This window comes from Nonomuraea recticatena (genome assembly GCF_039533245.1).
GTDB classification, from domain to species: Bacteria; Actinomycetota; Actinomycetes; order Streptosporangiales; family Streptosporangiaceae; genus Nonomuraea; species Nonomuraea roseola.
The window spans coordinates 165923-223359 of sequence record NZ_BAAATE010000015.1 but is presented as its reverse complement, the minus strand read 5'-3'; the positions used below and the strand labels follow the sequence as shown (position 1 = coordinate 223359).

Sequence of the window (57437 nt, the reverse complement as noted above, 5' to 3'; positions counted from 1 at the left end):
CTCAAGGGGCTCGGGGCCGTCCGCGAGGTGTTCCCCAAGCCCAACCAACTGCGCTACCGCGCCTCCTTCACCAGCGTGGTCGGGCTGATGTTCATCAGGCGGATGATGGACGACGGCGGGCAGTCGGAGATGCACAGGCTGCTCGCGCTCGAAGACCTCAACGTCGCCGACCCGCGCACCACGATGGAGCAGGCCAGGCAGAGCGCGGTCAACCTGGCCAGGGCGTTCAGGCTGTGGGCGCTCGAGCTGATCACGCTCACCACCGGCACCATCGAGGAGCTGCGCGAGCAGGCGCCCAAGCTGTGGGGCACCGAGGAGATCGCCCGTCGCGCGCAGAACCTTCACGGCACGATCCTGACCCGCTGGCCCGAGCTCGACAGGGTCTGCACCGACCTGCGCGCGGCCATCTACGCCTACAGCGACGCCTCGCGCCGCGCCGCGGGGCGGCTGGCCGACTCCGCGGGCACGACGCGCAACCTGACGCTCCTGCCCTCCGAGACCTGGCGCACCTTCGCGCAGACGGCCTCGAAGGAGCGGCTGGCCGCCGTCCTCGACGGGTTCGTCTTCGACGCTCCGGCGCCGTGGCACGACCCGGCCGCGATCGTGCGCGCCGTCGACGAGAGCCCGAGGCCCGCGCCGGCCCAGCCCACCCCGCCGCGCTCCGACCTGCCCGATCCAGGCCCCGCCGACTCCCTTGACCGTTCGCCGGGCGCGGCCGTCGAGCGGCTGGCCGAGCTGGCCGAGTCCGCGCTGGGCGGGGCCGACAGGGTGGCGCTGTCCGACCTGCTCGCCTCCGACTGGCCCGCCGCCCGCCGCCTGCTGGCCGACCTGACGAGCGTCGACCTGCGTCCCGAGCTGCCCTACCGGCTGACCTGGTCCGACGAACTCTCCGTCGACCCCTCGCACGAGCCCGCCTGGCTGTCGCACGGTTTCCTGGAGCGCACCTCATGACCGCCGCCCACGCCCACGCCGCGGCCAGGGCCGCGGGTCCGCTGCCGCTCGCCGAGGGGGCCGCGACCCCCGCGGGCATGGTACGGCTGGCGGGGCTGGCCGTCCCCGTGTGGCCCGACGGGGTGACGCCGTCCCTGCTCGAGGAGTACCAGGTCAGCCCGCCGCCGGTGGAACGGCCCGGCGAGACCAGACGCGTGCTGGCCGCCTGCCTGAAGTGCTGCTGGAGCGACCTGTCGGCCGACCCATGGCCGGGGGCGACCGCGCCGGTGGAGCGCGTGCTCGACACCTACAGGGCGCTGATCGGGCGCACCGACGACGTGATGCGCAACTGGGCGGTGGGGGCGCTGCGCCGCCTGCACGACTCGGCGTGGGTGGTGATGGCCGACGGGTTCGTCAGGCTGGGGCCCAGGTGCGCCACCTGGCCCGTGGAGTCCTACGGGCAGCTGAAGGAGCTGATGCGCCGCCTGCCCGAGCCCGAGCGAGGAGAGCTGACCGTCCTGCGCGACGCCGACCTGGTCGAGGCGGCCGGCCCCGACGACCAGAGCCTGGCGCAGCCGCACGCCGGGCGGATCGACGGCGCGCGGGCCGAGTTCGACGACCTGCTCGACGCCTTCGACGAACGGCGCAGAGCCGAGGTGGTGGCGGCCTTCATGGCGCTGGAGTTCGCCGCCGAGCCCGTCCAGGAGTCGCGCTTCGCCGCGCTCAGGGATCCCGCGCCGCGCCGCGTGCTGGCCGAGATGCTGGCCAGGCGCGGGCGCACGCTGATCCAGCAGCGCGAGCGGTGGACCTCGGGCTACGACGACGCCGTGGCCGCGAAGACGGGCACGGCGCTCGGCGAGAGCGAGCGGGCGGTGCTGACGCTGGTGCTGATCCACTCGGTGGCGATCCCGCGCGCGGAGGGGCTGCTGCCCGAGGACAGCTGGCTCTCGCCGCACGCCACCCCTGTCGACGAGCTGCGCCGCCACACCCAGCTGCCGATCGGCGAGCTGGAGGCGGCGCTGAGGGTGCTGCGCCACGCGGGGCTGCTCGCGCAGGTGAAGGCGGGCGAGGAGGCGGGCGGCTACGTGCCGGGACCGCAGTTCCACCGCCTGACGCAGGCGGCGCGGCGGCGCCTGCAGGAAGAGCTGATCCTCGCCGCGGGGCCGCACACGCCTCTCGCGGCGGCCGTACGAGCACAGCGGAAGACGGGGGACGAGTAAGTGGCTCTGACGGAGAACGTCGTCGGCGATCGGGTGCTGATCGCCGTGCAGGCGGTCAACATCTCACGGCTGTCCACCCATCCGGTGCCGACCGTGCCCGGCACGCTGATCGTCGTGGCGGGGGCGGGGCCGAAAGACTCCAACGGCGCGGGCAAGTCGTCGTTCATCGCCTCGATCACCGCGTTGCTCGGCGACGAGCAGTGGCGCTTCGCCTCGGGCGCCAAGGCGGTCTCCGAGCTGCTGTTCAACGCCGAGCTGGCCAGCGGCGCCGGCGGCCGCCAGTGGGCCAGCGCCGACCACGGCTACATCGTGGGCGTCTTCGGGCCCTCCGGCCGCGACGGCTACGACACCCCCGAACCGAGCGAGCCTCACGGCGCCGAACCGCCGGCCGACGGCGAGGCGCTCTTCCCCGAGCCCGACGCCTCCGACGGGCCGGTCACCGTATGGCTGCGCGTCAACCAGGAGGCGCCGCACCTGGAGATCCGCTGGCGCGAGGGCGTCCATCTGGCCGCCGCGAGCTCCGAGGCCGAGCGGGTCGCCAGGGCCGACGAGGTGTGGGCCTCGCTGCCGAGGTCGGCGGGCCGCCGCGACGTGGTCGCCCGCGACCTCACCAAGGTCCTGTACGGCGACCGGGTCCGCTGCGTGTCGTTCCTGTCCACCTCGGTACGCAGCAAGGTGGCCACCAACCTGCTGTCGCAGCCGCTCAACGAGATCTCCCCCGAGCGGGTCTTCGAGGCGATCGCCGCGCTGACGGGCCTCGACGCCGAGCTGGAGCAGGAGCGTGAGGCCAGGCGCGACGAGCACGCCAGGCGCGTCAGGGCCGCCCACGCGGGCGAGCGGTTGAAGGAGTTCGAGGCCGAGTCGAGCGCCCTGCTGGCCACCTTCGACCGCCGCGACCAGGCCAGGGTCAGGCTGGCCGAGGCGCTGAGGTGCTGGAGGGGCCGCCAGGCGCGCAGGCTGGCCGACGCGGCCGAGCGCGACGAGGCGTTCGCCGCCCAGCTCGAGACGCTGGAGTCGGCCCAGGAGAGCGCGGCCGAGGCGATCGCGATGGTCAAGGCCGAGATCGCCACGCTCAAGGACGACACCCTCGACCGCATGGTGGTCGAGGCTCGCAAGGAGCTGGCTGTCCTGCAGTCGAGGGCGGCCAAGCTCGACGCCGACCGCGCGGTCGCCGAGAACTCCGCCGACGAGCTGCGCGGCCTGATCCCGTCGCTGGAGGAGACGCGGCGCCTTGCCGACGGGCGCGACGTGCCCACCGCCGAGCGTGAGCTGGCCGCGGCGCGGGTGGAGCTGAACGAGGCGCTCAAGGCGCTGGGCGTGGCCGACCGCGAGGTGGCCTCGGCGCAGGCGGCGCTCGACGACGCCGAGGGCCTGGCCGCCGCCGCCCAGCTCACCGCCCTCGCCGCCGCGGGGGTGAGCGCGACGGGCCTGCTCGACTCCCTCGACGTGGCCGAGCAGGCGCGCGACCACACGCGCGCCTCGGCCCTCGACGAACTGCGCGGATGGCCGACCGAGCACGCCGTGATCGTCGACGCCGCCCACCTCGCCGCGGCGGCCGAGGCCCTGAAGAGCCTGCCGGGCTCGGTCCTGGTCAGCTCGGCGGGCGTCAGCGTGGTCGGCGCGTTCGACGGCGTCGCCACCGGCAGGGAGGCCCGCATCAAGGCCGCCGAGCAGCGCCTCAACAGGGCACGAGACGTCCAGGAGGAGGCCGCCCAGGTCGTGGGCGCCTGCGAGGAGCGGGTGGCGACCGCCCAGCGGAGGCTGGAGGGCGCCAAGGCGGGCGTTCAGCTCGACGGGATCGAGCGCCGCCTGGCCGAGCGGCGGGCCAGGCTCGCCGAGCTGACCGGTGCGCTGGAGGAGCTGACCCCCGCGGTCGCCGCGGCCGAGCAGCAGGCGGGCTCGCTCGACTTCAGGGCCCGCACCCGCGACCTCGAGATCGAACGGATGGAGGGCCGCAGGGGCAGGCACGAGTCCGAGCGCGCCCAGGCGCGCGACCAGGCGGCCAGGGTCAAGGCCGAGCGCGAAGGGCTGCGGCTGGAGGAGCTGGGCCGAGACTGGGGCGGCAGTGTCGAGGGCGCGAGGGAGTGGATCGCGGCGCTGCCCGAGGAGGAGCGGCCGCGCTCGGCCGAGGAGTGGTGGCGGGTCGCCGAACGCCATCTCGACAGCGCCTTCCGCGACACCTTCCCCGGTGACGACGAGGAGGAGGTGCCCGAGGAACTGCGCTTCCTGATGAGCGAGCGCACCGGGCGCTCCAGCAGGGAGCAGGCGACGTTCGCGGCGGTGTGCGGGTCGCTGGCCTCCTACCTGCGCGGGCAGGAGGAGTACGAGAAGCACCAGCGCCGCCAGATCGAGTCGCAGATCGTGACGCGGCAGCGCGACCTGTCGGCCGCGGAGAAGGGCGCCGAGGAGGCCGCCCAGTCGACCGCGGTGCACAGGGCGGCGCTGACGGCGGCGATCAAGTCGCGTCTGACGCGGGTGGCGGAGGAGTTCGAGAAGCTCGACACCTCCTACGGCGGCTACGGCGCGACGCTGGAGTTCCCCGTGCCCCCCGCGCCCGCCGACCCCGAGCAGCGCTGGCAGTGGCGGGTCACGCCGAAGTGGCGGCGCGGCGAGGGACAGGGCTTCGTGCCGTACAACCGCAGGGCCAACACCGCGCTCATGGACGAGAAGGCGGTCAAGCTGGTCTGCGCGGCGGCGATCGCGTCGTCGGGCGGCGGCCACCTGTGCCTGGTCCTCGACGAGCTCGGGCGCAACCTGGGCAAGGAGCACCGCAGGGAGGCGGTGGCGCTGTTCCGCAGGATCGGCGAGACGTACGGCATCACGGTGATCGGTGCGCTGCAGGACGACATGGAGCCCTACGCGATCGACGCCTGCGGGCAGTACATCAAGCTGCGGCGCAGCTCCGACGCCATGGCCTACAACGAGCCTCCGGTGATCGTGGGTCACGACCAGCACGCCGAAAGGGTCCGCGCCCTGGCCGCGTACGTGGGCAGGGGCGAGTCACCCCTTCCTGATCAAAGCTCTGATCAGGGGGTATGACGCCGTGCGATGACATTCACCGCTTCGGATGCCGAGGGGCATCGAGCCATGGCGCTGGCGTTGCGGGTCGGAGAGCTCCTGCTCGGCAGCGGCGAGGCGACCGAGAACGTCGGCGGCGCCATGCGCAGGATCCTCGAGGCGTACGGCATGCGCCACGTCGAGGCGGACGTGAACCTGTCGGCCATCACGCTGTCGCACGTGCCCGACGACGGCAGGCCCGCCACGACGGCCGAGCGGCGGGTGCGCAGGCGGCACCCCGACTACGACCGGCTGATCGCGGTCCACCACCTGGTCGGCGAGGTCGCCACGCGTGAGCTGCCGCTCGGCGAGACCGAGGAGCGGCTGCGCACGATCACCAGGCGGGTGCGGGTCTACCCGGACTGGGCGGTGGTGACCGCGCTCGCGCTGATCTCGGCGTCGGCGGCGGTGCTGATCGGCGGCGGGCTCACCGTGGCGGCGGCGGCGTTCGTCGCGACCGTGCTGGGCGACAGAGCCGGAGCGTGGCTGGGGCGCAGGGGGGTGGCGGAGTTCTTCCAGCTCGCCGTGGCCGCCATGTTCGGCTCGCTGGTGGCGGTCCTGCTCATCGCGATGCGCGTGCCCGTCGAGGCGTCCGCGGTGGTGGTCGGCGCGGTGGTCGCGCTGCTGCCGGGCCGTCCGCTGGTGGCGTGCGTCCAGGACGGCATCGCGGGCGAGTACGTCACGGCGACCGCGAGGCTGACCGAGGTGGTGTTCATCGTGGCCGCGGTGATCGCGGGGATCGGCGCCACGCTGGCCGTCGCGGTCCGGCTGGGCGTGCCCATCACGGTGGAGAGCGTGCCGTCCGCGCCGCTGACCCTCGCGCCGCCGCAGCTGGCGGGGGCGCTGGGGCTGAGCCTGACGTTCGCCGTGGCGCTGCTCGTGCCGCCGCGCTATCTGCTGCCCGGCGCGCTGGGCGGCGGGCTGATCTGGCTGACGTTCGTGTGGCTGGCCAGGCACGGCGTGCCGCTGATCGGCGCGACGGCGATCGCCGCCGCGGTGGTCGGCCTGCTCGGCACCGCGTACGCGCGCAGGGTGCGGGTCCCCTCGGCCGTCTTCGTGATCCCGGCGATCGGCCCGCTGCTGCCGGGCAGCGCGCTGTATCGCGGCATGCTGGAGCTGAGCCTGGACAACGTCTCCGCGGGAGCGCTGCACCTGATCGAGGCGCTGTCGATCGCCGTCGGCATCGGCGCAGGGGTGATCATGGGAGCGGAGATCCTGCGCGCCTTCCGCGGGCGAGGCCTGGCCCGCAGGATCAGGCCCGCCGCCCGCCGCACCCGCGGCTACTAGCGACGCCGAGGCGGCACATCTTCACGCTGCGCGCACGCCTCGCCGGCCAGGTCCGCGAGCCCGTCGACGCTCAGCCCCAGGCCGGTGCCGCCCCAGGCCGACAGGCCCGAGCCGCGCACGCTCGCCAGCAGGTCGTCGGCGTGGCGCCGCAGCGCGACGGCCGACTCCTCCATGCCCCGCGCCGCCGCCTCGAGCGAGGCCTGCCCGACCAGAAACTCCGCTGTCACCCCGACCCCCAAGTCGATCTTGCGGCACGACCCTAGCGGGCGCTCACGCGCTGCCGGGCGACCGGCGGGTGAACATCCGGTGGCGGCCGTCAGCGTGGGGGCGGGCCGATGTAGGAGGCGCGCGGACGCAGCAGCGTCCCCTTGGCGTACTCCTCCATCGCGTGGGCCAGCCAGCCAGCGGTCCTGGCCACGGCGAAGATCGCCTCTCCCGCGCCTGGGACCATTCCGGACAGGGAGGTGAGGGTGGCCAGCGCGAAGTCGATGTTCGGGTCGGGCAGCCTGCGGCGGCGCAGCTCCTTCCTGACGGCCTGCGCCACGTCCAGCGCGGGATGACCGGGGGCGGCGTGGGTGAGGATCTCGAACAGGACGGTGGCCCTGGAGTCGCCGTTCTTGTAGACGCTGTGGCCGAAGCCGGGGATGCGTTCGCCGCGCCGTACCCGCTCGGTGATCACGCGGGAGGCGTGGGAGGGCTCGGCGACCTCGGCCAGCAGCCGTTCGGCGCCGTAGGAGGCGCCCCCGTGCAGGGGGCCGCCGAGGACGCCGAGGGCGGTGAGGACGACGGCGTAGGGATCGGCCTTCGCGGAGGCGGCGACCCGCGCTGCCAGGGTGGAGGCGGCCAGCTCATGATCGGCGAGCAGGACCAGCGCCGCCTGGAGGGCGGACAGGAGAGCGGGGTCAGGCACGCGAGGCGTCAACCGCCCCCACAACCGCGCCGCGATCGACCCACCTGAGGGCAGCCCACCGCCTGACCCACCGGGTGCCCCTCCACCGCCCGATGACCCTCCACCAGGGAGAGGTTCGTCGGATGCCGCGGCGTTCCCCCCTGCCGAGATCTCCTGGGCGCCTCGGCCGAGCCGCTTGGCCGGGGCGTACACAGTGGGCTGGGCGGGGAGGGCGTCCACCAGGCCCGCGATCAGGCGGCGGCCCGTCGCCGCGACGGAGGCGGGGGCGAGCTGGTAGCGCAGCGAGTCGGTGGCGCCGAGCACCGTGGTGATCACCTGGAACCGGTCGAGCGGCAGCAACCCCTCCGGCAGACCCCTCTGCGCCTCTGCCGCCGCGCGGATCCCCTGCGGGTCGCCCTGCCACGGCGGCAGCGCGTCCTCCTCCTCGACGTCCCACAGCCACGCGGCCACGGCCTCGAAGGGGCTCCTCCTGGCGAGGTCGAGCGCGTCGATCCCCCTGTAGTACGGCCTGTCGACGCCCAGCGCGGTGATCGCCGACTCGATGACCAGCTCGGGGGGCGGGTTGCGCGGCCGTCCCCGCCTGGCCAGCTGCTCGACCTCCGCCGCGTCGAAGAAGCTGCGCCGCCCGTCCTCGCCGTGCCTGCGGCGCAGCACCCCCCTGCTCACGTACGCGTAGAGCGTGGCGGGCTTCACGCCGAGCCGTTCGGCCGCCGTGGCCGCGTCGATCCACTCCACCGCATCCTCCGAATGTTGACGAAAATCAATATTGATACACGTCTAGTGATGATGTCAACGTGGATCCATGCCACAGATTCACTTCCTCGACGTGACCAACAGGGACGGCGTGCAGACCGCCCGCACCGGCCTGTCCAAGTTCGGCAAGACCATGGTCAACTTCTACCTGGGCAGGCTCGGCGTGGCCCAGTCGGAGATCGGCTTCCCCTTCCTCTTCCACGAGGTTCCCTACGTCAGGGCCCAGGTCGCGTTGGCGGAGGCCGGGGCGATGGGAGAGCTGCGGCTGAGCGGATGGTGCAGGGGCGTGCCGAGCGATGTGGAGAAGGCGGTGCCGCTCGGGCTGAGGCACTACAACCTGTCCATCTCCACCTCCGACTACATGATCCAGAACAAGTTCAGGGGCAGGCTGGACCGGGCCGCGATCATCAGGGAGATGACCGCCGCGGTGGCGGTGGCGAAGGGCGCGGGCGCGGAGACGATCGGGGTCAACGCCGAGGACGGCTCGCGCACCGACGACGGCTTCCTGCTGGAGTTCGCACTGGCGGCCAAGGAGGCGGGGGCCGACAGGGTGCGCTACTGCGACACGATCGGCGGCGACACCCCCGACAGGATCCGCGAACGCTTCGCCAAGCTGGCCGCCGCCACGGCCATGCCGATCGAGACCCACTGCCACAACGACCTGGGCATGGCGGTGGCCAACTCGGTGTCGGGCGCGCTCGGCGATCTGGAGGCGGGGCAGGACGCCTGGATCAACACCTGCGTCAACGGCATCGGCGAGCGTTCGGGAAACGCGGACCTGCTCTCGGCGATCCTGGCCTTCCGCCACGGCTTCGGGTTGAGCGCCGAGATCGGCGACGCGCTCGACCTGTCGTGGGCGCGCAGGTTCGCGTTGTGGGCGAGCTACGCCTTCGGGCAGGCGCTGCCGTACAACCAGGTGGGGGTGGGGGTGAACGCGTTCGCGCACGAGTCGGGCATCCACGCCGACGGCGCACTGAAGGACCACGGCAACTACGAGCTCTACGACGAGAGCACGCTCGGCCCCTTCCCTTCCGACTGGCACGCGCGCAGGGGGCGCGTCGTGCTGACCGGGGAGTACGGCGGGAAAGCCGGGTTCAGGCACGTCATGGACGGGCTCGAGGTCGAGCCGGCCGACGAGGAGCTGGCCTTCCAGCTCGTCCAGCTGTGCAACGCGATGACCGGCAGGCCGCTCACCGACGACGAGCTGCGGCTGATCGCCGCCTACCCGCGCGAGCTGGCCCTGATGTTCCCCGGCCAGTTCGGCGAGGGCTGACGCTACATGCTCTCCTCGCCGGTCTCGGGCAGGGCGAGCAGGCAGAGCAGGCTGAGGACCGCCATGGCGGAGACGTACACGCCGACGGAGAACACGCCGAGGCCGCCGGCCTGCATCTGGGTGGCGATCAGCGGCGGGACCGCGCCGCCGAGGACGCCGCCCAGGCTGTAGGCGACGGAGGCGCCGCTGTAGCGGTACTCGGTGCGGAACAGCTCGGGCAGGAACGCGCCCATCGGGCCGAAGATCAGACCCATCAACGCCAGCGCTCCGGACAGCGCGAGCCCGACCAGCGGGACGGAGGCGGTCTGCATCAGCGGGAACATCACCAGCCCCCAGGCGATCGCGACACCGGTGCCCGCGATGAGCGTACGGCGTCGGCCCAGCCTGTCGGAGACCAGCGAGGAGACGACCGTGCCCGCGGCCATGAACAGCACGCCGATCATGGTCAGCGCCAGCATCGTGGTGCGCGGGATCCCCAGCGTCGCGGTGCCGTACGACAGGCAGTAGGTGGTGGCGGTGTAGAAGAGGGTGTAGGTGATGACCATCGCGCCGGCGCCCAGCAGCACGCGCCGCCACTGGTGGCGCATCAGGCCCACGAACGGCACCTTGGCGATCTTCCGCTCGTCCATCGCCGCCTGGAAGACCGGCGTCTCGGAGATCTTCAGCCGAACGTAGAGGCCGATCACCACGAGCAGCAGGCTGGCGACGAACGGCAGCCGCCAGCCCCAGCTCACGAACTGCTCGTCGGTGAGGACGGCGCCGAGGATGAGAAACAGGCCGTTGGCGGCGATGAACCCGACCGAGGGACCGAGCTGCGGGAACATCGCGTAGAAACCGCGCTTGCCCGGCGGGGCGTGCTCGGTGGCCAGCAGCGCCGCGCCGCCCCACTCGCCGCCCAGGCCGATGCCCTGGGTGAACCGCAGCAGCACCAGCAGCACGGGCGCGGCCACGCCCATGGCGGTGTAGCCGGCAGCAGCCCGATCGCGACCGTGGACAGGCCCATCAGCAGCAGCGAGACGACCAGCATGGACTTACGGCCGATGCGGTCACCCCAGTGCCCGAAGATCGCCGAGCCGAGCGGGCGGGAGACGAACGCCACGGCGAACGTCGAGAAGGCCGCGAGCCTGCCCGCCAGGTTGTCCATCTCGGGGAAGAAGGCGGTGTTGAGCACCAGGGCGGCGGCGGTTCCGTAGATGTAGAAGTCGTAGAACTCGATCGCGGTGCCGATGAGGCTGGCGGCGGCGATGCGCGTTCTCGAGGGCTGCGCGACGGCGGGGGCCTGGACCATGCTGTGTCTCACTATGCGGGATGGCGTCTTACGTGGTGGTCCGCCGACCGTATCAGCTCCACCACGGCCTCTGACACCGCGCGGACATTTCTGTCGAACCGCCGGTCGGGGCGTCAGCCGTGGCTGAGGTCGATCACGCAGAACCGGTTGCCCTCGGGGTCGGCGAGCACCGTGAAGTCGGGGTCGGCGGGATAGAGGTCCCAGTCGACCTTCTGCGCGCCCAGGGCGATCAGCCGCTCGACCTCGGCGGCGTGTTCGAGCGCGTTCTCGGTGAACAGGTCGAGGTGCATCCTCGGATGTTCCTGCACGGGGGAGACGCTGACGTCGAGCGCGAGCGGAGTGCCGAGACCGTTGACCGGATCGAGGATGGTCCAGTCGTCCGTCACCGCCCCTGAGCGGGGGATGTAGTGCAGCGCCTGGCTCCAGAATCGGACGGCCCGTCGCATGTCGTCGACGCCGATGACCACCTGACCAATACTCACCATGACCCAATCGTGTCAGGACATGGTCCCGCTTGGAACCTCCGCCCCTCCCACCTCTCCAGTCACACGATCCCACTGACGGTCAGTGTGCCGCCCGCAGAAGGTGGGTTCGTCTCTCGGGCGTGCCCGAATCGCGCACCGCGGCGAGGGGTGGATCCCCAGCACGGCCAATGATCGAAGACGGCTTCATGTACTGATGGCAGCCCGTTGTCACGTACATGGCTTGCCGTCGACGGTGCCCGCCAGGAGCCGGTGGTGACGGCCGCGTCGGGCGGCGCGCCCGTCGGGCGGAGGTCCCGCGGCGATCAGGCCTGATGCGGTGTCGCGTCAGCGACCGTGTCAGGACGGCGACGGCCCGGTATCAGAGCGGTCGGCGAAAGTTGACGCCATGAACGGTTCAGCGATGGAGCCCTCAAGGCCGGTGAGATCCACTCGGGCGACCCGACCTGAGTAACCCGGGCCCCGGGCACCAACAGGACCGCATTCCATTGGATGTCAGATACGAAGGAGCACACCACCATGTCCATCACCCTCACCGACCAGGACAAGACCACCCTCCGCCTCGCCGCGTGGGGCGCCATCTCGCTGATGGCCGCCGCCGGCGCCGCCGGCTCGCCCCACAGGGCCGCCACTCACGGCTCCATCGCCCTGACCTCCGCGACCGGCCTGGCCGGGCACGTGCTCACCAAGGCCCCCAAGGGCGTGAAGTACGGCAAGTCCGTGGCCGAACTCGCCGACCAGGTGCTGCCGGCCCTGACGGCAGCCATGAGCCTGCTCAAGAAGCAGACTCCGGCGGAGGCCGACAACTTCCGCCGCACCGTCATCGTCGCCATCGAAGCAGCCGCTCAGACCCACAAGGGCCAGCCCAGCCCCACCATGGCCGACATGATCCGCAAGATCACCGAAGCCCTCGACGCCGCCTGACGGGATGTCGACCCGCGTAACCACAGCTGGTCACCGGGCTTCCTCTCCAGACCCCGGCTCATCACCCCGGCAAGGATGTCGAGCAGGACCGCCTCGCTTCTGGCCCGGTCGGCTGCCTCCACACGCTCGGCCGGCTCTCCAACAGCTTCATCTCGCGCCTGGTCACCACATCCCGTCGAGATGGGCGGTGAGCAGCACTCGCTGGGCTGGATACATGCCGGCAGCCCCGTGGCCGCCCGGTGGCCGGCTGTGAATGCCGTTGCCGCGCCCGGTTCGGTGAACGCCACCACCGAGAACACTCGCTGGTCTGTGTTCGTCTGAGTCTGTTACGTCAGGGAGATGGCCAGAACCCCGATGAGTGAGGTGGCGATTCCTGCCTGCTGGGCTCGCTTGAGCTGCTCGTTGAGGAAGATTCGTGCCAGGGCGATGGTGATGAGGGTGTGCAGCGAGCCGAGCACGGCGACGATGCCGACGAGGCCGAGGGTCGAGGCGGCGGCGTACAGGAAATCGGCCGTGATGATGAGGACACCGATCCCGGCGATCACGGGTAGATCGGTCTTCGGCACGGTCGGGCGATGGCGTTTGAGGATGACGACGGTCGCGATGGCGGCCACCGCGGCGAGGCGGGCCGTCAGCAGCGCCCAGCCGACGTCGCCATCGCTGGCGCTGTCCATGGCGAAGAAGAAGGTCCCGAAGCCTAACGCCGCCAGCAGGCCGTACAGCATGCTCGGCAGCGACCGGGAGCTCGAGACCTGGTGACCGCCCGGCCGCCCCGAGGAGATGATCAGCCCAATGAGGGCCAGCGCGAGCCCAGCCCACTGGATCGGGCCCGGAATCTCACCGGCCGCCAGCCCCGCGACCAGCGGGACCACCGGCGCGGTCGCCGCGACAGGAGCGACGACGCTCATCTTGCCGACGGCCAGGCCGCGGTACAGGGCCGCGACACCGATCGCCTCGCCCAACCCGGCGGCGGCGGCCCAGCCGAGGGAGGCGGCGTCCGGCGGGCTCGCGCCCCGCACCACCACGATGACCGTGAGCAGGGCCAGGGCGGTGATCTGCGAGATGAGCAGCACCGACAGCAGGGGGGTCTTTCGGCTCTTCAGCCCTCCGAGGAAGTCCGACGTTCCCCATGCGAGGCTTGCACCGAGGGCCAGTGCGATGGCGAGCATCAGCGGGCCTTGGTGTGCTCGAGGATGGCGGGGACGACGGTGTCCCACTGGGCGCGGGGGAAGACCTCATGGCCGGTCTGCGCCATCGCCACGAAGCGTGCGCCCGGGATCTCCTTGGCCAGGGCGCGGCCGTGCTCGATGGGGAACAGCGGGTCTTCGGTGCCGTGCAGCACCAACGTCGGCGCGGTAATCCGCCCGAGCCGGCTCCGCCACGGCTCCCCGGCGTCGATCATGTACGGGTTGGTCAGCTGGGCGGCGATGTTCGCGGTGCGGTGGACCACACGGGTGGCCACGGTCCGCATGCCTGACTCGTCGAACGGCCTGGAGGCGGCGGCGAACGGGCGTTCGGCCTCCACCAGGTACTCGATGACGCCGGTCCGGTCGGCCCAGTCGGGCCCGGCGGCCTCCTCGGCGAACAGGGCCTGCAGTTTCGCCGACATCTGAGGCAAGTCCGGGTACTCGTGCCCGGGTCCGCCGGGCGTGGAGGAGGCGAGGGTGAGCGAGGCGACCAGGCCGGGGTGATCGAGCGCCAGAAGCTGACCGATCGCCGCGCCCTGCGACATGCCGACGACGTGGGCGCTGCTCAGGCCGAGGGCGTCGATCAGGCCGGCGGCATCGGCGACCAGGTCGCGCAGCCCATACGACGGCGCTCCCGCCCGGTAACTCGTCGACAGGCCTGCGTCCCGACTGTCAAAGCGGATGACGTATCGACCCTCGGCCACCAGCCGCTGGACGAAGCCCTCTTCCCAGGCCAGCAGTGAGTGACCTGCGCCATGGACCAGCAGGATCGCCGGATCCACAGGTCGCCCGAAGGACTCCATGCTCAGCTCGACTCCGTTGACCTTGATCATGCGCTGCTCGATCGGCATCGTGGACACCTTTCGCCATGTTCGTTACGTGTAACGAAGACGATAGAGGTTTGGTTACATGTCACGAGAATTCCTTACAATGATTCACATGACGAGACCGCGACAGCTGGACGAGACCGCGCGCCAGGCCTGGGCGGCCTACCGCAGGCTGCACCTGCTCGTGGACGCGGAGATCGCGCGTGACCTGGAGCGGGACGCCGGCCTGTCGATGGCCGACTACGACGTGCTGGACGCCGTGGCGGCGATGTCCGGCGGAGAGCACTGCATCCGGGTGAACGGTCTCACCGCCCGGATGAACTGGGCCCACAGCCGGCTGTCCCGCCAGCTCGGCCGGATGGAACGGCGAGGGCTGATCGCCCGCCAAGCCTGCGAGCTCGACGGCCGCGGCGACGACATCGTGCTCACCGAGTCAGGCCGGCAGGTCTACGCCGAGGCCGCCCCGGCCCATCTCGCCTCGATCCACCGCCACTTCACCGAGTCGCTGTCCGCACAGCAACTCGAAGCCCTGCTCGGCATCGAGCAGACCATCGCTCAACGCTGGAGCGGCAACCGGCGCTCCAGCGAAACGACGTCATCACTGACAGAACCGCCCACACCAGCACGCCGAAGCTCTGGACCCCGATAACGAGCGTCTGTTGACACTCGTGCTCGAACAGGATGCCTCCAACGCCGACAAACCCACGTCCGAACGATCTCGACACGCGGCTCCAGCCCCGTTCTCAGCGAGATCGTTCCTGCGGGTCGCGTCATGAATGATGAGCCGGCCCGACCTCACCGCCCGCGGGCATCCCCGGCCGGCACCCGCGGCCGACCAGGTCCTCCTGCTGATCGACGGCACAACCCCGCCGTCTGCGCCCGCGAACTCGCCGAGCAGTTCGTCGTGACCTCCCAGGGCTTGTTTCTCAAGGGAGGGTGAGGACGGCCTTGCCCTGGACCCGGCGGGTCAGGAGAGCGTCCGCCGCGGCCATGGCCTGGTCCCACGGGCCGCGCCAGCCCACCTGAGCGTCCAGCTCGCTCCTGGACAGGAGGCCGACGAGTTCGGCGAGGTCGTCGGCGAACGGGGTGCTCACGTTGAAGTTCTCGATCCGTCCGCGCAGGGACCGGCTCCCCGCCTCCTCGAAGTCGATCACTGTTGGCTCCTTGGCGGCCCTCCCGATGGCCTGGATCACGCCGTCGTCCTCCAACCGGTAGAACGCCTCGGCCAGCTGCTGCCCGCCCACGGTGTCCAGCACGCCGTACACCCGGCCGCGAAGGTTGGCGGGCCCGAGCACCACCTCCGCCGCGCCCAGCTCCGGCAGTCCCTCGGCCCGCGACGCACTCCCGACGGAGGCGATCACGTGCGCCCCCGCACGGGCGGCCAGCTGGACCGCGTATCTGCCGACGCCGCCCGACGCCCCGGTGACCAGCACTCTGCGCCCCTGCACCGAGCCGAGCCGTCGCACCGCCTGGAGCGCGGTGACACCCGCGACCGGCAGGGCAGCGGCCAAGGCCAGATCGACGTCGTCGGGTACGACGGCCAGCTCAGTGGTGTCCACAGCCCGCAACTCGGCCCACGCCCCCGACCAGCCGAACGTCACCACACGGGCGCCCACAGCGGGCCCCGAACCGTCGGCGGCCGCCCGCACGACCACTCCGGCCGCATCCCAACCCGAGACGTGGTCGGGGCGAATCTGCGCGGATCTGAAGGCGATCTCCCCGAAGTTGAGAGAAACGGCCGACACCTGGACGAGCGCCTGTGCAGGCGACGGGACCGGGTCGGGAACGACGCCGAAGGACAGGTCAGGGTTGAAGATCAGTGCTTTCATGTGCCCCACTCTGCCGACCGCCACGCACGGTTCGCTGATGGTCGGCTCACGACCGGGCCGCGATCAGGTCGCGGACGCGGTCCACATCACCACGTTCGCCAGATGGCAGCGGTGCGCCAACAGGGGCTGGCCGCCGCTCGTACTTGGCAGAGGTCCGTATGGCGCACGCCAGCCGTAGTGCCGGATTGCGCCTGTCTGAGAGCCCTCAGTCGACCCCCAGCCGATCGTCAGCGGTGCCCGGCACAGTGAGGGCAACGAACGGATGTGAGGAGAAAATCATGGATCTGCAGCTTGCTGGGAAGACCGCCGTTGTCACGGCCGCCAGCGGAGGTATCGGGGGCGCGGTCGTCCGCACTCTGATCGCCGAAGGGGTGACGGTGCTCGGCGCCGACCGCACGGTCACGGATCAACTGAAGCAGACCGGCGCCATCACCGTCGAGGCCGACCTGCTCACCCCAGAAGGTGTCGAGGAACTGCGACGGGTCACCGACAGCGAGCTCGGCGGCGTCGACCTGCTCGTCAACGGCGTCGGCGGGCTGGCAGGTCTGGACCTCGGTGGACTGCCCGACCTTTCCGACTCGACCTGGCAGCGAGCCTTCGAGCTCAACTTCTTCAGCGCCGTGCGCATCACCCGGGCGCTGCTGCCCAGCCTGCGCGAGGCGGTGGTCAACGTCTCCACCAGTGTGGCCCACTGGCCGGCCTCCGGGCCGCACTGGTACGGCGCCTCCAAAGCCGCGCTCACGGCCTTCAGTAAGGGCCTGGCCGACGAGCTGGGCCCGCGCGGCATCCGGGTGAACACCGTCTCGCCCGCGCTCATCCGCACTCCCCTCTGGGATGAGTACGGCCCGCGCGTCAGCCAAGCCCGCGGCGCGGACTACCAGCAGCTCATGACCGACCTGCCCGAACAGATCAACGTCACTCTGGGCCGCTGGGGCACCCCGCAGGAAGTCGCCAACGTGATCGTCTTCCTCGCCTCCCCGGCCGCCGGCTACGTCACCGGCAGCGATTACGTCATCGACGGCGGACTGCTGAAGGTCCTCTAGGCAAGATCCTTTGTCCAAGCCGGGGGACGGGTCCCATCACCCGCCCCCTGGGCAGGAGGAGGGGCAGCACATGCCGTTCGCTCCAGACGAGCCACAGACACCGCACCTGCTCCGCCACCACACGTGATCCGGGCCCGGCCGCGTTTGCCGGTTCGACACATCAGCTCGGCCCCGTGGACACCCCTCGAGCCCTCCCCCAAGAGCCCTTGTCACACCCACCATCGTCGCCCTTTCACGTGATGCCCTAGAGAGACATCAGCTTGGCGACCACCGACAGCGTCGGGCGCTCCACATGATGATCACACCAGGCCGACGTCAGCCCGTGATCACCGACAGCGTGGAGCCCTTTCTCGTCTTGGCCACTCTGAGCTGGGCCGGGATCCGCGTCCGCAGCTCGGCGACGTGGCTGACGATGCCGACCGCGCGCCCGCCGTCACGCAGCCCGTCGAGGATGTCCAGCACACCGTCGAGCGTGTCCTCGTCGAGGGTCCCGAAGCCCTCGTCCACGAAGAGCGTGCCGATCTCGGCACCCCCCGCCTCGGCCGTCACCACGTCGGCCAGTCCGAGCGCCAGCGCCAGCGAGGTGATGAACGACTCCCCTCCCGACAGCGTCGCCGGATCGCGGTCCACCCCCGTCCACCCGTCGAGCACCCGCAGTCCGAGCCCGCCACCCGCCCTGCCCCGCGCCCCCGCTGTCTTCCGCAGGTCGTGCTGAAGCTGGTAGCGCCCGCCTGACATGTGATCGAGCCGTTCGTTGGCCGCGTCGACGACCTGTCTGAGCCGCTCCCCCAGCACGTACGACGACAGGCTCATGCTCCACTGGTTGTCACCTGAGGTGCCGCTGGCCAGCGCCGCCAGCCGTTCGGCCAGGCGGTGCCTGTCGGCGGCGGGCTGCCAGCGGCCGAGGCACGCCGTCAGCTCCTCGTGCAGCTCGGCGAGCCTGCTCACCCGCCGCTCCGCCCGGTCTCGGGCCGAGGCCAGCGCGGTGTGCTCCCGTTCGGCCTGCTCTCGCTCGGCCTCCAGCGCCGGCAGGTCCTGCGGCGGCTGCGCGGCGGCCGCCACCAGCTCGGGATCGGCCAGCGTGCGCGTCACCGACGCGTGCCGCGCGTCGAGCTCGCGCAGCCGCTCGGCCTTCTCCTCTTTCTCTTCCTGCGTGCGTACGGCGGGCAGGACGTCGTCGGCGTCGAGGAATCCCGCCTGCCTGGCCGCCTCCTCCGCCGCCTGGACGGCGTCGCGATGCTCAGCGGCGGCGCTCATGGCAGCCTGGGTGGCCTCGTGCGCCTCCCTGAGCAACTGCGCCTCCTCCTTGAGCCGTTCGAGCCTGGCGACGAGCGTCGCGTCCTGGCCTCTGGCGACGTGGATCCGCTCAGCCAGCCTCTCCGCCTCGGCTCCGAGCTCCTCGACTCTGGTACGGCAGGCGGCCAGGGCGACGCCGAGCTCCCTGAACGCGGCGCCCAGCCGTACCTGCTCGTCGGCGAGCTCCCCTGCGCTGCCCGCCAGGCCGGGATAGGTGTCGGCGGCTCTCCTCAGCCTGGCCAGCTCGCGCTCGGCGACGACACGAACATCCTCAGCCCACTCCCTGTCCACCCGCACAGCCTCGCCGGACGCATCGGCCCACGTGCCGCCCACCTCGGCGTCACCGCCGGACTCCGAGCACGTCTTCCCAATGGTCCGCCCTCTGCCCGTCTCACCCTCGGTACGATCCGCGCGGGACCGGCTCGCCCCGGCGTCCGAGGCCGAGTCCGTCCGCGTACCCGTTGTGGGGTCCGGAGGTCTGGAGGTGTGCGGGCCGGGAGCCGAGGTGAGAAGGCTCGCGAGAGCGGTGAGGGCGTCGTCGAGGCGGGCGGCGATCTCGCCCACCTGCTCGGCGGACTCCGCGAGCTCGGCCAGGCTGATGACTTCGCCGCCCAACCGCTCCCTCCGCGCGCCCAGGCTCGCGTCCTCGCCTCGCGCCTCGTCCAGCCTGGCGAGGACGCGGGCTCGTTCGCCCGAGAGCCCTTCGCGCGCCGTACGGGCCTCCGTCAGCCGTCGTTCCGTGTCGTGGAGCTGGTCGAGGGCCTGTTCGAGCTCGGACTCCAGTCGTTGCGCCGCCCGCTCGAGGCCCTCCTCCTGTGAGGCGAGCGCGGTCAGGGCCTCGAGTTCGTCAGAGAGCGCGGCCAGCTCTGCCTCCGCCTCTGCCACGGTCGGCGCGCCCGAGAGCTCGTCGAGTCGTGAGCTGAGCGAGGACAGGACGCTGTCGGCCGACTGGCGCTCGGCCAGCGCCGCGTCGTAGGCCGCCTGCGCCTCGCTCTCGTCGTCGGCGGCGTACGCGATCGGGGCGGGGGCTGCGGGCGCGGGGTGGTCGGGAGAGCCGCACACCGCGCACGGGGCGCCGTCGGACAGCTGGGCGGCCAGCTCCGCGGCCATGCCCTCGATACGGGCCTGGCGGATCTCCTGCAGGTGGTCGCGAAGCGCCTGCGCCGTCTCGACGGCCGCGCCGTACGCGTCGCGGGCCGCCTCCGCCTCCTCTTCCAGCTCCTGCCTGCGGCCTGCCGTCGCCAGGCCGGAGGCCGCCGCGTCGCACGCCGCGGTCGCGGACGGCAGCCGCCCCGCCGCGGCCCGTGCCTCGGCCAGCTGCCCCGCGACCTCGTGGAGCGCCGCGGGCAGGTCGTCCGCCGCGGCGCGGGCGGCCAGCTCGCGTTCGGCGAGCGCGGACAGTTCGGCCTCGAGGACGGCCAGCCGCTCGTCGAGCTCGGCCAGTCGCGATTCGTCGGCGCGAAGACCTTCGAGGGTGGCGAGCTGGTCGCCGAGAGTGCGCTCGACCCTCCGCGCCTCCTCTTTGACGGCTCGCCAGAGCCGGCCCGCCCGGATATCGCCGACTGGATCGGCCCCCTGCGCCCCGACCAGCTGCCCGTCGCCCTGGCGCCGCTCGAGGAGCCCAGGCCCAGGACGCGCCGACTCCGTGAAGGGCGAGGTGGCGGAGGACGGAGGGAGGGATGCGGGAGACGCCGGTGGGGACGGGAGGGATGCGGGAGGCGGGGTCAGAGCGGCCAGTGCCGGTGAGAGGGGGGCGGCCGCGCGGAGGCGGGTCACCATCTCGGTGTGAGCCGTGGCGAGCTCGGCCGTGAGCCGGTCGCGGCGTTCGATCGCTTCGAGGCGGGCCGTGGCGGAGGCGAGAGCGGCCTCGGCGGCGGGGATGCGCGCCGCGTCGAGCCTCGCCTGTGCCGCGGCCTCGTCGGCCGACCTCACCAGGCCGGGCAGCACCTCCAGCCTGGAGGCGATCGCTCGTTCCCTGGAGGACAGGGTGGCGATCTCGTGCTCGGCGGCCCGGCGGTCGCGGTGGAGCTGGGCGAGTCTGGTCTCGTCGACGAGGAGCTCAGCGATCTTGGAGATCTCGCTGAGCCTCTCACGCTCCATCTCCGCGAGCATCCCGAGGTCGACCCCCTCAAGACCCCGAGGACCCACGGAGCCGGACGAGCTGAAGGGGCCGGACTGCAGGCCGGGCAGAGGCCGCGAGAAGCCTTCGAACCCGGCAGGCCCACTGAGGAGGGGGCGGGCACGGGCCAGGGCGTCGGCGGCCAGAGCGCGGGACTTGCCCGCCGTCTCGGCGCGCTGCCTGGCGGCGGTGATGAGCGGGAGCACCCTGTCGGCTCTGGTGGCCTCGTCGAGGATCGTGAGGAGGTCGGAGCGCTCCTCCGCGCGTTCGTCGAGCGCCCGTCGCAGCCTGGTCGCCTCCGCGTGACGGCGTTGCCTGTCGGCCAGCGCGGTCGCCTGCTCGACCCTGTCGCGATGCTCCCTGAGCGTGGCCTCCGCCGCGGACCAGGCGGTGGTGGTCTGACCCGCGAGTGCCCTTGCCGTCTCGAGCAACAGGCCCGACCAGCGGAGCGGGTCGCTCTCCTGGGTGGGCGCCGCCTCGCCGTCGGCCTCGGGCCTGGGCGCGGGGACCACCCCGGCCACGGGCGCGGACACGGGCCCGACGGATGACGAAGCCGCCGAGGAGACGCGGTTAAGCAGGGTCTCTCCCGCGGCCTCCTCCAGCCGTTTGACCGTGAACTCGACCTCCTGCCGGCCCTCCTGCGACTCCCTCCACGTCCGCTTGCGGTGCTCGGCCAGCCACGCCTCGGCCGCCGTGAACACCTTCACCGTGAAGAGCCGCTCCAGCAGCCGCCGCCGCTCGTCGCCATCGGCGCGCAGGAAGCGCGCGAAGTCGCCCTGGGGCAACATCGCGACCTGGCAGAACTGGTCGGCGTTCATGCCGAGCAGCTGGCCGATCAGGTCGCCCGCCTCGTCGTGCCGGGTGGTCAGCCCCTGCCACTCCTGGCCGCGCACCTGTTCGGAGACGATGACCTTGGCCTTCTCCTCGGTGAACCCGGTGCCACGCAGCTTCGGACGGGTCCACGAGGGTGAGCGCTGGATCCGCAGCGTGCGGCCCCTCAGCGTCACCTCCAGCTCGACCGACGGCCCCACGGACGGCGCGGCGTGGTCGCAGCGCAGACTGCGCGCGCTGTTGCGCTGGCCGGGCACCACGCCGTAGAGGGCGAAGCAGAGCGCGTCGAGCAGGGTCGTCTTGCCCGCGCCCGTGGGCCCGTGGACGAGGAAGAGCCCTGCCTCGGCGAGAGCGTCGAAGTCGACGGTCTCGGTGCCGGGGAACGAACCGAACGCCGTCAGCGTCAGCCGGTGCGGCCGCATCTAGACCAGGACCTCCTTGATCCTCGACGCCTCGACGGCCTCGCGCAGCAGCCGCTCCTCCATCGGGTCGGCGGGCTCGCCGCGCACCTCGCGGACGAAGTCGAGCGCCACCTCCGCCTCGGGCCGCCCGCTCAGCGGGGCGGCGGGAGCGCCGGGCACGGCGCCCTGCGGGTCGAAGGCGAGCGCCAGCGTGTGCGGGAAACGGGCCCTCAGCCGGTCCATCGCGGCCTTGGGGCGGACGGGGTCGGTGAGCGTGACCTGCAGCCAGTGGTCCTCGCGGTCGGCCAGCGACGGGTCGGTCAGCAGCGACTCCAGCCGGCCGCGCAGCCGCCCGACAGGGCGGGGCACGGGGGCGGGGACGAAGTCGGCCTCGGGAGAGCCGACCGTGACCAGCCACGAGCCCTTCACGTGGTCGGCCTCGGAGAAGGAGTAGGCGAGCGGCGAGCCCGAATAGCGCACCGAAGGCGACATGCGCTGGCGGCCGTGCAGGTGGCCGAGTGCGACGTAGTCGATGCCCTCGAAGAGGGAGAGGGGCACGTGGGCCACGCCGCCGACGCTGATGTCGCGTTCGCTGTCGCTGGCCGCGCCGCCGGCGACGAAGGCGTGGGCGAGCACGACCGAGCGGCGCTGCCGTACGAGAGAGGACCTGACGCGCGCCATCGCATGGGACAGGGCCGCGGTGTGGCTGCGCTCGGCCAGCTCCCAGGGGCCGCGCACCAGCTCGGGCTCCAGGTAGGGGATGCCGTAGAAGGCGACGTCGCCGATGAGCACGGGCTCCCACGCGCGCGAGGGGTCGGTGCGCAGATGGACGCCCGCCGAGTCGATCAGGTCGGCGCCGAAGCCGAGGCGGCGCGCGGAGTCGTGGTTGCCGCTGATCATGACGACGCGCGCCCCCGCGCCCGCCAGCCGCCGCAGCGCCTCGTTGCACAGCGCGACCGCGTCGACCGAGGGCAGCGCCCTGTCGTAGACGTCGCCGGAGACCGCCACCACCTCCACCTTCTCGGCCCTGACCGTCTCGACCAGGTGGTCGACGAAGGCCGCCTGGCCCTCGATGAGGCTCTCGCGGTGGAAGGACCGGCCGAGGTGCCAGTCGGAGGTGTGCAAGAGGCGCATGAGGCAGGAAGCTAACAGCTTCCACCGACATTTATCATGGGCGTCGGTGAGGCCGCCGGGAGTAGGCTAGAAGATCAGCGGGCAAACCAACTCACATGGGGAGGCCGATGCCCACCGGCCGAGGCACATTGAGCGTGGCCGTCGGCTTGGTGCTGATGGCTCTCGCGACGGTGGGCTACGCCCTGCCTCCGGCCTTCGACCCCCCTCCGCTCACGGCCGATCCGGTCTTCCAGTCGCTGCCCCCGCAGCCCGCGGTCGAGCGGCGTCCCGTGGCGGCGACCGGCTCCTTCCGCACCGAGCGCTTCTCCATCCGCGCCGAGCACCAGTGGCTGCACGGCACGATCAGGGTGCCGCTGAGGCCGGGCAGGCACCCGGCGATGGTGTTCGTGTCGGGCTCGGGCAACGGCTCGCGCGAGGAGTTCACGCCGCAGGCGGAGTTCCTGGCCAGGGCGGGCGTGGTCACGCTCGCCTACGACAAGAGGGAGATCGGCTACGACTTCCGCAGCAGGGACTTCGGCCTGCTCGCCGACGACGTGCTGCGGATGGTCGGCCACCTGCGCGCCAGGCCGGACGTCGACCCTGCCCGCACCGGCGTGTGGGGGGTCAGCGAGGGCGGCTGGGTGGTGCCGATCGCCGCGGCCAAGAGCTCGGCCGTCGGCTTCATCGTGCTGGTCTCCTCCCCGAACGTCTCGCCGCTGCGCCAGGTCGCGTGGGCGCTGAACGAGCAGCTGCTGCGCCTGCGCGCGCCGATCGGCGCGCGCGACCTGCTGACCAGGGCCATGGGCGGCGTGGGCTTCAACTTCCTGCGCTACGACGCGCTGCCCGCGCTGCAGGGCGTCAGGCAGCCCGTCCTCGCGCTGTACGGCACCGCCGACCCCTCGATCCCCTTCGTCGAGAGCACCGAGGCCCTGATCAAGGGCCTGACCGCGGCGGGCAACGACGATTACACCATCCGCTATCTCGACAGGGCCGACCACGCGATGCGCATCAGCGGCGGCCCCTTCACCCCCGGCTACCTCGACACGCTAGGCAACTGGATCCTCGGCCTGCCCGGCACCGCCAAGCCCGCGCTGCACCTGGCGGGGGCCACGCCCGTGCAGCGCTTCGCGGCCAGCGACGTGCCGGCCGCCCCCTGGTACGCGGGGGGCGCCATGCTGGGCCTGACGATCTGCCTGGCCGCGGTCGGCTACGTCGCGGGGCCCGTGGCCGTGATGTTCGTCAGGCTGCGCGGTCGCCACACGACGCTGGAGGAGACCAACGCCAGGCTGTGGCCGCCGATCAGGCGCAGGCTGCACAAGATGGTGTGGACGGGCCTCGGCCTGCTGGCCGCGGTGCTCGCCTTCATCATGCTGCTGGTGATGTTCTCGATCAACCAGGCGGGCGCGTGGCCCGCCGTGCTGGCCGGATGGCTGGTGGTCAGGGCGCTGGCCGTCCTCATGCTGCTGCAGGAGGTGACGGCCGTGGCGGCGGTGGTGTCGGGGTTGCGCGAGGGCATGCGGCCGAGCAGGTGGCAGCACGTGGCGATGGCGGGCGTGCTGGGCGGCACCGGGCTGCTGCTGGTGGCCGCCGCCTACTACGGCCTGTTCGCCATCCCCTGGTGATCATCCCTGGACGTAGGCGCGCGTCCAGCGGTCGATCTCGTCGAAGACCTGCTTGCGCACGGGTTCGGCCGACAACACGAGGTCGTGGATGCCGTCGCGCACCCGCACGCAGGTGACGTGCGGCCCGATCGAGGTGGACCACCTGGCGATCTGGCGGGGGTCGAGCACGATGTCGGCCGAGCGCGCCTCGGGGCTGAAGTCGCGCACCCTGAGCCCCGCCGCGGCCGCGAGCACCAGCACGGGCACGTCGACGGCGAGCCCCCCGTGCAGGCGGCGCTGCGCCCTGCGGATGGCGGCCAGCCAGGTGGCGTGCACGTCGAAGCCGCCCAGTGGCTTGAGCTCCAGGTCGAAGTCCCACTCGCCGCCGTGGTCGCGGTGGATGCTCTGGCCGTACGCGGTGCTGACGCCCAGCGGGAGCGGCCTGGTCGTGTAGGACAGCGGCGTCTTGAGCAGGTCGGCGGCCAGCCTCAGCGGGTAGGGCACGTTGAGGTCGAGGAAGGGGCTGTTGAGCACGAGCCCCTGGACCAGGCCCTTGCCGCGCGCCCTGTCGGCCCAGAGGGCGGCGACCAGGCCGCCGGTGGAGTGGGCGTTCAGCGTGAGCTCGTCGTGGTCCTTCCTGATGAGGCGGACGGCCTCGTCGATCTCGGGGAAGTAGTCGGTGACGCTCCTGATCAGGCCCCTGGTCTGGTGGGGCAGCAGCGACCTGCCGTACTTGCGCAGGTCGAGGGCGTAGAAGTCGACGCCCCGCTCCAGGTAGAAGTCGGCCAGGTGATCCTGGAAGAAGTAGTCGGTGAAGCCGTGCAGGTAGAGGACCGCGCGGCGGGAGCCGGCCGTCCTGGCGAGCAGGGTGGCGACCACCTCGCCCTCGAAGTCGGACGGCAGGCGCAGGACCGTGGTCTCGTACACGTCAATCACCATAGGGATTGGCCGGCCAGAACGGCACATCGGCTTCGCTGACCTTCATCGTGAAGCGGGCGGGCCGCTTCTCCAGGAAGGAGGTCACGCCCTCGACCGCGTCGGCGGCCCCGCCCAGCTCGGCCATGAGCCTGGAGTCCGCGGCGTGCGCCTCCCATGGGGAGGCGGCCGACAGCCCGGACCACATCAGCCGCCTGATCGCCGCGACGGAGACACCCGAGGTGTTGTCGGCGATCTCGCGGGCCAGCGCGTAGGCGGTGGGCAGCAGCTCGTCCGCGGGACAGACCCTGGAGACCAGCTGCCCCTCCAGCGCCTCGGCGGCGGAAAAGAGGCGTCCTGTCGCCGCCCACTCCATGGCCTGCGAGATGCCCACGATCCTCGGCAGGAACCAGCTGGAGGCGGCCTCGGTGACGATGCCGCGGCGGGCGAAGACGAAGCCGAACCTGGCTCCGTCGGCGGCGATCCTGATGTCCATGGGCAGCGTCATCGTGACGCCGACGCCGACGGCGGCGCCGTTGATCGCGCCGATGACCGGCTTGAGTGAGGCGGCGATGCGCAGCGCGACCGTGCCCCCGCCGTCGCGGGGGGCGCCGTCGACGCTCTCGCGCGGCCCGTCGTCGGCGCGGCCGAAGGTCTCCCCTCCCCCGCCGAGGTCCGCCCCGGCGCAGAAGGCCCTGCCCGCCCCCGTGACCACCACGGCCCTGACGGAGTCGTCGGCGTCAGCCAGATCGAAGGCGTCGATGAGCTCGCTGCGCATGGTGAAGGTGAACGCGTTCAGCCGTTCGGGGCGATTCAATGTGAGGGTGGCGATGCCGTCGGTCACGCCGTACTCGATCTGAGTGAAGGACATGAACCGAATGTTATTCGGTCGGCAGGATTTGCTGGATGTTCATCCGGTTATAGGCGGATATTTCGTAATGGGTCCGTAAGCTCCCGTCGGCCTACGACGGACCGGATGGGGAAGCAGGTTACGCGTGACGGACAGGACGAGACCCGCCGGATCGGGCGCGGTGCTGGGCTGGACGCTGCTGTCCGCCGTGGCTCCCGGCGCGGCGCATCTGCGCGCCGGATGGCGCAGGACGGGTCTCGCGCTGCTGGGCGGCTACGCCCTCCTGCTGCTGGGCGTGTTGTGGCTGGTGCTGGCGGCCGACGGGGACCTGGCAGGCTGGCTGATCCACTCCAGCGCCTGGCTGACCGCGGCCATGGCCGCCGCCGCGGTGCTCGGCCTCGGATGGTTCGCCCTGGTCGTCCACTCCTTCCTGGTTCTCCTGCCCGGCAGGCTGCCCCAGCGGGGACAGCTGCTCACCGGAGTCGCCGCCGGGCTCCTGTCTGTCGCCGTCGTCGTGCCGTTCGCCGCGACCGCGCAGCTCCTGTGGGTCTCGGACAGGACCATCGACAGCGTCTTCAACCAGCCCTCCGAGCCGCAGGCCGGCGAGCGCGAGCCGGCAGACCCTTGGGCCACGCGCACGAGGGTGAACCTCCTGCTGCTCGGCGGCGACGCCGACGACAACAGGACCGGCGTGCGGACCGACAGCATGAACGTCGCGAGCATCGATGTGAAGACCGGCAACACCGTGCTCTTCAGCCTGCCGCGCAACCTCGAGAACGTGCGCTTCCCACCTGGCAGCCCGATGGCCAAGCGCTTCCCCGACGGCTTCAGGCTCCCCACCGACGCCGCAGGCGGCCGCAGTGACCTGCTCAACAGCGTGTGGGAGTACGCCGACGCCCACCCCGAGATCTTCGGCGGCAGGAAGGGACAGGGCGCGCAGGCGCTGATGGACACCATCGGCTACACGCTCGGTCTCGAGATCGACTGGTACGCGCTGGTTAACATGTGGGGCTTCGCCAGGCTCATCGACGCGATCGGCGGCGTCACGATCCACGTCGAGCAGGACGTGGTGTTCGGCAAGTACAACGAGGGCCTGGTCAAGGCGGGCACGCGCAAGCTGAAGGGGGCCGACGCGATGTGGTACGCCCGCTCGCGCACCTTCAGCGACGACTTCACCCGCATGCGCAGGCAGCGCTGCGTCATGGGCGCGCTGCTCAGGGAGGCCGACCCCACCACGGTGCTGACCAGGTTCAACGGGATCGCGCTGGCCACCAAGGAGCTGGTGCGGACCGACATCCCCCGCCCGATGCTGGAGCACCTGGTCCCGCTGGCGCTGAAGGTGAAGAACGCGAAGGTCACCAGCGTGCAGTTCGTGCCTCCGCTGATCAACACCGGCTACCCGGACTGGGCGAAGATCCGCACCGTCACCGCCAAGGCGCTCAAGGACTCCGTCACGCCGAAGCCCGTCGTCGCCTCCGCCGCGCCGTCACCGTCGGCCTCGCCGCCGGCCTCCGCCAAGGCGACGCCCAAGCCGAAACCCAGTGACGTGGCGGCTCCGAAGGGCCTCACCGACGGCTGTGGCACGTTGTAGCGCTCTGCTCGGTGATCAGCGGGTCCAGCTCCGACCGCCAGGGCGGGTCGGCGCCCACGCGGGTGCAGGTGATGGCCGCGACGCGCTGGGCGTAGGTGAGCGCGACGGTCAGCGTGTCGGCGGAGATCGTGGCCAGTCGCCGCCTGGACAGGCTCTCGGCCGTGTCGAGGGCGGCCAGCAGGCCGGACATGAAGGCGTCCCCGGCGCCGACCGTGTCGGTGACCCGCACCCGTTCGGCGGGTAGGTCGACGGTTCCGGCCGGTCCTGCGGCGTGGACGCCGTCCGCCCCGCGTGTCACCACGACGATGCTCGGCCCGCGGCTCCTCCAGCGGGCCGCGAGGGCCTCGACAGGCTCGTCGGGAGCGAGCCATGCGACGTCGTCGGAGCTGACCTTGATCAGGTCCGCCAGCGCGATCCAGCGCTCCAGCCGCTCGCGCAGGCGCGCGGGGTCGCGGGCCAGCCGTGGTCGCAGATTCGGGTCGAAGGTGACGGCGCGCATGGGCCGCTCCCGCTGGAGCAGCAGCTCCAGCGTGTCGCCCATGCCGGGTACGGCGAGCGCGAACGACCCGCTGACGTGCAGGCAGCGGGCGCGTTCGGGCAGCGCGGCCGGCAGCCGGTCGGGGCGCCAGGCGCCGTCGGCGCTGCCTTCGACGTAGAAGGCGTACTCGGCCCCGCCCTTGGCGTCGAGGGTGACGACGGCCAGCGTGGTGGGCTCCTCGGCGGGTACGGCGAGGCCGAGGTCGACGTGCGACCGGGTCAGGTGCGCGCGCAGCAGGCCGCCGAAGCCGTCGTCGGCCAGCCGGGCCAGCAGGGCCGCCTCGGCGCCGAGGCGGCCGAGACCGACGGCGACGTTGGCCGGGCTGCCTCCTGGGCGGGGCAGGTAGGCGCCGTCCTGCCTGGGCACCAGGTCGATCAGTGCCTCGCCGCAGGACACGATCATCCGCTGGACTCCGCGGCGGGCAGCCGCAGGCCGGTGACGGCGGAGAAGAGCCGTTCCTTGCCCGGCAGGATCCGCAGCCGCACCGTGGCGCCCTTGGGGGGCGGCGCGTTGGGGTCGACCCGCGCGATGACGGTCTGGCCGACGAGCGCGGGGTCCTTCGTGTCGGCGTGCTGGCCGTACAGGAAGGCGTCCGAGCCGAGCTCCTCGACGACGGTGACGGTGACGGGGAAGGCGGGCTGGTCGTCGTCGTCGCCGACCACGCCGACGGCCTCGGGTCTGAAGCCCAGGACGACGCGGTCGCCGCCCTCGTCCTCGATCGCCTTGAGCGTCTCGCGGCTCAGCCGTACCCGCATCTGGCCGAGGACGGCCTCCTCGCCCTCGACCCGGTACTCGGCGAGGTTCATCGCGGGCGAGCCGATGAAGCCGGCGACGAAGACGTTGGCGGGGTGCTGGTAGAGCCGCAGCGGCGTGTCGACCTGCTGGAGCACACCGTCCTTCAGCACGGCCACCCTGTCGCCCATCGTCATGGCCTCGACCTGGTCGTGGGTCACGTAGACCGTCGTCACCCCGAGCCTGCGCTGCAGCGCGGCGACCTGGGTGCGGGTCTGCACGCGCAGCTTGGCGTCCAGGTTGGACAGCGGCTCGTCCATGAGGAACACCTTCGGCTCACGCACGATCGCCCTGCCCATGGCCACGCGCTGCCGCTGACCGCCGGACAGCTCCTTGGGCTTGCGGTCGAGGTACTCCTCCAGGTCCAGCAGGCGGGCGGCCTCGCGAACCCTGCGGTCGCGCTCCTCCTTCGGCGCCTTCATCACCCGTAGCGCGAAGCCCATGTTGTCGGCCACCGACATGTGCGGGTACAGCGCGTAGTTCTGGAACACCATCGCGATGTCCCTGTCGCGCGGCGCCAGGTGGGTGACGTCGCGGTCGCCGATGCTGATGCGGCCGCCGTCGACCCGTTCGAGCCCGGCCAGCATGCGAAGGGAGGTGGACTTCCCGCAGCCCGACGGCCCCACGAGGACCAGGAACTCGCCGTCCTTGATGTCGAGGTCGAGCGCGTCCACCGCGGGTCTGTCGGATCCGGGATAGACGCGGGTCGCCTCGTCGTAAATGACTGTAGCCATCGATCTCTCCATCACTCCTGTGGCCGGACAACCGCCTTGACCACCTCGGGATCGCGGCCGCCGGCCTTGAGCGCCTGCTCCACCTCGGCCAGGCCGTAGTGTCCGGTGACCAGCGCGTCCAGCTGGACGCGTCCCGAGGCGGCGAGCGCGATGGCCCGCGGCCAGGTGTTGGCGTAGCGGAAGGTGCCCGTCACCTCGAGCTCGCGGGTCTGCACGTGGGCCAGCGGCAGCGGGATCTCCTCGCCGCCCATGCCGACGAGGACCACGCGCCCCGCCCTGGCGACCGCCCTGACGGCCTCCCCGATGGCGGCCGGACGGCCCGAGCATTCCAGCAGCACGTCGGGGTCGAACCCGGCCTCGGGCAGACGGCCGTCCCGCACGTCGAGGGTCGCGCTCGCCCCCAGCTCGCGGGCCAGCCGAAGCCGGACGGGGTTGACGTCCGTGATCATCACCTCGACGGCGCCGAAGGCGAGTGCGGCCTGCATGCACAGCAGCCCGACCGGCCCCGCGCCGGTGACCAGCACGCGGGTGCCAGGCCCGACCCGCGCCTTCGCGCAGGCCCACACGCCCACCGACAGCGGCTCGATCAGGGCGGCCGCGTCGTCCGACAGGCTGTCGGGAACGGCGTAGGCGAATTCCTCCCTGACGACGACGTACTCGCTGAAGGCGCCGTCGATCGGAGGGGTGCCGAAGAAGCGCATCCGCGGGCAGAGGTTGTAGCGGCCCGCCAGGCACTGCGGGCAGGTGAAGTCGGGCACGCCCGGTTCCAGCGAGACCCGCTGCCCCTGGCGGTGACGGGTGGCCCCCGCTCCGCCGGCGACCACCGTCCCCGACGGCTCGTGGCCGAGCACGAGCGGGGACTCCACCACGAAGTCGCCGATCCTGCCGTGCTCGTAGTAGTGCACGTCCGAGCCGCACGTGCCCACCGAGTCGACCCGTACGAGCACCTCGCGGTGGCCTGGCTCGGGTCGCGGCCGCTCCTCCAGCCGGATCTCGCCGACGCCATGAAGTACGGCTGCGCGCATGGCTTCCTACTCTCCGGTGACAGCGCCGAGGGTGAGCCCGGTGACCAGCCACCGGCGTACCGCCAGGCCGGCGAGCATCATCGGCACGACCACGATCGTGCCGATGGCCGTGAGCTGGCCCCAGTCGACGCCCGTCTGGGTGACCAGCTGGGAGGCGGCGATCGGCAGCGTCTGGGAGTTCGGCCCGGAGAAGACCACGGCGAACGCGTAGTCGTTCCAGGCGAAGACGAGGCACAGGATGAAGGTGGTGACCAGCCCCGACTTGGTCAGCGGCAGGACGACCGTCCAGAAGGCCTGCCAGCGGGTGCAGCCGGCGACCAGCGCCGACTCCTCCAGCGAGGCCGGCACCTCGGCGAAGAACGCGCTCATCAGCCAGATGGCGAACGGCAGGTTGAAGGTGAGGTAGGCCAGTACCAGCCCTGGAATGGAGTCGATCAGGCCGAGCCCGCGGAAGATGAGGAACAGCGGGACGACGACCGCCGCGATCGGCGCCATGCGGGTCGAGATGATCCAGAAGGCCAGGTGCCGCTTGCCGCGCATCTGGGTCCGCGCAAGGCCGTAGCCTGCCAGCGCGCCCAGGCAGACCGCGAGCAGCGCGGAGATCCCGGCGGCGAGCACGCTGTGCCAGATGTAGGGGCCGAGGTTGTTCGGTCCCGAGAACAGGTTGCGGTAGTTGTCCAGGGTCGGCGCGAACAGGATCTGGGGCGTGGCGGCGGTCACGTCCGTGCGGTTCTTGAACGACGACAGCAGCATCCACAGCAGCGGGACCAGCGTCCAGAGCAGCGCCAGGACGAGCAGGAGCACCACGAGCCAGCGCGAGCGACGGCTGGTGGCCTCGAGCGGGGACTGTGGCGCCTTCCGCGCGGCGGTGACGGTGCTCATCGGGTCAGCCCCCTCACGTCCAGCAGCCGGACGAAGGTGCGGGCGATGATGATCGAGAAGGCCAGCATCGCCAGGCCGATCGCCGCGGCGTAGCCGAGGTCGAAGAAGCGGAACGCCGTCTCGTACAGCCGGACAGGGACGATCTTGGTCGCGTCGGCGGGCCCGCCTCCGGTGGTGACCCAGATGATGTCGAAGTAGCGGATGGCGTCCATCGAACGGATGAGCAGCGCGACGAGCAGCACGTTCGAGATCGCGGGGAAGAGGATGTAGCGCAGCGTCATCCATCCCCTGGCCCCGTCGACGGCGGCCGCCTCCCGCACCGACTGCGGCACGCTCGACAGGCCCGCGAGCGTGATCAGCGCGATCAGCGGCGTCCACTCCCACACGTCCATCAGCACGACCGCCGCGAAGGCGCTGGCCGGGCTGCCGAGGATGTCGCCGCCGTAGCCGAGCGAGCGCAGCACCCAGGCGTACAGGCCGAAGGTCGAGTCGGTGAGGTAGCGGCCCAGCAGACCCACGATCGAGGGCGCGGCGAACATGGGCAGCAACAGCAGGCCGAGCAGGATGTTGCGACCGCGCAGCACCCGGTACAGGCACAGCGCGATCCCGATGCCCAGGACCATCTCGAGCCCCACGGTGAGCACGAAGTAGACGATCGTGCGAAGCCATGACATCCACATGTCGGCGTCGGTGAAGAAGCGCACCCAGTTGGTGAGGCCCACCACGTCGAGCGCCACGCCGCCCAGCAGCCTGACGCGGGAGAAGCTCATCGCGATCAGCGCGAGGAAGGGCACGATGGACAGCGCGGCCAGCAGGATCAGGCCAGGCGTCATCATCCTGCCCTCGAAGCCGATCCGCGGCTGCTCGGGGGCGCCGCGCGTCGCGGGCCTGGCGGCCTGGCCGAGCACCGGTGAGGAGGCCGCTCGGTGCGCCATCTAGGCCACCCACCCTCGCGCCACGATCTGGTCCACCCGCGACTTGATCGACCGCATCGCCTCCTCCGGCGACGCTCCGCCGGTGAGCATGCGGGACAGCTGGGTGAAGATGGCGGTGTTGCACTCGTTCCACATCGGGATCTTGGGTCGCAGGCCGATGCGGTCGGCCTGCCAGGCCTGCCGTACGGCGGCGGCCGTGAGCATGTTGGGCATCTGCGAGGGCCGCTGCTCGGCCGCGCGCACCTCGGGCAGTTCGTAGACGGAGGTGCGCGTCGGGGTGCCCCCGCCCGCCTTGCTCTTGAGATTGGCGAGCTGGGTCTGCGGCGAGGTGGCCCACACCAGGAACAGCCAGGCCGCGCCGCGCTCGTTGGGCAGCGTGTTCGCGCTGATCGCCACGCCCGTGCCGCCGTACATGTTCGCCGTGCCCGCGGGGCCCTTCGGCAGCGCCGCGTAGCCGACCTTTCCCGGCAGCACCTGCTCGTTGCTGGCCGCGAACTCGTGCCAGTTGGGGCACATCGCGAGCCGTCCCGCGCGGAAGGCGGCGCCGACGCCGTCCCAGTCCCACGTCTTCGAGGCGGGGTCGGCGATGCCGAGCAGGCGCTGGTAGAACGCCGCGCCCGCGATCGCGGCGTCGGCGTCGAGGCGGCATGGGCCGGGATCGCGCGCCCCCAGCCGCCCGACCTCCTTGCCGTTGTCGAAGTAGGTCCCGCCGTAGGACCACAGCACGTTGCTGAAGTCGTTCATCAAGGAGTCGTGCTGACGGGCCTGGTGGCCGGTGCCGTACCTGACGTCCGAGGTGGCGTTCTTGTTGAACCACTCGGCCATGCGGAAGTACTCCTCCCACGTCCTGTCACCGCCGGGGGCAGGATCGAAGCCGAGGTCTGCGGCCATGCGGCCGCGGTACTTGTCGAACAGGTCGCGCCGGTACTGCCAGATCATCGTCGGCGCGTCGTACGGCAGGGCGTAGACCGGTCCCGCGTCGACGAACCGGCCCGCGGCGTCCAGCTGGGCGGGGATGAAGTCCTCGACGCCGCCCGGCAGGTCGGGCAGGTTCGCGTCGGCCTGCAGCGTCCGCAGGTCCACCAGCCCGCGCTGGTACGGCGCGAGCACCTGGTAGGGGTCGGCGTAGATCACCTGGTACTGGGCCCGGCCCGAGGCCAGATCGAGTGCGACCCGCTGGACCAGCGCGGTCAGCTCGAGCGTCACGATCCTGACGTCGATCCCGGTCAGGTCGGTGAAGGGGCGGATGTCGGCGGCGATGGCCGCGGTGGGCGCGGTGTTCTCCGAGATGAAGTTCAAGGTGGTGCCCTGGTACTGGCGCCACTGGTCGCCGCCGGCGCTTCGCGGCGCGTCGCCGCGGGCCCCGCAGGCGGTCACACCGCCGCCCAGCGTCAGCGCGGCCCCTGCGGCCAGGGCGCCTCTGAGGACGTCGCGTCTACTGGGCTGGTCCACTGTCCACTGCACCCCCGGCTACCGCAGCGGGTAATAGCAATGAAAACAGGCTTTCTCTTTTAAATATCAATGTAAACGCATATGTGATATTTTCTCGAATTCAATATGATAATTTTGTTCTTGCTGGTCAGCGGCGCTCCTATGACCGCCGCCGTACACTCGGGGCGCGTGATGACACTGGTCGCAGGCGTCGATTCATCGACCCAGAACTGCAAGGTCGTGATACGGGAAGTCGCCACCGGCAGGGTCGTCCGATCGGGCAGGGCGGGCCATCCCCAGGGCACCGAGGTGGACCCCGCGCTCTGGTGGGAGGCCATGCGGGCGGCGATCGCCGACGCGGGCGGCATCGACGACGTCGCGGCGCTCGCGATCGCAGGGCAGCAGCACGGCCTCATCGCCCTCGACCGCGACGGCCACGTCATCAGGCCCGCCCTGCTCTGGAACGACACGCGGTCGGCCGCCGCGGCCCGCGACCTGGCCGCCGAAGTCGGCGCCGGCGCCTACGCCAGGAGGACCGGCACCGTTCCCGTGGCCTCCTTCACCGCCGGCAAGCTGCGCTGGCTGCGCGATCACGAGCCGGGCAACGCCGCGAGGGTCGCCGCCGTCGCGCTGCCGCACGACTGGCTGACCTGGCGGCTGCGCGGGTACGGCCCGGCCGGTTCGGCCCCGCTCGGGCCCGATCTCGACGCGCTCGTGACCGACAGGTCCGAGGCGAGCGGGACGGCCTACTGGAACTTGTTCACCGGCGACTACGATCTCGAGTTGCTCGAGCTGGCCCTGGGACACTCGGCGATCGTTCCCAGGGTGCTCGGGCCCGCCGAGCGCGCGGGCACCGTCGCCGGAGCCTCGACCGTCCTCGGCCCCGGCGCGGGCGACAACGCGGCGGGAGCGCTCGGCCTCGGCGCCTCCGGCGGCGACGTCGTCGTCTCCATCGGCACCAGCGGCACCGTCTTCGCGGTGACCGACCGTCCGACGTGCGACGAGAGCGGCACCGTCGCCGGATTCGCCGACGCGAGCGGATCGTTCCTGCCGCTCATCGCGACCCTGAACGCGGCCCGCGTGCTCGACGCCGTCGCGGGCCTGCTCGACGTCGATCACGACGGGCTCGGCGGGCTCGCGCTCGAAGCCCCTCCTGGCGCGCACGGCCTGGTGCTCCAGCCGTATTTCGAAGGGGAGCGCACGCCCGACCTGCCCGACGCCACGGCGACCCTCTTCGGGATGACGCTCGCCGCCACCACCCGGCCGGCGCTGGCGCGCGCCGCGATCGAGGGCATGCTGTGCGGCCTGGCCGACGGCCTCGAAGCCGTCCGCGGCCAGGGGGTCGCGAGCGAGCGCGTGCTGCTGATCGGCGGGGCCGCCCAGAACGCCGCCGTGCAGCGGATCGCGGCGCAGACGTTCGAGCCGCCCATCGCCGTTCCCCAACCCGGCGAGTACGTCGCCGACGGAGCCGCGGTCCAGGCGGCATGGGCGCTCACCGGTGATCGGCCGCGCTGGCCGGTGTCCATCGCCGCCGAACCCGCGCCCGACCACCAGCCGGTCATCAGGCGGCAGTACGCCCGCTACGCGACCGCCGGCCGGCTCAGCCCGCCAGCCACCGCACCGTAGCGCGGGCGCCCTCGGCGTGCAGCGATTCGAGCGCGCGCAGGTACGGCGCGACGAACCGCTCGTCGTCGGCGAGGTCGCCGAACAGCTCCCTGTCCTCGATGAAGGCCGTGGGCCGTTGGCGCTGCGCCTTCGCGGCCGCCATGAGCCGGTCCCCCAGCCGGTCGACGACCACGATCGGCTCGCCTGACTCGTCGCTCCCTTCCGCGTACCTGGCCCAGCTGGCCACCACGGCGGCCGCGCGGGTCACCGGGCCGCCACGCGCCAGTTGCTCGCGCACCACGGGAAGCAGCCACTTCGGGATCCGGTCCGACGACTCGGCGCACAGCCGTGCCAGCGTGTCGCGCACCTCCGCGTTGGAGAACCTCTCGACGAGGGTCCGCTTGTAGCCGTCCAGGTCCACCCCCGGCACAGGGCGGAGCGTCGGGGTGGCCTCGAGGTCCATGTAGTCGAGCAGGAACTTCGCCAGCGCGGGGTCGGTGGCCGCCTCGTGGACGTACCGGTGGCCGCCGAGGTACCCGAAGTAGCACAGCGCCTGGTGTCCGGCGTTGAGCAGGCGCAGCTTCATCAGCTCGTACGGCTCCACGTCCCCGACGACCTGGACCCCGGCCTCCTCGAACGGAGGGCGCCCGCGGGAGAAGTCGTTTTCCAGCACCCACTGCGTGAAGGGCTCGCAGGTGACGGGCCAGGCGTCCAGGATGCCGAACAGCTCGGCCACCGCTTCTCGGTCCTCGTCGGTGGTGACGGGGGTGATGCGGTCGACCATGGAGTTGGGGAAGGCGACGGCGGCCTCGATCCAGTCGGCGAGCCCGTCGTCGACCAGCCGGGCGAACGCCGTGAAGGAGTGGCGCGCGACCTCCCCGTTCCCCTGGATGTTGTCGCACGACATCACGGTGAAAGGGACGAGTCCGCGGGCCCTGCGGCGCCGCAGGGCCTCGGTCACCAGCCCGAACACCGTGGTGGGGATCGCGCCGGGCTCCAGGTCGGCGCGGATCGCGGGGGCCTGCGCGTCGAAGGCCCCCGTGACCGGATGGATGTTGTAGCCGCCCTCGGTGACGGTCAGAGAGACGATGCGCACCGAGGGATCGGTCATCTTCTCGATGACCGCTTCGGGGTCGTCGGGGGCGAAGAGGTAGTCGATGATCGAGCCGATGACGCGGGCCTCACGGGTTCCGTCGGGGTGCTTCAGCACGAGGGTGTAGAGGCCGTCCTGAGCGGTCAGCGCGTCCCGCATCCGCGCGTCGCCGGGCAGGAGGCCGACACCGCAGATCGCCCAGTCGTGCGCCTTGCCCTCGTTCATCAGCCGGTCGAGGTACATCGCCTGGTGGGCGCGGTGGAACCCGCCCACGCCGATGTGCACGATGCCGGCCGTGAGCCTGGAGCGGTCGTAGGACGGCACCGCCACGGTCTCAGGCAGCGCGGCGACCGTCTCCTGCGTCAGTGCTGTCACCCCTGCACATCTCCCCCATGGTCAGCATCGCCCACCTCGGAGGATTCAAACGCGCGTCCGGCGACGGGCCCGACAAGTGAGCACAGATGTTCATATGTCCGATTGACTGAGCAGAAATGAGCACTATATGGTCGCGGCGGCCCTCACTGGCGAGGCCGCACCACCCCCTGAAGGAGAAAGCCATGTCCCCCTTCTCACGTCGCGACCTGTTCCGCACCAGTGCGGCCGCCGCCACGGTGGCCGCCGGCGCCGGCTTGCTGCCCGCCACCGCCGCCGCCACCACCTCCGCCACCTTCGATGCGGCCGGCCGCCCGGCCGCATCGGTGCGGGTGGTGACGTGGAACATCTACAAGGGCGGCCACGGCCTCGGGGCGGGCAACCTGCCGCACGTGCTCGACCAGCTCGTGGAGCTGCGGCCGGACATCTACCTCGCGGTCGAGACCTACGGCTCGGGCGAGGCGATCCGCGAGGCGCTGTCGCGCGGCGCCGGCCACGGCAGGTACACCGGCGTGCAGATCACCGACAGGCCCGCGGGCAAGGACAACCTGTGGATCTTCACCCATCTGCCCATCGCCCACGTCTATCCCAAGCCCGCGGGCGGCACGCACATCACCGACTTCAATCTCGGCGGCATCCGCGTACGGCTGGCCGACGGGCAGGAGCTGAACGCCTTCGTCACCTGGATCAACTACACCGACCCGTGGGTCGGCTACCTCATCGACGAGAACGCCGCGGGCGTCAGGGCGGGGCTCACCCCCCGGCACACCGCCGAGCAGGTCGTGGCCGCCGACCAGCGCCAGACCGCTCAGCTCAGGGAGGTCGTCGACCGGCATCTGCCCGCCATGCTCGCGGGCAACACCGATCCCCTCGTGATCGGCGGCGACCTCAACACCGTGCCCGCCGAGGACTGGAGCGCCACCTGGGCGGCGGCCCCCAACCATCTCGGCACGAGCTACCCGCTCACCGCGACGAAGGTCGTCACCGACGCCGGGTTCGTCGACACCTTCCGCGCCGCGCACCCCGACGCGGGCGTGGTGGAGGGCAGGACCTGGTCGCCGCTGCCGACCGAGCGGCTCATCACCCCGCAGCGCATCGACATGATCTTCGCCAGGGGCCCGGTCGCCGTCGAGGGCGCCCAGGTCGTCGACCAGCGGATGCGCCGCCATGGCCCCGGCACGTTCTACTCCGACCACGCCGCCGTCGTCGCCGACCTTCGCCTCTCCCGCTAGCGCCCCTCCCGCCGGTCCTGGACCTCACCCCCGTCACCCGGCCGGGACGTCACCCGGCCGGGTGACGTCCCGGCCCGCGTGAACCCGCGCGAACCCGCGTGGGCCGGCGCTAGCGGCCGAGCATCCGCAGCAGCAGGTCCCTGAGCTGCTCCCGCTCGGCCTCGCTCAGCGCGGCCAGCGGCTCGCCCGCGAACCCCAGCACGCCCTTCAGCTCCTCCGCCACGCCCAGACCCGCCGGGGTCAGCGTGACGTTCTTCACCCGCCGGTCGGCCGCGCCGGGTTCGCGGCTGACCAGACCGCGCCGCTCCAGCCGGTCGACGATGCCGGTGACGTTGGAGGGATCGCAGCGGAACACCTCGGCCATGCGCCGCATCGGCAGCGGCTCGCGCGCCAGGAGCACGAGAGCCTTGGCCTGCAGGGCGGTCAGCCGTCTGGCGGCCGCCGCCGCCTCGTAGCCCTCGTTGTACCTGGCCGCCACCTCGGCGAACAGGGCCACGACCTCCCGTGTCTCGCTCATGCCTTCGAGTATAGTTGATGTGCATCAATCTTTTAGGGGAGTCAACTATGCCGCGACAGATCAACCTCGCCTCCAGGCCCTCGGGGTGGCCGACCGCCGACAACTTCGACCTGGTAGAGGTCGGCTCGCAGCCGCTGGAGGAGGGCCAGGTCAGGGTCCGCAACCAGTTCATGTCCGTCGACCCCTACATGCGGGGGCGGATGAACGACGTCCCGTCCTACATCCCGCCCTTCCAGCTCGGCCGGCCCCTCGACGGCGGCGCGGTCGGCGTGGTCGTGGAGTCGCGCTCGGCAGACCTGGCCGAGGGAGACCTGGTCCTGCACGGCCTCGGCTGGCGTGACGAGGCCGTGCTCGACGCCGCGCGGGCGCGCAGGCTCACCCCCGTCGAGGGCCTGTCCAACTCGGCCTTCCTGGCCGTGCTCGGCATGACGTCGCTCACCGCCTACGCGGGCCTGCTGGACGTGGCCTCCTTCAAGGAGGGCGACGCCGTCTTCGTCTCAGGAGCCGCGGGAGCGGTCGGGAGCATCGTCGGCCAGATCGCCAAGCTGAAGGGCGCCTCACTCGTCGTCGGCAGCGCGGGCTCGGCGGAGAAGGTGGAGTACCTGCGCGGGATCGGTTACGACGCGGCGTTCAACTACAAGGACGCGCCCGTGGCCGAGCAGCTGAAGAAGGCCGCTCCCGACGGGATCGACGTCTACTTCGACAACGTCGGCGCCGACCACCTCGAGGCGGCCATCGGGTCGCTGCGCACTTTCGGCAGGGTGGCGATGTGCGGGGCGATCGCCGTCTACAACAGCACCGAGCCGACGCCCGCGCCGCGCAACCTCGCGCTCGCGATCGGCAAGCGGCTGACGCTGCGCGGCTTCATCGCCAGCGACCACGCCGACCGGATGCCCGCCATGGTGGACGAGGTCGGCGGATGGCTGCGTGAGGGCAGGCTGTCGTACGAGGAGACGATCGTGGACGGCCTGGAGAACGCGCCCGAGGCCTTCCTCGGGATGCTGCGGGGCGAGAACACGGGGAAGATGATCGTCCGGCTGTAGCCGGCGGGTCAGGCGCGGAAGGTGTCCTTCGCCATCCTGCGCACGCGCTCCTCGTCGATCGTGTGGCCGAGGCCCGGCTGGGTGAGCGGAACGGCCACCACCCCGCCCGAGGCGCCCACGGCGGGGGTCACGATCTGCGCGTTGCGGGGCGGCTGCGTCACGTCGCACGGCAGCGTGCAGCCCGGCAGGCTGGCCACCGCGACCGCCGCCGCCCTGGACAGCCCCGCGCCCTGCCCGCCCGCGCACTGGATGTCCCAGCCCGCGGCCACCGCTCTGTCGTGCGCGCGCCTGGCGTCGCTCAGGGACGGCAGCGCGGCGGGCCTCAGGAGCAGCACCTTCGCCGCGCGCAGGGTGAGGTAGTCGTCGAGCTCGGCGGTCGAGCGGGGCTCCACGGCGACCGAGGCGCGCACCCTGTCCTGGAGGTCGGCGTGGGCGTAGGCGTCGTCGATGCCGAACGGGCGCTCGATCACCTCGAGGCCGTACTCGTCGAGGGCCACCAGTTGCTCGGGCGAGGTGTAGGCGCCGCCGCAGTCGACGGCGAGGCTCAGCGCCGGGTAGGCCTGCCGTACGGCGCGCACGGGCTCGACGTCCCAGCCGGGCCGCACGTCCAGCGTGACGTGCGCGTAGCCCCCGCAGACCTGCTGGTTGACCCTGGCGACCATGCTTTCGGTCGAGGGGTCGAGCCCCAGCCTGACGGTGGCCATCAGCGAGGTGCCTGCGCCGCCCAGCGCGTGGGAGAGGGGGACGCCGCGCATCCTGGTCCACAGGTCCCAGAGGGCCATGTCGACCGCGCTGCCCCCGCCAGGCACCTGGTCGGGGTGCTCCCAGTCGACGCCGATCAGCTGGGCGGCCAGCCCTTCCTCCAGCGCGCTCCACAGCTTCGGTTCGGGCGAGACGAGCTCGCCCCATCCGCTCATTCCGCCGTGGTCGGTGAGCCGGACGAGCAGGGTCTCCGGCCGCCTGCCGTACGGCAGGACCAGCCGGAAGACCTCGAGCTCCCGCACTCGCGGCATGTTCCCCCCTAAGAACGGACTCCTTCCATGGTGCCCGTAGGAGCGGAGTGCGCAAAACGGGGCGCGATCAGCGCGGCCAGGATGGCCAGGACAAAAGTGAATCCGAACCCAACGAGATACATTTCGCCCGAGGCGGTGAAAAGCGCTCCGGTGCCGGCGACGGCGCCGACGGTGAAGACGGACTCGCCCACCCCGACGGCGGCGCTGTTCTGCCCCTCCTCGCCCTGCCTGGACATCTCCAGCACCAGCACGGAGACCGTGGGGTGCAGGGCGCCGATGCCGAAGCCGGAGATCGCCATGGCGATGTAGGCCAGAGCGATGGGCACCGCGTCGATCAGCACGAGCGCGATGAGCGCGGTGCCGAGGGCGATGAGGAAGGCGCCGCCGCGCATGGCGGTCAGGTTGCCGATCGTGCCCCTGCCCTTGAACCACGAGCCGGTGGACCAGCCGAGCGCGCCGACGGTCAGCACGATGCCCGCCCCGGTCGGCGACAGGCCGCGCTCGCTGATCAGCATGAGCGGGATCAGCACCTGCGAGGCGGTCAGTGAGCCGAAGGCCAGGCCACGCAGCACAGGAGCGGACGGCAGGCCGCGGGCGGCCCTCAGGGAGCCGGGCATCAGCAGCTTGGGCAGCGCCACGGCCAGCAGCACGACGCCGGCGACCAGCAGCGGGATCCCGGCCAGGGCCAGCGCGCTGCCGTACTGGATCAGGGCGGCGGCCACGGCGGTCAGGGTGGCCCACACCAGCTTGCCGCCCAGGCCGGGAGCGGGCTGGGCGCTGCCGGTGTCGAGGCGCTGGCCGGCCGTACCGCGCCAGAGCAGCAGGGCGGAGGGGACGACGATCAGGGCCACGCCGAGGAAGACCCAGCGCCAGTCGATGTTCTCCACCACCAGGCCGGCGATCGCGGGACCCACCATGGACGGCACCACCCAGGCCGCCGAGAACAGCGCGAAGACCTTCGGATGCATCGCCTGCGGGTAGGCCCTGGCGACCAGGACGTACAGGGAGACCTGGATCAGGCCCGCGCCGAGACCCTGAACGAAGCGGCCGCCGACGAAGACCTCCATCGTGGGGGCGAAACCGGCGAGCAGCAGTCCCGCGACGAAGGTGACCACTCCGACCGCGATGGGCGGCAGGGGCCCCTTGACGTCGCTCCATCTGCCGCCCAGCACGGTGGCGATCACACTGGCGGCCAGGGTGGCGCTGAAGGCCAGGTTGTACAGGTGCATGCCGTCGAGCTCTCTGGCGACGACCGGCATGGCCGTGGCCACCGCCATCGCCTCGAACGCCACCAGCATGACAAGGGCGACCAGGCCCGAGCTCAGCGAGCGGTACTTGGCGGACATCACACTGACAGGGGGTGCGGTCTCAACAGTCGCGGTCATGCAGCGAACGTACGGCCGAACCCCAGGTCAGCACATCGGGCGGCGGTCCTAGGTCATTCGGCGGACGGCACCTGCGCCGCCAGCCCGGCGATCATCAGGTCGAGACCGAACGCGAACCTCTCCTCCCCGCTCGGCTTCACCATCTCCTCGGCGTAGCGAGCCAGGTAGGGAAAGCGGTCGGCGGGCAGGCTGCGCATGTACTCCTCGATCTGCCTGAAGTGCTCGGCGACGAACTCCTCCGACTCCATGCCGCTGGCGCGCTGCATGCCGCGGTAGAGCGAGCCCTCGTGCGCGTCGGCCGCGACCAGCTGGCCGATGCGGTCGATGGCGATGGCGGCGGCCCTCGGCGGCACCCCTCCCTCGACCATGATGGCCATCATCCCCTCGGCCAGGCGCAGGGCGTTCGGGCCCGTCGGGATGTTGGCCAGGGATACCCTGGCGACGTCGGCGTGGCGGCTGAACACCGCGTGCTGCGCGAACACCGCCTCGCGCAGCTGCTCGGCCCAGCGTCCGGGCTCGGGCGCGGGCAGCTCGATCTCCTCGAGAACCCGCTCGTAGATCAGCTCCAGCAGCTCGTCCTTGTTGGCGACGTGCGCGTAGAGGGAGGCGGGGCCCGTGTCGAGCTCCTGGGCGACCCTGCGCATGCTCAGCGCGTCGAGGCCCTCCTGATCCACGATCCGCAGACCGGTCTGCACGATGAGCTCCTGGGTGAGCTGCGGCTTCACCGGCCTGGCACGACGGGTCTTTCGCCACGGAGGCGCGGGCACTGGATCCATACGAACAATGTACTTGACACGAACGCCGTTCGTTAATAGAACGGTGTCTGCGAACGAACAGTGTTCGCCCTAAGAACGACGTTCCCCCGAGGAGATCCCCCATGACCGCCACGCTCGAGCGTGCCACCGCCTACCGGTGGCGCTGGCCCGCCCTCTTCGTCATCCTCGCGGCCGAGGTGATGGATCTGATCGACGCGATGGTCACCCAGATCGCCGCCCCCACCATCCAGAGGGAGATCGGCGGCTCGGCCGGCCTGATCCAGTGGCTCGTCTCCGGCTACACGCTCGCGATGGCGGTCGGCCTCATCACCGGAGGCCGGCTGGGCGACCTCTACGGCCGCAAGCGCATGTTCGTGATCGGCGCGCTCGGCTTCACCGTCGCCTCGCTGCTGTGCGGCGTGTCCGTGAGCCCCGAGATGCTGATCGGCTCACGGGTGCTGCAGGGCCTGTTCGGCGCCGTCATGATCCCTCAGGGCCTCGGCCTGATCAGGGAGATGTTCCCTCCTGAGGAGATCGGCAAGGCGTTCGGCCTGTTCGGGCCCGTCATGACCATCTCTTCTGTCGGCGGCCCCGTGCTGGCGGGCTGGCTGGTCGACGCCGACCTGTTCGGCACCGGCTGGCGCATGATCTTCCTGATCAACCTGCCGATCGGCATCGCCGCCGTGCTCGCCGCGCTGAGGTTCCTGCCGGAGTTCCGCCTCTCGAACGCCACCAGGCTCGACCTCGGCGGCATGGTCCTGGTCTCCGCCGCCGCGTTCCTGCTGATCTTCCCGCTCATCCAGGGCCAGGAGGCAGGCTGGCCGGCCTGGACCTTCGCCTGCATGGCGGGCTCCGTCGTGATGTTCGCGCTGTTCGGCGCCTACGAGGCGCGCCGCCAGCGTTCCGGCAAGGACCCGCTCGTCACTCCCGGTCTGTTCCGCAAGCGGGCCTTCACCGGCGGTCTCGTCGCGGGGCTGTCCTTCTTCACCGGCATGATCGGGCTGTCGCTGGTCTTCACGCTCTACGTCCAGGAGGGCCTGCACTTCAGCCCCCTCAAGGCAGGACTGGCCAGCCTTCCCCAGGCGGTCGGCGGCGTGGTCGGATTCGGCATCGCCATGGCGCTGGTCACCAAGCTCGGCCGTACCCTTCTGCAGCTCGGCACGCTCGTCATGGCGGCGGGCGCGGGCGTGCTCGGCCTGACCATCCACCTGGCCGGGCTCGACATCGACGCCTGGCAGCTGGCTCCGGGGCTCGCCCTGGTCGGCATCGGGATGGGCCTGACCATGGCGCCGTTCTTCGACATCGTCCTGGCGGGCGTCGAACCGCACGAGTCGGGCTCTGCCTCCGGCACGCTCACCGCCATCCAGCAGCTGGGCGGCGCGCTCGGCGCGGCCCTGCTCGGCACCCTCTTCTTCCACCTGCTCACCAGCCGGTGGAGCTTCGGCGAGGCCATGCAGGCGATGGTGGCGGTGGAGATCGGGCTGCTGCTCCTCACCTGCGCCCTGTCCTTCCTCCTGCCCCGCCACGCGAGGGAGGAGCCCTCCCACTGACCCCTCGTACGGCAGGCACCCCGGCCCTGCGGCCGGGGCCTCGGCCGTCGGCGGTCAGGACGGGGCGCGCTCCGCCCACCCGGCCAGGTCGCGCCTTTCGATGGCGGCGGCCATCAGGGCGGGGAAGGCGTCGGGCGTGCACGCGAACGCGGGCACCCCCATGGCCGCCAGCGCGGCCGCGTTGTCGTGGTCGTAGAAGGGCGCGCCGTCGTCGGAGAGCGCGAGCAGCACGATCACCTGCACGCCCGCCCTGGTCATCGCCGCGATCCTGCGCAGCATCTCCTGCCGCACACCACCCTCGAACAGATCGCTGACCAACACGAAGATCGAATCGGCCGGCCGGGAGATCAGCCCCTCGGCGTAGGCGACCGCCCTGTTGATGTCGGTGCCGCCGCCGAGCTGGGTGCCGAACAGCACCTCCACCGGGTCGTGCAGATGCTCGGTGAGGTCGGCCACGGCGGTGTCGAACACCACCAGCGACGTCTTCAACGACCCCATCGAGGCCAGCACCGCCCCGAACACCCCGGCATGGACGACCGAGGAGGCCATCGAGCCGCTCTGGTCGACGCACAGCACGACCTCGCGCTGCACGCCGCGCCGTCTGCGCGCGTAACCGACCAGCCTCGACGGCACGACCGTGCGCCTGTCGGGCAGGTAGTGCCTGAGGTTGACCCTGATCGTGCGGTCCCAGTCGATGTCGGCCGCGCGCCTCGGTCTGTTGGTCCTGGCCGACCTGTTCAGCGCGCCGTCGACGGCCGACCTGACCCGCTGCGCCATCTCGCGTTCGAGCTCGGAGACGACCTTGCGCACCACCGCCCTCGCCGACTCGCGCGCCCTGTCAGGCATGACGTTGTTGAGCGCGAGCAGCGTGCCGACCAGGTGCACGTCCGGCTCGACCGCCTCCAGCATCTCGGGTTCGAGCAGCAGGCTCGTGAGGTCGAGCCGCTCGATCGCGTCCTGCTGCATGACCTGGACCACCGTCGAGGGGAAGTACGACCTGATGTCACCGAGCCAGCGCGCCACCCTCGGCGCCGACGCCCCGAGCCCTCCCGCCCTCTCGGGCCGCAGGTCGTAGACGGCGTCGAGCGCCTCGTCCATCCGCACGTCGCTCCCCTGCGGGACGAACCCGGTGCCGTCGGCCTCGCCGCCGCCCAGCACCATCCGCCACCTGCGCAGCCGTTCATCCACGAGCGACCCCCAAGATCATCTCCACCGTTCGGACGGCGGGCGCGGCCCTGCCCTCGTCCACCTGCCGCCGCCTGCCCTCCTCCTCGCCGCCGGAGGCCCGCACCCGCTGACCGATCGCGCGCCTCTCCGGGGCCTCGAACCTGCTGAAGGTACGGCGCAGCAGCGGGAGCACGCCGGTGAACTCCTCGGGTGTCAGGCCGGTCAGCCAGTCGTCGACCAGGGTGAGCAGGCGGGAGTCGTGCACGAGCAGCAGGCCCTTGCCCGCCATGAACCCCTCCACCCATGCGGCGGCCCTGGCGGGGGGATTGCCCCTGGACATCGACCTCGCCATGCGCTCGCCCGCGCCCGAGGGGGTGAGCTCGCCTGCGTCGAGCAGGAGGCGGACCAGTCGGCCTTCGATGAGGGCGTGCAGGCGTGGGCGGTCGCACACGGCCCGCAGCGTGGCGAGCCACCGCTCGCGCGCCGCCACCCGCCCGCGCCCCCTGGGGGCCTCCGCGCCGGGCGCGTCCGGCTGAGGGGGCGATCCCTGCGGCCTGTCCCCGCCATCAGCCGGCGACTCCCCCGCAGAACCTGAGGACGCGGGGCCGCCGGGGGGTGGGGTCAGGAGGGCGACGGCGGCATGGACGGCCTCGAGCTGCCCGACCAGTCCCGCCGCGGCCTCGTCGGAGATCCCCGTGACCGCCGCCGGCAGCCCGGCGCGGATGCGGTCGAGCATCGACTCCGCGATCGCCTCGAGCCCGTCGGCCGGGGTTCCCCGCACGTCCCCGTAGCGCTGGGCGCGCACCATCGAGGGAAGGGCCGCCATGAGGTGGGTGACGTCGGTGTCGAGGGCGGCTCTGTCCGACAGCGCCGCCAGCACCTGCGGCAGCGCCCCGCCCAGATCGGCCAGCAGGCACCGCTCCACCAGCCCGGCCAGCTCCGCCAGCGACACCACCGGCTCCGGCGCCGCGCCGCCGGGGGCCGCGCCGCCGGGGGCCGCGCCGGCAACCCCGTGCGCGCTCGGGCGAGCCGCGCTCCCCGGCCGGGGAAGCCCTCGGGCTGCCGATCCTGGAGACCCGTGGGCAGCCGCACCGCCGGGGCCGGCAGGGGCGGAGGCGCCGCGAGCCAGGGCGCGGGCGCGCTGGGTGGCGGCGGACTCCACGGTGGTGCCGAGGGCGGCCGACTCGATCAACACGAGGTCGTACTCGGGACGCCACGCCAGATGCCACACCTCCCTGAACGTCCCCCTCCCCCGCGCCTCGCCCGGCCTGCCCCACTCGACCCCGAGCAGCCGCAGCCGGTGCAGCAGCCGGCTGCGCGTCAGGTCGAGCGGCTTGCGCAGGTCGAGGTCGAGCTCCCGCTCCAGCGCCTCCACCCCGAGCTTCGCCCTGCGCTGCTGCTCGCGCAGGTCGCGTTGCAGCGGCACCATCGGGGTGCGCGGGCTGACCGAGCCGAGCCTGTCGCCCACCACCAGCCGCCGCTGGACCAGCCGCACGAGGAGCTCGTCGCCGTCGCACAGCACCGCCCGCACCGCCTCGGTGACCTCGCCCAGCCCTGCGAGGGGCCGCCCGCGCAGCGCCGCGAGGGTCTCGGCCAGCCGTACGGCCTCGATGACGTGGGCGGGGGAGACGGCCGTGCCCTCCTGCCTGAGGGCCGCCGCCGCGGAGGTGAGCCAGCGTTCGACGGGCCGGTCGGGCGCGGTGAACAGGTGGTGGTACCAGCCGGGCGAGGTGACGCCCGCGCCGTAGCCGCTGTGGGAGGCGAGCCTGCCGTACGTCCACGGCACCCAGGTCAGCTCGGCCTTGACCTTGGGCAGCCCGCGCAGCAGCGCGTTGTCGGCGGTCGCGGACGGCAGCGCGCCGGTGAGCGCGGGGACGTGCCAGGCCCCGCACACCACCGCGACGCGCTCGAAGCCCTCCTTCACCGCCGCCCGCAGACAGCGGCGCATGTGGGCCTCGCGGCGCGCCTCGTGCGGGCCCGGCTGGTGGCCCTCCCGCACGGCGGCCATGGCCTCGGCGATCGTCTGGAAGGGGGTGTCGCCCCTGTGCTCGACGACGTCCTCCCACCAGCGCTCGGGGTCGTCGTATCCTGCGGCCGCCGCCAGCTCGCCGAGGGGGTCGGCGTGCGCGGTGCCGCCGCCGTCCGTGGCCAGCGTGTGCACCGCGGGCAGGTCGACGAAGCGCACGGGGACGCCTTCGGCCGTGCCGTACAGGATGGCCTGCCATTCGGGCGAGAAGAGCGCGAACGGCCAGAACGCCGAGCGCGTCGAGCCCGGCACGTGGGCGAGCAGCGCGACCGGCGGCTCCATCTCGGGCGCGAGCGCGATCAGCGGGTCGGCCTCGGGCGGGCCCTCGATGAGGATCGCGTCGGGGCGCAGACGCGCGAGCTCGGCGCGGACGGCCCGCGCCGAGCCAGGCCCGTGGTGCCTGACCCCGAGGACGGTGACGCTCACGACACCTCCGAGCAGCCGCCTCGCGGCATCAGGAGACCTCCCTGCAGGCGCGGTAGAAGTCGCGCCAGTCTTCGCGCTCGCGCACGACGGTCTCGAGGTACTCGCGCCACACCACCTGGTCGGAGACCGGCTCCTGCACGACCGCGCCGACGATGCCCGCCGCCACGTCGGCCGCCCTGAGCACCCCGTCGCCGAAGTGGGCGGCCAGGGCCAGGCCGTTGGTCAGCACGGAGATGGCCTCGGCGGTGGACAGGGTGCCGCTCGGCGACTTGACCTTGGTGCGCCCGTCCTCGGTGACGCCGTCGCGCAGCTCCCTGAAGACGGTGACGACCCTGCGGATCTCGGCCATCCCCGTCGTCGTCTCGGGCAGCTCGAGCGACCTGCCGAGCTGGGCGACGCGCCGCGTGACGATGTCGACCTCCTCCTCGGCGGTGGCCGGCACGGGGAGCACGACGGTGTTGAAGCGCCGCCGCAGCGCGCTGGACAGCTCGTTGACGCCCCTGTCGCGGTCGTTGGCGGTGGCGATGATGTTGAAGCCGCGCCGCGCCTGCACCTCCTCGTTGAGCTCGGGGATCGGCAGCGTCTTCTCCGACAGCGCGGTGATCAGCGCGTCCTGCACGTCGGAGGGCATGCGGGTCAGCTCCTCCACCCGCGCGATCCTGCCCTCGGCCATGGCCCGCATGACGGGCGAGGGCGTCAGCGCCGCCCGCGAGGGCCCTTCGGCCAGGAGCCTGGCGTAGTTCCAGCCGTAGCGGATCGCCTCCTCGGCGGTGCCCGCCGTGCCCTGCACCAGAAGGGTGGAGTCGCCGCTGATGGCGGCGGCCAGGTGCTCCGACAGCCAGGTCTTGGCGGTGCCCGGCACGCCGAGCAGCAGCAGCGCGCGGTCGGTGGCCAGCGTGGCGACGGCGACCTCGACGATGCGCCTGGCGCCGACGTACTTCGGGCTGATCCGGTCGCCGTCGCCCAGCAGGTAGGTCGTGACCGCCCACGGCGACAGCTTCCAGCCCGGTGGCCTGACCCTGTCGTCCTCCTTGGCGAGCAGGGCCAGCTCCTCGGCGTGGTCGTCTTCGGCGTGCGGCCGCAGCACGGTGGTCAACGCAGCTCCTTCATCATGTCGGCGCGAAAGCGCAGCAGTCCGGGGACCTCTCCGACGCCCTCGGCGAGGAAGTGCAGGGCGGGGTCGATCCGCTCGCCCGCCATCGCCGACAGCTCACTCAGGTTCCACGGCTGGGTCACCGCCACCTGCCTGATCTTGGTCAGCACTGCCTGGGCGAGCCCCTGCCGCCACGGGGTCGCCGCCCCGCCCAAAACCATGATCATCTGCCCGTCGACGCCGTGCCTGCGCACGAAGTCGGCGGCCACCTCGTCCTGGTCGACCGGCGGGAGGACGGCCAGCAGGTCGGCCAGCGGGTCCCACGCGAACAGCGCCCTGGCCCACTCGGGATCGCGCTGCAGCACCGCGGCCCGCACCCACCCCGAGCGCACCTCACGAGCCCACTCGGGGATCTTCGAGCTGAGCAGCGCGGTGCTCCACTCGCGTAGCGGCGCCCGCGAGACCACCTGCTGCAGCCACCAGGCGCGCTCCCCCGTGCCCCTCGGCGGCCTGGCCCTGATGCCGTCGCGCTCCATGGCCCTGTCGCAGGCGGCGGGCGGCTCGACCACGAGCGTCGCGCCCTCGACCCTGAGGCAGCGCGCGGCCCTGTCGGCCATCCTGGCGGCCAGGCGGGAGTCGGGCAGTCTCGTCAGCAGGTCGGCCGCCACCTGGCGCACCTCCCTGCGGCGGTCGTCGAGCGCGCTCTCGAGGAACGGCTCGTCGGCCATCGACAGCCCTTCGTCCAGCAGCGGGAGGAAGCGCGCCCTGTCGTCGGGCGTCTCCTTCTCCCACGCCTCCTCCAGCAGCACCCTGGCCGCCTCGGGATCCTTGCCCCTCAGCTCGCCGAGGTAGGCCCTGCGATCTCCCTGGCTGCCCAGCTCCCAGATCTCGCCGGTCGGCTCCTCCAGCAGATAGGCCCACGAGGGGTTGAGCCCGGCCAGCCACCTGCCCCGCCGCCCCGCCAGCACGCCGAGGTGCGCCCTGATCGAACGATCTCTCGCCCCCTTGTCGAGCAGCTCGGGCAGCGCCTGCGGCGGCACCCTCCGCCCGGCGGCGGCCGCCGCGGCCAGCCATTCGGGCAGCACGCGAGGGTGCTCGCCGCCGAGGATGCGCGCCAGCCTCGCGGCCGCCGCGGCCCCGACCACCTCGCGCTCCTCCTCGGGGGCGGGCGTGAGCGCCCGCGGCTCCTGCTCGGGCGCGCTCTGCCCCGCCCGCAGGCGCACGACCTCGACCGCCGCGTCGCCCAGCAGGTCTCCGTCGTACGGCCTGCGGTCCGTGCCGACCAGCGCCGCCGACACCAGCTCCTCCCACCTGCCGCTCACAGGATCACCGCCAGGCCTTGCTCGTCCCACGCGGTGAGCGGCACCAGGCCGCGCGGTGTCCATTCGGCCGCCACCGTCAGCGGACGCCCTCCGGACAGCGCGATGAGCCGCCAGGGGGTGGCGAGCCCGGGGTGGAGGGGGAGGCCCGCGAGCGTGCCCGCGGTGGGGAGCGCCCCCGCCAGGACCAGGGGCCACGAGTCGGTCCACGGGTCTCCCGCGAGGGCCTTCGCCACCGTGTCGAGGGCCACGCTCGCCGATCCGCCGGGCGGCACCGGCGCGCTGACGCGCCGGCCCTGCTCGGGCCCCTGGAGCCGCTCGAGCCGCTCGATCCCCGTCGCGGCGGAGGGCTCGTCATGGCGGGTGGCGACCAAGGCTCGCAGGGGAGAGGCACCGGGGTAGAAGGCGAGCGAGGCGTCGAGAAGCTCCCCCGTGACCAGCGAGTCGTCGAGCGGCCGGCCGACGGGCGCGAAGGACAGCACGAGGGCGGCCCGCCCCGTGCGCCGCCCCAGCAGCCACACCCTGCGCGTCACCAGCCGGTCGTGGGTCTCATCCCGCCGCCCCAGGACGTGCCAGAGATCGCGGACCGCGGGCCCTGCCAGCACCTTCTCTCGTGTGACGAGGTAGCCCACCCTGGTGCGCACCGTCTGGGCGAGCTCGTCGGGCAGCTCGCCGAGCCCGCGGTGGCCCGCCGCGAGGAGGTGGAGCATCGCGATCTGGGCGAGCAGCCGCTCGGGCCAGTCGGCGGCCGAGCGCGCCTCGGCCAGCCCGCCCACCATGGCCGCCACGCCGGGCGCCTGGGCGTCGACGAGCCGCCTGGCCAGATGCTGCCACTCGCTCTCGCTCGCCGCGGCGAGACCCTTCCGCACCTGGTCGGCCAGCCACCTCTCCAGTTCCGCCAGCCCCGCCTCCACCCGCGCCCGCCTGCCCGCGCCGCCCCGCGCGCCACCGCCGACCCCCTTCGAGCCGGCGCCGAAGGCCGCGACCCCGGCGGAGGAGACGGCCGCGCCGAGAGGACCGGCCACACGGGAGACGGTGTGCGGTGCCGAGGGAGACCACCGTTCGATCACTCGCGGCACACTAACGGCCCGCACCGACAATTCAAGGCCAGGCGACACATCCCCAGGAAAGCCTGAGCCGGCCGCGACAGCGCGCAAACGCGCCATGAACCACCGGAATGCTGCCAGGCGAGAACTTCTCCCGACGAACAGCCATCTAACCCGCCATGATCACATCTTCTCTCAGGCCCCTGACGCTCACCGCGACCGCCCTGCTCGCCATGACGATCACCGCGGCGCCCGCGTCCGCGATCACCGGCACCGCGACCGCTGACACCGCCGCCGTCACGGCCGCCGCCGGGAAGAAGGTCCACTTCCGATCCATGACCCTGACGTTCCCCCCAGGCTGGAGGGTCGCGAAGGCCGCCGGTGCCGGCGGGGACTGGATCAGCGTGAAGCCCGCGGGCTGCGGCCGTACCTGCGCGTACGTCCAGCTGGTCGGCCCCAAGGTGCTCAAGCCCGGCCCCGAGGACTTCCTGGAGACGTACAGGACCAGCCGCCCCTTCGCCCCGGGAACCGGCGTGCCGACCTGCCGCCTCACCACCGGCACGGAAGACGGCGAGCGCTTCCCTGACCGCAGGCCCGTCGCCTCAGGGACCCGCAAGGTCGGGGCCGGCCACACGGCGCAGTACCGAGCCTGGCGGGGAGAGTGCTACAGCATGAAGACCGACAAGAAGACCAGGACCTTCGTCCAGCGGGAGTGGTACCTGCCCAAGGAGCGGATCCTCATCGTGGACAGCTCGGGCGTCGCGGGGCTGGACCAGATCGTGAAGGCGGCCACCTGGAAATGACGCGATGAGCCGACCGGCCCTGACGGAGCCCGCCCGCGCCTAGAATCGGCGGGATGAAGCTGAAGGTCCACCCCGACGGTCCCAGCGTCGACGTCGCCGACGAGGCGGAGGCGCTGGCCAGCGACCTGCCGGGTCAGCTCGTCCTCGACGGCAACCGTTTCCTGCGCCGCGACGTCACCGGCAGGGCCGTCGCCTTCGTCGAACGTCCGCCCATCGCCGAGGCCCTCGACCTGCTCCCCCACCCCGAGGGCGGCTGGTTCAGGCAGACGTGGAAGAGCGCGCTCACCTTCGAGCCCGACGGCTACGACGGCCCCCGCGCCACCGCCACCGGCATCTACTTCCTCCTCCAGCCCGGCGAGGAGTCCGTCCCCCACATGGTCAGGTCCGACGAGGTCTGGCTCTGGCACAGGGGCGGCCCCCTCACCCTCACCATCGGCGACGAGCGCCTCACGCTCGGCCCTCTCGTAGAGGAGGGTCAGGTGCCGCAGGCCAGGGTGCCCGCAGGGGTCTGGCAGGCCGCCCGCCCTGCGGGTGAGGAGGCGGTGCTGGTCAGCTGCGTGGTCTCCCCCGGCTTCGAGTTCGCCGACTTCACGGCCTGAGACCATGACCGTCGACGACTACCTCGCAGCGGTGTCGCCCGAGCGCGCCGAGGCCATGGCGCTGATCAGGCGGATGTGCCTGGAGGAGCTGACCGGCTTCACCGAGACCATCTTGTACGGCATGCCCACCTACACCCGCGACGGCGTCGGGGAGGTGGCCTTCGCCAGCCAGAAGCAGTACATCTCCATCTATCTCATGCGCACCGACGTCCGCGACGCGCACGCCGACCGTCTGGTGGGGCATGACATGGGCAAGAGCTGCCTGCGCCTGCGCCGTCCCGACCGGCTGGACGCCGACCTCGTCCGCTCCATGCTGAGGGCGACGGCCGCCGCGCGAGGTCCGGTCTGCTGACGGAGCTTCCCCGCAAGACGTGCGGAATGATTGGCTGGCTCCAGGAAAATCCACGAGGAGGTCACCGGTGACCCGTCAGATCGTCTCCGTCGTCGGCGGCAAGGATGCCGCCTCCTTCACGACCTACGACTCCACCAACCCCGCGAGAACCTCCGAGGTCGTGGCGCGCGTGGGGCTGGCCGACGCAGGCACCTTCGCCGCCGCCTGCCGTACCGCCAAGGAGGCGCAGCGGGAGTGGGCGCGCACGCCCGCGCCGGTGCGCGGCAGGGTGATCGCCTCGATCGGCCGCCTGGTCGAGGCCAACGCCGAGTCGCTGGCCGCGCTGGTCACCGAGGAGATCGGCAAGCCGTACGCCGAGGCGCTGGGAGAGGTCCGCGAGATCGTCGACACCTGCGACTTCTTCCTCGGCGAGGGCCGCAGGCTCTACGGCCAGACGGTGCCCTCGGAGATGCCCGACAAGAACCTGTTCACCTTCCGCAACCCTGTGGGGGTCGCCGCGGTGATCACGGCGGGCAACTTCCCCGTGGCGGTGCCGAGCTGGTACCTCGTGCCCGCCCTGCTGTGCGGCAACGCGGTGGTGTGGAAGCCCGCCGAGTACGCCGCCGCCTCGGCGCACGCGATGTACCGCCTGTTCGCCGCCTCGGGGCTGCCCGAGGGCGTGCTCAACGTGGTCTTCGCCGACGGCGTGCAGACCTTCGAGGGGCTCGACACGGCCCTGGAGGAGGGCACGGTGCAGAAGGTCGGCTTCACCGGCTCCTCCGAGGTGGGCAGGAAGATCGGCGAGCTGTGCGGACGGCACCTGCAGTCGCCGTGCCTGGAGCTCGGCGGCAAGAACCCGATGGTCGTCATGCCCGACGCCGACCTCGACCTGGCCGTGGAGGGCGCGCTGTTCGCCGGGTTCGGCACAGCGGGCCAGCGCTGCACCAGCCTCGGCACGGTGATCGTGCACGAGTCGATCCACGACGCCTTCGTCGAGCGCTTCGCCTCGGCCGTCGAGGAGGCCGTCGTGGGCGACCCGGCCGGTGAGGTGCTGATGGGGCCGCTGCTGGACCAGAAGTTCGCCGACCGGTTCGAGGAGTTCATCGGCTGGATCGCCGACCACCACACCGTCCTCGGAAAGGTCGGAAAAATCACGACAAGTGAGCCGCATGGCGGGTTCACCGGCGAGGGCGGCATCTACTACCACCCGACGGTCGTCGACGGCGTCACCCCCGAGGACCGGCTGTTCCTGGAGGAGACCTTCGGCCCGATCGTCGGCGTGACCACCTTCGCGACCCTCGACGAGGCGATCGAGCTGGCGAACCTGCCCGGCTACGGCCTGTCGTCGTCGATCTACACCACCGACCCCCGCCACGCCTTCCGCTTCCGTGAGGGCGTCTCGGCGGGCATGGTCAGCGTCAACAACTCCACCAGCGGCGCCGAGGCGCACCTGCCCTTCGGGGGCAACGGCAAGTCGGGCAACGGCAGCCGCCAGTCGGGCATGTGGGTGCTCGACCAGTTCACCCGCTGGCAGGCGATGAACTGGGACCACTCGGGCAGGCTGCAGAAGGCCCAGATGGACGTGGCCGACATCGTCCCGGACCTGGAGTTCCGCCTCTGACGTTGATCCGGGTCGAAGCTGGCTCACCCCGGGTGGGGGAAAACCATATCCGCCCCTCCGCAGGCAAACGCCGGTATGTGTCACGATGACGGCGCCTGCGATTACGGGGAGAGACCGATGCGTGACGATCCGATGCTTCCAGAGCCCGTCGCCCGGATGCTGGAGGAGTACCGACAACTTCTCGCCGATCACGGGATGACCTGGGGCGAACCCCCCATCGCCTACGTCAGGGTCATGAGCCAGTCACGGTTCGTGGAGGTCGGCCCGTTCTGGCGGGAGGCCAGGCGCCTGGCCAGGGAGCAGGCTCCCGGCGCGGTGCCGGCCGAACTGCAGCGGCTGGAGTGCGAGCTCGACTACGACGAGGTGCTGCGCGGCGCGCTCGGCCCCATCCCGCCCGAGGGGCTGGCGGTGCTGCGCCTCACCCCCGACGGCCATGATCTGCGCGGCCGGACCAGAGCGGTGCTGGGCGGCGCGCCGCTGCCGCTCACACTGTTGATCGACAGCGTCTGCGACCACGCCGCCTACGTGACGGTGGGCGGGCAGGAGCACGAGGTCGGTGTGAAGGGCGCCCGTCTGGTGGAGCTCGACACCTCCGCCGAGGTGCGCGTCGACGGGCGCGTCATCGACCTGTCCGGCCTGACCCGCACCGCCCCGAGGGCCGCCCTCCGGCTGCGCGCGGGCTTCCCGTGCCGGTGGAGCGTGTGGAGCGCCGACGGCCAGGGCTGGTATCCGCCGGGCGTGCCGCCCAAGCGCGACTACAACGGCGTGCCGTACTTCCACGGCGACGACCTGATCCTGCCGGTGCCCGCCGAACCGCTGACCGTGCGCGTCACCAGGGGCATGGAGTACGGCTGCGCCGAGACCTCGCTCACCCCGCCCGAGCACATCGAGACGCTGGTGGAGCTGGCGCCCAAGCGCATCTACGACGCGGCGGCCAGAGGCTGGTACGGCGGCGACCTGCACGTCCATCTCAACTACGTCGGCGACCTGGTCGCGCCGCCGAAGTGGGCGGCCGACTCCCAGCACGGCGAGGACCTCCACGTGCTGAGCCTGCTGGCGGCCAACGTCTCGGGCGAGCGGGTGCTCGACAAGGAGGCGCTGGAGCACTGGGCGGGCCAGGACCTGCCGTGGTCCGACGCGACCCACGTGGCCAGGATGGGCGTCGAGCACCGCAACGACCTGTTCGGCCACCTGCACGCCTTCGCGCCCGACGGCCCTCCCTCGCTCTACTCCACGGGGTTCGCGGGCACGCCCGACTGGCCGCCGACGACGCAGGCGCTGAAGGAGCTGAGGGAGCTGGGCGCGCTGGTCGGCTACGCCCACGCCTTCCGCGGCCCGACCGAGACACCCGAGCAGCTGGTCGGCACGCCGGGGTGCACGGCCAGGATGGTCGTCGTCGACGCGGCGCTCGGCCTCGTCGACGGCTTCGAGCTGCTGCACTTCTCCAGCGCGACGGGCTCGGCGCAGGCCTACCGGCGGCTGATCGGCGCGGGCAACAGGCTGGCGGCGGTGGCGGGTACCGACTCGATGCTCACCTTCACCAGGCAGCGGATGGAGATGGTGGCCAGCCCCATCGGCTGGGAGCGCACCTACGCCCGCGTGGAGGGGCCGCTGACCGCGGCCGCCTACGCCGACGCCGTACGGCGGGGCCGCACGTTCGCCACCACGGGGCCGTTCCTGGAGCTGTCGGTGGAGGGCAGAGGCCCGGGAGAGACGCTCGACCTGACGCAGGGCGAACGCGTGCGGGTGACGGCCAAGGTGGTGGGGCCCGAGGTCGAACGCCTGACGCTGCTGACGGCCGACGGCGAGCTGGCCTCCTCCTCGGGCTCGGAGGTGAGCGCCGAGCTGACCGTGCAGTGGCCGACCTACGTGGTGGCGGTGGCCGACGGAGGGGCCCATCCGCGCTCGCTGTTCACCCACGTCTACGCCCACACCAGCCCGGTGTACCTGGACGTCGACCACCGCAGGGTGGCGAGGGAGGACGACGTGACGTTCTGCCTGCGGTGGATCGACCTGCTGGAGGAGCTGGTGCGTACGACGGCCAGGCTGGAGCACCGGCGTCAGCTCGACGACTACCTGTCGGTCTTCGACGAGGCCCGCAGGGTCTACCGCTCCCGCCTTGCTTGAAAGAGAAGACCATGGTTGCATACATCGTGCATGCATCGCATACTGACCGTATGACCGAGGCTCCCAAATCGACGTCCATCCGGGTACCGGAAGACCTGCGCGACCAGCTCGCCGCGATCGCCGGCCGCCGCCCTCTCGCCGACGCGCTCGCCCAGCTCATCGAGGAGCACGAGACACGCAGGATGCAGGCGCAGGCGGCGTTCGCGGATGCCCTTGCGAAGGGCCGCACGGAGCACCCGGAGATCCACGA

Annotated in this window: 47 protein-coding genes and 1 pseudogene (2 of these 48 running past the window's edge); 20 read left to right on the top strand and 28 right to left on the bottom strand. The window is 72.0% G+C overall.

Annotation, left to right across the window (positions count from 1 at the left end; translation table 11 throughout):
* The 4 genes in view from ABFX50_RS27510 to ABFX50_RS27495 are tightly spaced (at most 9 nt apart) and all read left to right on the top strand, a layout consistent with a single transcriptional unit that may run on beyond the window.
* On the top strand, positions 1-951 hold the 3' portion of the coding sequence (locus ABFX50_RS27510; RefSeq protein WP_346118554.1) for a hypothetical protein. Its footprint begins 249 nt before the window's first position; 951 of the gene's 1200 nt are visible here — the last part of the coding sequence; the start codon falls outside the window, past its left edge; its stop codon occupies positions 949-951.
* Positions 948-2150 carry a hypothetical protein gene (locus tag ABFX50_RS27505; protein ID WP_346150216.1) on the top strand — a complete coding sequence of 401 codons (1203 nt, stop codon included), beginning with the start codon at positions 948-950 and terminating at the stop codon, positions 2148-2150. Before ABFX50_RS27510 ends, ABFX50_RS27505 begins: the two co-directional genes overlap by 4 nt.
* Positions 2151-5189 (top strand): coiled-coil domain-containing protein, encoded by a 3039-nt coding sequence (locus ABFX50_RS27500; protein WP_346150215.1) that lies wholly within the window; start codon positions 2151-2153, stop codon positions 5187-5189.
* Between the two features lie 9 nt (positions 5190-5198).
* Entirely contained in the window at positions 5199-6494 is a 1296-nt protein-coding gene (locus ABFX50_RS27495) for a threonine/serine exporter family protein (RefSeq protein ID WP_346150214.1), read from the top strand.
* Here the strand turns inward: ABFX50_RS27495 and ABFX50_RS27490 are convergent.
* Together ABFX50_RS27490 and ABFX50_RS27485 are read right to left on the bottom strand one after the other, a co-directional pair.
* Positions 6491-6721, bottom strand: a complete 231-nt coding sequence (locus ABFX50_RS27490) for a hypothetical protein (protein ID WP_346150213.1) — start codon at positions 6719-6721, stop codon at positions 6491-6493. The genes ABFX50_RS27495 and ABFX50_RS27490 overlap by 4 nt on opposite strands.
* A gap of 89 nt (positions 6722-6810) precedes the next feature.
* A complete protein-coding gene (locus ABFX50_RS27485; RefSeq protein WP_346150212.1) occupies positions 6811-8139 on the bottom strand; it encodes a citrate/2-methylcitrate synthase in 1329 nt (442 codons plus the stop codon).
* Between the two features lie 67 nt (positions 8140-8206).
* Between ABFX50_RS27485 and ABFX50_RS27480 the strand changes: the two genes are divergently transcribed.
* Complete coding sequence (locus ABFX50_RS27480) at positions 8207-9430, top strand: homocitrate synthase/isopropylmalate synthase family protein (RefSeq protein ID WP_346150211.1); 1224 nt, start codon at positions 8207-8209, stop codon at positions 9428-9430.
* A gap of 2 nt (positions 9431-9432) precedes the next feature.
* Here ABFX50_RS27480 and ABFX50_RS27475 read toward each other — a convergent pair whose 3' ends face one another.
* From ABFX50_RS27475 to ABFX50_RS27465, 3 genes and pseudogenes are all read right to left on the bottom strand, one after another.
* Positions 9433-10380 (bottom strand): MFS transporter, encoded by a 948-nt coding sequence (locus tag ABFX50_RS27475; protein WP_346150210.1) that lies wholly within the window; start codon positions 10378-10380, stop codon positions 9433-9435.
* An 80-nt stretch (positions 10381-10460) separates the two neighbouring features.
* Positions 10461-10718 (bottom strand): annotated as a pseudogene (locus ABFX50_RS27470) (MFS transporter); the annotation flags it as partial.
* Between the two features lie 113 nt (positions 10719-10831).
* Positions 10832-11203, bottom strand: coding sequence for a VOC family protein (locus ABFX50_RS27465; protein WP_183645842.1), 372 nt, complete (start codon positions 11201-11203; stop codon positions 10832-10834).
* Between the two features lie 516 nt (positions 11204-11719).
* Between ABFX50_RS27465 and ABFX50_RS27460 the strand changes: the two genes are divergently transcribed.
* Positions 11720-12124 (top strand): hypothetical protein, encoded by a 405-nt coding sequence (locus ABFX50_RS27460; protein ID WP_346118568.1) that lies wholly within the window; start codon positions 11720-11722, stop codon positions 12122-12124.
* A 326-nt stretch (positions 12125-12450) separates the two neighbouring features.
* Here the strand turns inward: ABFX50_RS27460 and ABFX50_RS27455 are convergent, their stop codons facing one another.
* On the bottom strand, positions 12451-13293 hold the full coding sequence (locus ABFX50_RS27455) for a DMT family transporter (RefSeq protein WP_346150209.1): 843 nt from the start codon (positions 13291-13293) through the stop codon (positions 12451-12453).
* Positions 13293-14162 carry an alpha/beta fold hydrolase gene (locus tag ABFX50_RS27450; protein WP_346150208.1) on the bottom strand — a complete coding sequence of 290 codons (870 nt, stop codon included), beginning with the start codon at positions 14160-14162 and terminating at the stop codon, positions 13293-13295. Before ABFX50_RS27450 ends, ABFX50_RS27455 begins: the two co-directional genes overlap by 1 nt.
* 88 nt (positions 14163-14250) lie before the next feature.
* On the opposite strand from ABFX50_RS27450, the gene ABFX50_RS27445 reads away from it, so the two are divergent.
* Positions 14251-14787 (top strand): MarR family winged helix-turn-helix transcriptional regulator, encoded by a 537-nt coding sequence (locus ABFX50_RS27445; protein ID WP_346150207.1) that lies wholly within the window; start codon positions 14251-14253, stop codon positions 14785-14787.
* 277 nt (positions 14788-15064) lie between these two features.
* Here the strand turns inward: ABFX50_RS27445 and ABFX50_RS27440 are convergent, their stop codons facing one another.
* On the bottom strand, positions 15065-15967 hold the full coding sequence (locus ABFX50_RS27440; RefSeq protein ID WP_346150206.1) for a zinc-binding dehydrogenase: 903 nt from the start codon (positions 15965-15967) through the stop codon (positions 15065-15067).
* A 278-nt stretch (positions 15968-16245) separates the two neighbouring features.
* Here ABFX50_RS27440 and ABFX50_RS27435 point away from each other — a divergent pair, with 278 nt between their 5' ends.
* Positions 16246-17010: an SDR family NAD(P)-dependent oxidoreductase gene (locus tag ABFX50_RS27435; protein ID WP_346150205.1), complete on the top strand. Its 765-nt coding sequence runs from the start codon at positions 16246-16248 to the stop codon at positions 17008-17010.
* 315 nt (positions 17011-17325) lie between these two features.
* On the opposite strand, the gene ABFX50_RS27430 is transcribed toward ABFX50_RS27435, so the two are convergent.
* Positions 17326-21678, bottom strand: a complete 4353-nt coding sequence (locus ABFX50_RS27430; protein WP_346150204.1) for an AAA family ATPase — start codon at positions 21676-21678, stop codon at positions 17326-17328.
* Positions 21679-22791, bottom strand: coding sequence for an exonuclease SbcCD subunit D (locus ABFX50_RS27425; protein ID WP_346150203.1), 1113 nt, complete (start codon positions 22789-22791; stop codon positions 21679-21681).
* Between the two features lie 107 nt (positions 22792-22898).
* On the opposite strand from ABFX50_RS27425, the gene ABFX50_RS27420 reads away from it, so the two are divergent.
* Complete coding sequence (locus ABFX50_RS27420) at positions 22899-24392, top strand: alpha/beta hydrolase family protein (protein ID WP_346150202.1); 1494 nt, start codon at positions 22899-22901, stop codon at positions 24390-24392.
* On the opposite strand, the gene ABFX50_RS27415 is transcribed toward ABFX50_RS27420, so the two are convergent.
* Positions 24393-25298: an alpha/beta hydrolase gene (locus ABFX50_RS27415; protein ID WP_346150201.1), complete on the bottom strand. Its 906-nt coding sequence runs from the start codon at positions 25296-25298 to the stop codon at positions 24393-24395.
* Between the two features lies 1 nt (position 25299).
* Positions 25300-26157: an enoyl-CoA hydratase-related protein gene (locus ABFX50_RS27410; RefSeq protein ID WP_346150200.1), complete on the bottom strand. Its 858-nt coding sequence runs from the start codon at positions 26155-26157 to the stop codon at positions 25300-25302.
* A 124-nt stretch (positions 26158-26281) separates the two neighbouring features.
* Here ABFX50_RS27410 and ABFX50_RS27405 point away from each other — a divergent pair, with 124 nt between their 5' ends.
* On the top strand, positions 26282-27727 hold the full coding sequence (locus ABFX50_RS27405) for an LCP family protein (protein WP_346150199.1): 1446 nt from the start codon (positions 26282-26284) through the stop codon (positions 27725-27727).
* Here the strand turns inward: ABFX50_RS27405 and ABFX50_RS27400 are convergent.
* Genes ABFX50_RS27400 through ABFX50_RS27375 form a run of 6 tightly spaced genes read right to left on the bottom strand, consistent with a single transcriptional unit; the run spans position 27702 to position 34085 of the window.
* Entirely contained in the window at positions 27702-28667 is a 966-nt protein-coding gene (locus ABFX50_RS27400; protein ID WP_346150198.1) for a carbohydrate kinase family protein, read from the bottom strand. The two genes, ABFX50_RS27405 and ABFX50_RS27400, sit on opposite strands and share 26 nt — an antisense overlap.
* Positions 28664-29791, bottom strand: a complete 1128-nt coding sequence (locus ABFX50_RS27395; RefSeq protein ID WP_346150197.1) for an ABC transporter ATP-binding protein — start codon at positions 29789-29791, stop codon at positions 28664-28666. Before ABFX50_RS27395 ends, ABFX50_RS27400 begins: the two co-directional genes overlap by 4 nt.
* Positions 29792-29802: 11 nt before the next feature.
* On the bottom strand, positions 29803-30816 hold the full coding sequence (locus ABFX50_RS27390) for an NAD(P)-dependent alcohol dehydrogenase (protein WP_346150196.1): 1014 nt from the start codon (positions 30814-30816) through the stop codon (positions 29803-29805).
* Between the two features lie 6 nt (positions 30817-30822).
* Positions 30823-31698, bottom strand: a complete 876-nt coding sequence (locus ABFX50_RS27385) for a carbohydrate ABC transporter permease (protein WP_346150195.1) — start codon at positions 31696-31698, stop codon at positions 30823-30825.
* Positions 31695-32633, bottom strand: coding sequence for a carbohydrate ABC transporter permease (locus ABFX50_RS27380; protein ID WP_346150194.1), 939 nt, complete (start codon positions 32631-32633; stop codon positions 31695-31697). The genes ABFX50_RS27385 and ABFX50_RS27380 overlap by 4 nt, the downstream gene beginning before the upstream one ends.
* Positions 32634-34085: an extracellular solute-binding protein gene (locus ABFX50_RS27375; protein ID WP_346150193.1), complete on the bottom strand. Its 1452-nt coding sequence runs from the start codon at positions 34083-34085 to the stop codon at positions 32634-32636.
* 171 nt (positions 34086-34256) lie between these two features.
* Between ABFX50_RS27375 and ABFX50_RS27370 the strand changes: the two genes are divergently transcribed.
* On the top strand, positions 34257-35690 hold the full coding sequence (locus ABFX50_RS27370) for a xylulokinase (protein ID WP_346150221.1): 1434 nt from the start codon (positions 34257-34259) through the stop codon (positions 35688-35690).
* On the opposite strand, the gene ABFX50_RS27365 is transcribed toward ABFX50_RS27370, so the two are convergent.
* The gene (locus tag ABFX50_RS27365) at positions 35665-37137 is read right to left on the bottom strand and encodes a mannitol dehydrogenase family protein (protein WP_346150192.1); all 1473 of its coding nucleotides are present in this window, start codon (positions 37135-37137) and stop codon (positions 35665-35667) included. The genes ABFX50_RS27370 and ABFX50_RS27365 overlap by 26 nt on opposite strands.
* 182 nt (positions 37138-37319) lie before the next feature.
* Between ABFX50_RS27365 and ABFX50_RS27360 the strand changes: the two genes are divergently transcribed.
* Entirely contained in the window at positions 37320-38366 is a 1047-nt protein-coding gene (locus tag ABFX50_RS27360; protein WP_346150191.1) for an endonuclease/exonuclease/phosphatase family protein, read from the top strand.
* A gap of 109 nt (positions 38367-38475) precedes the next feature.
* On the opposite strand, the gene ABFX50_RS27355 is transcribed toward ABFX50_RS27360, so the two are convergent.
* Positions 38476-38883 carry a MarR family winged helix-turn-helix transcriptional regulator gene (locus ABFX50_RS27355; RefSeq protein ID WP_346150190.1) on the bottom strand — a complete coding sequence of 136 codons (408 nt, stop codon included), beginning with the start codon at positions 38881-38883 and terminating at the stop codon, positions 38476-38478.
* 47 nt (positions 38884-38930) lie between these two features.
* On the opposite strand from ABFX50_RS27355, the gene ABFX50_RS27350 reads away from it, so the two are divergent.
* On the top strand, positions 38931-39926 hold the full coding sequence (locus ABFX50_RS27350) for an NADP-dependent oxidoreductase (protein WP_346150189.1): 996 nt from the start codon (positions 38931-38933) through the stop codon (positions 39924-39926).
* Positions 39927-39934: 8 nt separating this feature from the next.
* Here the strand turns inward: ABFX50_RS27350 and ABFX50_RS27345 are convergent, their stop codons facing one another.
* From ABFX50_RS27345 to ABFX50_RS27335, 3 genes are read right to left on the bottom strand one after another with little or no spacing between them, the layout of a single operon-like run.
* Positions 39935-40939, bottom strand: coding sequence for an enolase C-terminal domain-like protein (locus ABFX50_RS27345; RefSeq protein WP_183645859.1), 1005 nt, complete (start codon positions 40937-40939; stop codon positions 39935-39937).
* 8 nt (positions 40940-40947) lie between these two features.
* Positions 40948-42324 carry an MFS transporter gene (locus tag ABFX50_RS27340; protein ID WP_346150188.1) on the bottom strand — a complete coding sequence of 459 codons (1377 nt, stop codon included), beginning with the start codon at positions 42322-42324 and terminating at the stop codon, positions 40948-40950.
* Positions 42325-42377: 53 nt separating this feature from the next.
* Positions 42378-43100 carry a TetR/AcrR family transcriptional regulator C-terminal domain-containing protein gene (locus ABFX50_RS27335; RefSeq protein WP_346150187.1) on the bottom strand — a complete coding sequence of 241 codons (723 nt, stop codon included), beginning with the start codon at positions 43098-43100 and terminating at the stop codon, positions 42378-42380.
* 101 nt (positions 43101-43201) lie between these two features.
* On the opposite strand from ABFX50_RS27335, the gene ABFX50_RS27330 reads away from it, so the two are divergent.
* Entirely contained in the window at positions 43202-44629 is a 1428-nt protein-coding gene (locus ABFX50_RS27330; RefSeq protein WP_346150186.1) for a DHA2 family efflux MFS transporter permease subunit, read from the top strand.
* Between the two features lie 54 nt (positions 44630-44683).
* Here ABFX50_RS27330 and ABFX50_RS27325 read toward each other — a convergent pair whose 3' ends face one another.
* The 5 genes from ABFX50_RS27325 to ABFX50_RS27305 are packed head-to-tail and all read right to left on the bottom strand — an operon-like array spanning position 44684 to position 51685.
* Positions 44684-45790, bottom strand: a complete 1107-nt coding sequence (locus ABFX50_RS27325; protein ID WP_346150220.1) for a VWA domain-containing protein — start codon at positions 45788-45790, stop codon at positions 44684-44686.
* Positions 45791-45809: 19 nt separating this feature from the next.
* Positions 45810-48248, bottom strand: a complete 2439-nt coding sequence (locus ABFX50_RS27320; RefSeq protein WP_346150185.1) for a DUF5682 family protein — start codon at positions 48246-48248, stop codon at positions 45810-45812.
* A gap of 28 nt (positions 48249-48276) precedes the next feature.
* A complete protein-coding gene (locus ABFX50_RS27315) occupies positions 48277-49344 on the bottom strand; it encodes an ATP-binding protein (protein ID WP_183645863.1) in 1068 nt (355 codons plus the stop codon).
* Positions 49341-50663: a DUF5691 domain-containing protein gene (locus ABFX50_RS27310; protein ID WP_346150184.1), complete on the bottom strand. Its 1323-nt coding sequence runs from the start codon at positions 50661-50663 to the stop codon at positions 49341-49343. Before ABFX50_RS27310 ends, ABFX50_RS27315 begins: the two co-directional genes overlap by 4 nt.
* Complete coding sequence (locus tag ABFX50_RS27305; RefSeq protein WP_346150183.1) at positions 50660-51685, bottom strand: SWIM zinc finger family protein; 1026 nt, start codon at positions 51683-51685, stop codon at positions 50660-50662. The genes ABFX50_RS27310 and ABFX50_RS27305 overlap by 4 nt, the downstream gene beginning before the upstream one ends.
* Before the next feature lie 200 nt (positions 51686-51885).
* Between ABFX50_RS27305 and ABFX50_RS27300 the strand changes: the two genes are divergently transcribed.
* The 6 genes from ABFX50_RS27300 to ABFX50_RS27275 form a co-directional block, all read left to right on the top strand.
* Positions 51886-52509, top strand: a complete 624-nt coding sequence (locus tag ABFX50_RS27300; protein WP_346150182.1) for a hypothetical protein — start codon at positions 51886-51888, stop codon at positions 52507-52509.
* 53 nt (positions 52510-52562) lie between these two features.
* A complete protein-coding gene (locus ABFX50_RS27295; RefSeq protein ID WP_346150181.1) occupies positions 52563-53108 on the top strand; it encodes a cupin domain-containing protein in 546 nt (181 codons plus the stop codon).
* A gap of 4 nt (positions 53109-53112) precedes the next feature.
* The gene (locus tag ABFX50_RS27290) at positions 53113-53460 is read left to right on the top strand and encodes an iron chaperone (protein ID WP_346150180.1); all 348 of its coding nucleotides are present in this window, start codon (positions 53113-53115) and stop codon (positions 53458-53460) included.
* A gap of 67 nt (positions 53461-53527) precedes the next feature.
* On the top strand, positions 53528-55060 hold the full coding sequence (locus ABFX50_RS27285; RefSeq protein WP_346150179.1) for an aldehyde dehydrogenase family protein: 1533 nt from the start codon (positions 53528-53530) through the stop codon (positions 55058-55060).
* A gap of 117 nt (positions 55061-55177) precedes the next feature.
* Positions 55178-57187 (top strand): CehA/McbA family metallohydrolase, encoded by a 2010-nt coding sequence (locus ABFX50_RS27280; protein ID WP_346150178.1) that lies wholly within the window; start codon positions 55178-55180, stop codon positions 57185-57187.
* 50 nt (positions 57188-57237) lie between these two features.
* Positions 57238-57437, top strand: partial view of a hypothetical protein gene (locus ABFX50_RS27275; RefSeq protein ID WP_346150177.1) — the 5' portion only. Its footprint extends 61 nt past the window's final position; the window shows 200 of its 261 coding nt (coding positions 1-200); its start codon is at positions 57238-57240; its stop codon lies off the right edge, out of view.

Bases quoted from the DNA above. Each gene is read 5' to 3' on its own strand.
- ABFX50_RS27505 (WP_346150216.1), top strand. From the start codon at position 948: ATGACCGCCGCCCACGCCCACGCCGCGGCCAGGGCCGCGGGTCCGCTG.
- ABFX50_RS27495 (WP_346150214.1), top strand. From the start codon at position 5,199: ATGACATTCACCGCTTCGGATGCCGAGGGGCATCGAGCCATGGCGCTG.
- ABFX50_RS27480 (WP_346150211.1), top strand. From the start codon at position 8,207: ATGCCACAGATTCACTTCCTCGACGTGACCAACAGGGACGGCGTGCAG.
- ABFX50_RS27465 (WP_183645842.1), bottom strand. From the start codon at position 11,203: ATGGTGAGTATTGGTCAGGTGGTCATCGGCGTCGACGACATGCGACGG.
- ABFX50_RS27460 (WP_346118568.1), top strand. From the start codon at position 11,720: ATGTCCATCACCCTCACCGACCAGGACAAGACCACCCTCCGCCTCGCC.
- ABFX50_RS27455 (WP_346150209.1), bottom strand. From the start codon at position 13,293: ATGCTCGCCATCGCACTGGCCCTCGGTGCAAGCCTCGCATGGGGAACG.
- ABFX50_RS27450 (WP_346150208.1), bottom strand. From the start codon at position 14,162: ATGCCGATCGAGCAGCGCATGATCAAGGTCAACGGAGTCGAGCTGAGC.
- ABFX50_RS27445 (WP_346150207.1), top strand. From the start codon at position 14,251: ATGACGAGACCGCGACAGCTGGACGAGACCGCGCGCCAGGCCTGGGCG.
- ABFX50_RS27440 (WP_346150206.1), bottom strand. From the start codon at position 15,967: ATGAAAGCACTGATCTTCAACCCTGACCTGTCCTTCGGCGTCGTTCCC.
- ABFX50_RS27435 (WP_346150205.1), top strand. From the start codon at position 16,246: ATGGATCTGCAGCTTGCTGGGAAGACCGCCGTTGTCACGGCCGCCAGC.
- ABFX50_RS27430 (WP_346150204.1), bottom strand. From the start codon at position 21,678: ATGCGGCCGCACCGGCTGACGCTGACGGCGTTCGGTTCGTTCCCCGGC.
- ABFX50_RS27425 (WP_346150203.1), bottom strand. From the start codon at position 22,791: ATGCGCCTCTTGCACACCTCCGACTGGCACCTCGGCCGGTCCTTCCAC.
- ABFX50_RS27420 (WP_346150202.1), top strand. From the start codon at position 22,899: ATGCCCACCGGCCGAGGCACATTGAGCGTGGCCGTCGGCTTGGTGCTG.
- ABFX50_RS27410 (WP_346150200.1), bottom strand. From the start codon at position 26,157: ATGTCCTTCACTCAGATCGAGTACGGCGTGACCGACGGCATCGCCACC.
- ABFX50_RS27400 (WP_346150198.1), bottom strand. From the start codon at position 28,667: ATGATCGTGTCCTGCGGCGAGGCACTGATCGACCTGGTGCCCAGGCAG.
- ABFX50_RS27395 (WP_346150197.1), bottom strand. From the start codon at position 29,791: ATGGCTACAGTCATTTACGACGAGGCGACCCGCGTCTATCCCGGATCC.
- ABFX50_RS27390 (WP_346150196.1), bottom strand. From the start codon at position 30,816: ATGCGCGCAGCCGTACTTCATGGCGTCGGCGAGATCCGGCTGGAGGAG.
- ABFX50_RS27385 (WP_346150195.1), bottom strand. From the start codon at position 31,698: ATGAGCACCGTCACCGCCGCGCGGAAGGCGCCACAGTCCCCGCTCGAG.
- ABFX50_RS27380 (WP_346150194.1), bottom strand. From the start codon at position 32,633: ATGGCGCACCGAGCGGCCTCCTCACCGGTGCTCGGCCAGGCCGCCAGG.
- ABFX50_RS27370 (WP_346150221.1), top strand. From the start codon at position 34,257: ATGACACTGGTCGCAGGCGTCGATTCATCGACCCAGAACTGCAAGGTC.
- ABFX50_RS27360 (WP_346150191.1), top strand. From the start codon at position 37,320: ATGTCCCCCTTCTCACGTCGCGACCTGTTCCGCACCAGTGCGGCCGCC.
- ABFX50_RS27355 (WP_346150190.1), bottom strand. From the start codon at position 38,883: ATGAGCGAGACACGGGAGGTCGTGGCCCTGTTCGCCGAGGTGGCGGCC.
- ABFX50_RS27350 (WP_346150189.1), top strand. From the start codon at position 38,931: ATGCCGCGACAGATCAACCTCGCCTCCAGGCCCTCGGGGTGGCCGACC.
- ABFX50_RS27345 (WP_183645859.1), bottom strand. From the start codon at position 40,939: ATGCCGCGAGTGCGGGAGCTCGAGGTCTTCCGGCTGGTCCTGCCGTAC.
- ABFX50_RS27340 (WP_346150188.1), bottom strand. From the start codon at position 42,324: ATGACCGCGACTGTTGAGACCGCACCCCCTGTCAGTGTGATGTCCGCC.
- ABFX50_RS27335 (WP_346150187.1), bottom strand. From the start codon at position 43,100: ATGGATCCAGTGCCCGCGCCTCCGTGGCGAAAGACCCGTCGTGCCAGG.
- ABFX50_RS27330 (WP_346150186.1), top strand. From the start codon at position 43,202: ATGACCGCCACGCTCGAGCGTGCCACCGCCTACCGGTGGCGCTGGCCC.
- ABFX50_RS27325 (WP_346150220.1), bottom strand. From the start codon at position 45,790: ATGGTGCTGGGCGGCGGCGAGGCCGACGGCACCGGGTTCGTCCCGCAG.
- ABFX50_RS27300 (WP_346150182.1), top strand. From the start codon at position 51,886: ATGATCACATCTTCTCTCAGGCCCCTGACGCTCACCGCGACCGCCCTG.
- ABFX50_RS27295 (WP_346150181.1), top strand. From the start codon at position 52,563: ATGAAGCTGAAGGTCCACCCCGACGGTCCCAGCGTCGACGTCGCCGAC.
- ABFX50_RS27290 (WP_346150180.1), top strand. From the start codon at position 53,113: ATGACCGTCGACGACTACCTCGCAGCGGTGTCGCCCGAGCGCGCCGAG.
- ABFX50_RS27280 (WP_346150178.1), top strand. From the start codon at position 55,178: ATGCGTGACGATCCGATGCTTCCAGAGCCCGTCGCCCGGATGCTGGAG.